Genomic DNA, 57671 nt, shown 5'->3' on the forward strand with positions numbered 1-57671 from the left:
CCTATGGCTTCCTTCAGACCCTGCCGTTAGCCAACAACGCCCTTGCCATTCGGATTGTCTTCCCCTCAGTCAGGGTGATTCAGGTTTCTTCCAACCTGACGGGATTGCCAGCTTCGCTGGGCAAACAAAAAAGCCCGCGTAACGCGGGCTTTTAAACGCTAACAGCAACGTTTACCAACCCGTGGTTTCACGTAGTGCTTTGCCAATTTCTGCTAGTGAGCGAACAGTTTTAACACCGGCCGCTTCTAGTGCTTTAAACTTCTCATCTGCAGTGCCTTTACCGCCTGCGATGATGGCACCAGCATGACCCATACGCTTACCGGGAGGTGCAGTAACACCCGCAATGTAAGACACAACAGGCTTAGTTACATTCTCTTTAATGAATGCAGCCGCTTCTTCCTCAGCTGTACCACCAATTTCACCAATCATTACGATAGCTTCAGTTTGTGGATCGTCTTGGAACAACTTAAGAATATCAATGAAGTTTGAACCAGGAATTGGATCACCACCGATACCTACACAGCTAGACTGGCCGAACCCTTCGTCAGTTGTTTGCTTAACCGCTTCATAGGTAAGTGTACCAGAGCGAGAAACAATACCCACTTTACCAGGCTTATGGATATGACCAGGCATGATACCAATTTTACACTCCCCTGGTGTGATTACACCTGGGCAGTTTGGACCAATCATGCGTACGCCTTTTGCTTCAACGTACTCTTTTACGTAAAGCATATCTAGCGTAGGGATACCTTCGGTAATACAAACGATAAGTTCGATTCCCGCATCGGCCGCTTCTACGATTGAGTCTTTACAAAATGCAGCAGGTACGTAGATTACTGACGCTGTTGCGCCCGTTTCTTCTACCGCTTCACGTACCGTATTAAATACTGGAAGACCTAAATGCTCAGTGCCGCCTTTGCCTGGTGTAACACCACCAACCATTTGCGTACCGTAGGCAATTGCTTGCTCAGAGTGGAAAGTACCTTGACCACCAGTAAAACCCTGACAGATTACTTTGGTATCTTTATTAATTAATACAGACATTATTTGCCCTCCGCTGCAGCAACAACTTTCTGCGCTGCATCCGTTAGCGACTCAGCAGCGATGATATCAAGACCAGAGTTCGCTAGAACCTCACGACCTAGTTCGGCGTTAGTACCTTCAAGACGTACAACAACCGGAACATTAACGCCTACTTCTTTAACTGCGCCGATAATACCTTCAGCAATCATGTCACAACGAACGATACCACCAAAGATGTTAACCAATACCGCTTTAACGTTGTCGTCAGAAAGAATGATCTTAAACGCTTCAGCTACACGTTCTTTCGTCGCGCCGCCACCAACATCTAGGAAGTTAGCTGGCTTTCCGCCGTGTAGATTTACGATATCCATGGTACCCATTGCTAGGCCCGCACCGTTAACCATACAACCAACGTTTCCGTCTAGTGCAACATAGTTAAGCTCGAACTGCGCAGCATGTGCTTCGCGTTCGTCTTCTTGAGAAGGATCTTGCATCGCTTTAACTTTAGGTTGGCGGTATAACGCATTACCGTCAATAGCAAGCTTCGCGTCAAGGCAGTGAAGGTCACCGTCTTCTTTGATTACAAGAGGGTTAATCTCGATAAGTGCTACGTCTAAGTCTTCAAACATCTTAGCTAAGCCAAGGAAGATTTTAGTGAACTGTTTAATTTGAACACCGCTAAGACCTAGTTTAAACGCCATTTCGCGAGCTTGATAAGGCTGAGGACCAACAATTGGGTCGATTTCAGCTTTCAAAATCTTTTCTGGTGTTTCTTCCGCAACAGTTTCAATCTCAACGCCACCTTCAGTAGATGCCATAAACACAACACGACGGGTTGTGCGGTCAACTACTGCACCAAGGTACAATTCGTTTGCGATATCTGTGCAAGATTCAACAAGGATTTTGCTAACAGGCTGACCATTTTCGTCAGTCTGGAAAGTCACCAAATTTTTGCCAAGCCAGTTTTCAGCGAAAGCTTTAATAGCGTCTTTATCTTTAACTAGCTTAACGCCGCCAGCTTTACCGCGACCACCTGCGTGGACCTGGCATTTGACTACCCACTCTTCCCCGCCAATGCGGTCGGCGGCTTCTACAGCACTTTCAGGAGTGTCTGCTGCGTATCCTTCAGAAACAGGTAGGCCGTATTCTTTGAATAGCTGCTTACCTTGGTATTCATGCAAATTCATGGTGTTTCTATCCGATTTTTATTAAGACAAAAGCCGCGTTTGCGACTTGATTAGTTGAGCTGACATTATAGGGCGAATATCAGCGTTGCTTCAGGCGCTTAATGAACTAATGCACACCAAGCGCCTAACCACAATTACGTGAGAGAGAAGTCTTATACGTCTAGTAGTAGACGTGTAGGATCTTCAAGCATCTCTTTAACGGTTACCAAGAAGCCTACTGACTCTTTACCATCTACAATTCTATGATCGTAAGAAAGCGCAAGGTACATCATTGGTAAAATTTCTACTTTTCCATTAACTGCCATAGGACGGTCTTGGATTTTATGCATTCCCAAGATAGCGCTTTGCGGCGGGTTAATGATTGGTGTAGACATAAGTGAACCAAATACACCACCATTAGTAATGGTGAAGTTACCACCTTGTAGCTCAGCCAATGACAGCTTACCGTCACGACCCTTAAGTGCTAACTCTTTAATGCCTTTTTCAACGCCAGCCATACCTAACGTGTCAGTATCTTTCAACACAGGCGTAACTAGACCACGAGGTGTTGATACCGCAATAGATACGTCGAAGTAGTTGTGATAAACAATATCATCACCGTCAATTGACGCATTAACCTCAGGGAAACGCTTCAATGCTTCAGTGACTGCTTTCACATAGAAAGACATGAAACCTAAACGAATACCATGACGCTTCTCAAAGCTCTCTTGGTACTGTTTACGTAAATCCATAATTGGCTTCATATTAACTTCGTTAAACGTCGTTAACATGGCGGTAGAATTTTTCGCTTCTAGAAGACGGTTCGCAATAGTCTTACGTAAACGCGTCATAGGTACACGTTTTTCAGTGCGATTACCGGTAGGTAGGTCGGCAGTATCATCCGAGCTTGACGCAGCTGGTGCAGATTTCGACTCACTGTTACCGCTCTTAAGGTACTTTTCTACATCTTCTTTAGTAATGCGACCGTTTTTACCCGTGCCTTTTACTTTAGATGCATCTACGCCCTTTTCAGAAAGCAGACGGCGAACTGATGGGCTTAGCGCATCACTGGTCTCTTCTGAATCGTCAGCGTCATCTGACGCAGCAGATGAAGAGGCAGATGCGCCCCCTGAGGCACCTTCTACAAATTTAGCAATCACTTCTTCAGCAGTTACTGTAGCGCCTTCCTCTGCCACGATTTCTGATAGTGAACCGTCTGCAGGAGCAACTACTTCAAGCACCACTTTGTCAGTTTCGATGTCGACAAGGTTTTGGTCGCGGCTAACGGCTTCACCTACCGCAACATGCCAAGTAGCAATCGTTGCATCAGCCACTGATTCTGGCAGTACAGGCACTTTAATATCAGACGCTTTGCCTGATGATGCAGACCCTGTTTCCGCTTTCGCTTCCTGCTTAGGTGCAGCGTCGCTGTCATCTTTGCTTTCGTCAGACTTAGCCGGAGCGGCGCCGCCTTCTTCTAGCTTAGCAATAACTTGCTCACCTAAAACCGTTGCACCCTCTTCATCTAGAATTTCACCGAGGGTTCCATCCGCTGGCGCAACTACTTCTAACACAACTTTGTCAGTTTCAATGTCAACCAGGTTCTGGTCTCTTTTTACAGAATCACCGGCCTTAACGTGCCAGGTTGCAATGGTGGCATCGGCAACTGACTCTGGTAGAACCGGAACTTTTATCTCAATTGTCATTACTGTTCCTTATTTAATCGTGAGTGCGTCTTCAACCAGGGCTTTTTGTTGCTGGTTGTGAACGGATACGTAACCTACAGCAGGTGAAGAGGATGCTTCTCGTCCTGCATATGTCAATTTGGCACCATCTGGAATTGCTTGCCAGAAGTGGTGTTGACTGCAATACCATGCGCCTTGGTTTTGAGGCTCTTCTTGGCACCAAACCCAATCTTTAACGTGGCTATATTGTGCCACAATTTTAGCGCATTCCTCTTGTGGGAATGGGTAAAGCTGTTCTAAACGAATAATCGCAATATCAGATTGTTCGTTCTTGCGGCGTTGGTCTAATAAGTCGTAGTACACCTTACCAGAACACATCACCACACGTTTAACCTCTTGCGGGTCCAAATCGTCAATCTCGCCAATAACGTTATGGAACTTACCTTCTGCCAGCTCTTCCAGAGAAGATACCGCTAAAGGATGACGTAATAGTGACTTAGGCGACATAACGATAAGAGGTTTACGCATTGGACGTATAACCTGACGACGCAGCATGTTATAAACCTGCGCAGGGGTAGAAGGTACGCACACCTGCCAGTTATGATCGGCGCACATTTGCAAGAACCGCTCTAACCTTGCTGAACTATGCTCTGGGCCTTGACCTTCATAGCCGTGCGGAAGTAGCACAGTTAGACCACATAAGCGGCCCCACTTGGCTTCACCTGAGCTTAAAAATTGGTCAAACACAACCTGTGCACCATTGGCGAAATCACCAAACTGTGCTTCCCAAATCGTCAAGCATTCAGGCTCGGCAGTTGCATAGCCGTATTCAAAGGCCATTACCGCTTCTTCAGACAACACTGAGTCATAAATTTCAATCTCGCCTTGCCCTTCGCGAATATGCTGTAGTGGCATATAGGTGCTAGCATCAGCTTGATTGTGCAACACCGCGTGACGATGGAAGAAAGTACCACGACCAGAGTCCTGACCGGTAATACGAATATCTTCTCCGGCATCCACAAGTGTGGCGTAAGCTAAATTCTCTGCCATACCCCAATCTAGCTTTCTGTCACCTGCTACCATGGCCTTACGATCTTGGTAAAGCTTATTAACACGGGATTGCAGCTTATGGCTTTCAGGGTATGAGGTAATGGCTTCGCCCAACTCTTTGAGCTTTTCAACACTTAAAGCGCCGTCATAGTCAGTATCCCAGTCGTGACCAAGATACGGTGACCAGTCAACACTGTGCTCGGTCATAGGTCGCCATTCTTCTACAACACACGCGCCGTGGTCTAGCGCTGCCCGATACTCTTCAAGATATCGATCGGCATCACGCTGTTCTATTACACCTTCTGCAATAAGCTGATCGGCATATAAAACACGTGGCACAGGGTGCTTTTTAATCTTCTGATACATCAACGGCTGGGTTGCATTTGGCTCATCAGCTTCGTTGTGTCCGTGACGACGGTAACAGACAAGATCGATCACGACGTCACGCTTAAATTTATTACGATACTCAAGCGCCAATTGGGTAACAAATGCCACCGCTTCTGGGTCATCAGAGTTAACGTGGAAAATAGGAGCCTGTACCATTTTTGCAATGTCAGTACAGTATTGCGTGGAGCGTGTATCTTCTGTTTTAGAGGTAGTGAAACCCACTTGGTTATTCACTACGATGCGAACAGTACCACCCACCGCAAACCCGCGGGTTTGTGACATATTGAAGGTTTCTTGAACCACACCCTGCCCTGCAATTGCAGAGTCGCCGTGTATAGTAATTGGCAATACAGTGTTAGTGTCGTTATTGCGACGAGCAAAACGCGCGCGAACCGACCCCATTACTACCGGGTTAACAATTTCCAAGTGAGAGGGGTTAAAAGCCAACGCTAAGTGAACATTACCGCCTGGCGTAGCAAAGTCTGAAGAGAAGCCTGCATGATATTTAACGTCACCCGCACCCAGCGAGTCGTCATGCTTACCGGCAAATTCATCAAATAATACAGAAGGGTTTTTACCCAGTACATTCACCAAGACGTTCAAACGTCCACGGTGAGCCATACCGATAACCACTTCTTTGGTTCCCGCAGTTCCCGCTTTAGAGATTAACCCTTTAAGCATAGGAATAAGTGCATCGCCGCCTTCTAATGAAAAACGTTTTGCACCTGGGAACTTAGAGCCGATGTACTTTTCCATACCATCAGCAGCAGTTAAGCCTTTGAGAATACTTAGCTTTTCTTCTTTACTAATTTCTGGCTTCGCCTGTACCGATTCAATTTTCTGCTGTAACCAGCGCTTTTGATCAGTATCAGTTATGTGCATGTATTCTGCACCAATTGAGCCACAGTACGTTCGGTTAAGTGATTTAAATAATTCACCCAACGACATAGACTCTTTGCCTATGGCGTATGAACCTACATTAAACACACTGTCAAAGTCGTCTTCAGACAAACTATGGTGGGAAAGCTCCAAGTCGCGCACGCGCGGTTGTTGCCATAGCCCCAGTGGGTCTAGGTTAGCGTGTTGATGACCGCGAAAGCGGTAGGCATTGATAAGCTGTAATACTTTTACCTGCCTACTGTCCGACGCGCTAGGACCTTCAACAGGTACACTCGACATACGTGCCATAGGGCCGAGAGCTGCAAGTTTCCTAAACTGATCTTTAACACTTGTATGATTGGTTTCTAACTCAACGCCTTCAACCTTGGGGAGGTTATCAAAGATTTGACGCCAAGCATCGGATACGCTTTGGGGGTCTTCCAAATACGATTCGTACAATTCTTCGACATAGGCAGCGTTGGCACCTGCCATGTGCGAGGAATCCCACCACGCTTTCATCACGCTTTCTTGCATTTAATTTGCCTTGCTACGTTTTGTAAATTCTATTCACCATCGGTGTTTATTATAAGGTTATTCTTACCATAACCAAGTGCTATACCGATGAATACAAAAAAAAATAGCCATCCCGTCCGGATGGCCATTTAGAGCATTGCTATCTGTAACAAACAACGTTATCAGATTTTGGTACTAAACAGCCCGTTGAAGAAGCATAGACTTAATTTGTCCAATTGCTTTTGTCGGGTTTAAACCTTTCGGGCATACGCTTACACAGTTCATAATACCGTGGCAGCGGAATACGCTGAACGCATCATCTAAGTCGTTAAGACGTTCTTCAGTTGCAGTGTCACGGCTATCGATAAGGAAACGATAAGCGTGCAGCAAGCCTGCTGGCCCAATGAATTTCTCAGGGTTCCACCAGAATGAAGGACACGACGTTGAACAACACGCGCATAAAATACATTCATACAGCCCATCAAGCTTAGCACGTTCTTCAGGAGTCTGAAGATGTTCTCTTGCAGGCGGCTTTTTGCTGTCATTGATAAGAAACGGCTTAATTTTCTCGTACTGAGTATAAAATTGAGTCATATCAACAACTAGGTCGCGTACCACGGGCAAACCGGGTAACGGACGTACGACAATTTTTCCCTTGCCTAGCGCAGAAACAGGCGTAATACATGCAAGGCCATTTTTGCCATTCATGTTAACACCGTCTGAGCCACAAACACCTTCTCGGCAAGAGCGACGGAATGATAGCGTCGGGTCTTGCTCTTTTAGTGCTATCAATGCATCTAGCACCATCATGTCGCGGCCTTCATCTACTTCTAGCGTGTAGTCCTGCATGCGTGGCTTAGCATCTACGTCTGGGTTGTAGCGATAAATCGAAAATTGTAATTGCATGATCGTTGCCTCTCTTAATATGAACGCACTTTAGGAGGGAATGCTTCCCTAAGCTTAGGCGTCATATTGACATCACGTTTAAGCATTTTATCAGTGTTCGGATCGTAGATACTGTGACATAACCAGTTTTCATCATCACGATCTGGGAAGTCAAAGCGGCTATGAGCGCCACGACTTTCGGTTCTGAAGTTCGCTGCTACTGCTGTGCTGTACGCGGTTTCCATAAGGTTATCAAGTTCCAAACACTCAATACGTTGAGTATTGAAATCTGAACTCTTATCGTCAAGACGAGCGTTCTGTAAGCGTTCGCGAATTTCGCCAAGCTCTTTAAGACCGGTCGCCATTGCGTCACCTTCACGGAATACTGAGAAGTTAAGCTGCATGCATTCTTGCATATCTTTTTTGATTTGAACTGGGTCTTCGCCTTTGCCCTTCTCTGAGTTTTCCCAACGATTAAAGCGAGACATCGCCAAATCAAGGTCCGACTCAGATGCGTCACGTGTAGGTGCCATGTCAGACAAGGTTTTACCAAGGTGTAAACCTGTAGCACGACCAAATACAACCAAATCTAGAAGCGAGTTGCCGCCTAGACGGTTTGCACCGTGAACAGATACGCAGGCAATCTCACCACACGCGAATAAACCATTAACCACTTTATCTTTGCCGTTTTCATCAACGGTTAAGCATTGGCCATCAACGTTGGTTGGAATACCACCCATCATATAGTGACAGGTTGGGATAACAGGAATGGGTTCTTTCACTGGATCAACGTGAGCGAAGGTACGAGACAATTCAAGAATCCCTGGTAGACGTGATTCAAGCACCTCTTTACCAAGGTGGTCTAGCTTCAGTTTACAGTGAGGACCTAACGGGCCATCAAAACCACGACCTTCACGAATTTCTGTCATCATAGAACGGGCAACTACGTCACGACCCGCTAGGTCTTTCGCGTTCGGTGCATAACGTTCCATGAAGCGTTCGCCGTCTTTATTAAGAAGGTAACCACCTTCACCACGACAACCTTCTGTTACCAAGGTTCCCGCCCCGGCAATACCGGTTGGGTGGAACTGCCACATTTCCATATCTTGAACTGCAACACCAGCACGAAGTGCCATACCAACACCGTCACCGGTGTTAATGTGTGCGTTAGTGGTAGACGCATAGATACGGCCTGCACCGCCAGTTGCTAATACAACAGCACGGGACTTGAAGTAAACAACTTCGCCGGTTTCGATATCAATCGCCGTGCAGCCTACTACGTCACCGTCTTGGTTTTTAACCAAATCGAGGGCGTACCACTCTGAAAATACTTTTGTCTTATTCTTTACGTTTTGCTGGTAAAGAAGGTGAAGCAATGCGTGGCCTGTACGGTCAGCTGCGGCTGCCGTGCGCGCGGCTTGCTCGCCACCAAAGTTCTTAGACTGACCACCAAATGGACGCTGGTATACTTTACCGTTTTCGAAACGAGAAAAGGGTAAACCCATATTTTCCATTTCGATAATCGCCTCTGGACCTTCTTTACACATGTACTCAATGGCTTCTTGGTCACCAATGTAGTCCGACCCTTTTACGGTATCGTACATGTGCCATTGCCAGTTGTCTTCATGTGAATTACCTAGTGCAACAGTAATACCGCCTTGGGCTGATACTGTATGAGACCGGGTAGGAAAAACTTTCGATAACAGTGCACATGATTTACCAGACTGTGAAATCTGAAGTGCTGCGCGCATACCTGCACCACCAGCACCAATTACGACTGCATCAAACTCGTGAACGGGTAAACTCATCTTACACTCCCCACAATACAAATAGGCCGACAGCAACATAGCCAAACGCAATAACGTTTAGAACAAATTGTAATACTGCACGAAGACTTGACGCTTTAACGTAGTCAGTTAGTACCTGCCATAGGCCGATACGTACGTGGATCATTACTGCAATAAGTGTTGCTAATGTGAAAACTTTCATAGCTAGGCCAGAAAATAACCCTCGCCATTCGATAAAGGTTAGATTATCAGTGGTTATAAAAAACCACGCCATGAATACCGAGTACGCGAAAATTATTGCTGCTGTAGTACGTAACGAGACGTAGTCTTGTACACCATTACGTTTCATGCTTGCTTGGTTGGTTAGCATAGTGCAACTCCCAATACTACGGTCAGTATAATCCATAGTGCGATAATTGCTTTCGCACTTAAGTTACCTGACTCTAATTCTTCCCAGTAGCCTAAGTCCATTACGACGTGTCTTAAGCCGCCTAGAATGTGGTAAATCAGCGCTGAGGCTGTGCCAATTGCGACGAATTTTCCAAGGAAACCGTCCATGATTGCTTGCACGTCCGCGAACCCTTCTGGCGAGGAAACAGAAACTGCCCAAGCCCAAATAACAAAAAGAAGCGCGAAGAACATAGCTACACCGGTAACGCGATGGAGAATTGACGAAATAGCAGAAGGTGGAAATTTAATAGTATTGAGTTCTAAATTTACTGGTCTTTGCTTTTTCACAATGTATGCCTGTTTAATCCGTAGGGATATTGAATTACCCACCTTTTTTATGTCCTGTGTAGGTGAATTCGTTTATTACCTGTTAATTGCCTCGTCCACTGAGTTGTTAACAATTTGTGAATTATTCTTAAATGCCGTTAACAGAATAAATATTCTGTTTTTAAGCACCGCCGAGTATATCCAGCACAGTATATAATTACAATTTTTTGTGCGGATCTAAGACTTTAGTCTTTTTTCACACTTTATTAATATACACTGCAACGGATGTTCGGTCATTATTGCTTGCAACTTGCATGAACTGCTTTATTTACAAGGCGCTAAAGTGTATCAGGCCTAGCGCAGAATAACACTAGTTTAGCACTTGAAATTAATGTCTTTTAATGCAAATTTGTCATTGTGAAAGATTGTATGCACAATTTTTCATCGCAAGTGTTAATTAATTTAGCAAACGGTGGTTTACCTTTTGTGAAAAGAGATTGATAATTACCGGTATTGGGTTGAGTGCGATATCCAAAAGAAGCAATTTGATATTTTTAACAATGCATTATAAGTGCAGGCAATTTAGAATATTTATTGCGCATATATGCAATTAAATTGACTTCTAGGTACATAATAAAGTACAAATACGCCACTTTTCCCAACGAGACGAGCACATTCGTTCGTTTTCGCTGCAAACAGAACCATTCTGAGGAGAGCATTATATGGCAGATCAGAAAGCCATTCTTAAAGCCGGCGGTAAGGAAATCGAGCTTCCTATCTTGTCGGGTACCGAAGGACAAGATGTAATCGACGTCCGTTCAGTTGGACAACACGGTTATTTTACTTACGACCCTGGTTTTATGGCGACAGGATCTTGCGAGTCAGCTATCACTTATATTGATGGAGCAAAAGGTGTACTACTTCACCGCGGCTACCCAATTGAAGAGTTAGCGCGCGATGCAGACTACCTTGAAGTTTGTCATATGCTTCTACACGGCGAAGCGCCGACGAAAGAAGAATATGAAGAATTCAAAGACACAATTACCCGCCATACAATGGTACATGAACAAATTAACATGTTCTTTCACGGTTTCCGTAACGACGCCCACCCTATGGCGATGTTATGCGGTACTGTAGGTGCCATGTCATCGTTCTATCACAGCGACTTAGACGTTTCTAACGACGAACAACGTAAGCGTAGTGCCCATCGCCTAATTGCGAAAATGCCTACACTGGTCGCTATGTGTTACAAGTATAACGTTGGTCAACCTTTCGTTTACCCACGAAACGACCTGAGCTATGCGGCTAACTTCCTAAATATGATGTTCTCTGTTCCAGCAGAAGAATATCAAATTAGTCCTGCGGTTGAACGTGCAATGGACCGTATTTTTACGCTTCATGCCGATCATGAGCAAAACGCATCTACATCCACGGTAAGACTAGCCGGTTCGTCTGGCGCTAACCCATATGCTTGTATCGCTGCGGGTGTGGCATCACTTTGGGGACCTGCTCATGGCGGTGCCAACGAAGCGTGTCTTAACATGCTTGAAGAAATTGGTACGGTTGACCGTATTCCTGAATTTATTGAGCGTGCAAAAGACAAGTCAGATCCATTCCGTCTTATGGGCTTTGGCCACCGTGTTTATAAAAACCACGACCCGCGCGCAACAGTTATGCGCGAAAGCTGCCATGAAGTGCTAGGCGAACTTAATGTGCAAGATCCACTGCTAGATGTTGCGATGGAACTTGAAAAGATTGCCCTAAGCGACCCCTACTTTGCTGAGAAAAAATTGTTCCCGAACGTAGATTTCTACTCTGGTATCGTACTAAAAGCAATTGGTATCCCAACCAATATGTTTACCTGTATCTTTGCACTTTCTCGTACTGTGGGTTGGATTTCTCACTGGCACGAAATGATGAGCGATCCAAAACAAAAAATTGGTCGTCCTCGTCAGCTGTACACAGGTCACAGCAAGCGTAAATATACACCGATTAAGTAATATTGAACGGTTTTAATAAACCTTCGTAAAAATAGCGCCCTATGGCGCTATTTTTTTATTTGGAGACGTCTATGCCCTATTCTGCTGTTGTTCTCGGGCTAGCAGGCCTTATACCCTTTATATTTCTGCCTATAGCCTATGTAGCAAACTTGCTGTCGCTTACGCAAAGCGCACTGTATTTCATTCAATACTCTGGCGTTTTGTTATCGTTTTTTGGTGGTGTGCACTGGTGGGATGCCATGAAAGCGCAAAAATTCGGTACACAAATGTACGTTGCTATGCTGCCCACCATAGTAGGTTGGTTATCTTTGGTATTTAGCCACCGAGTAGAAGTACTGGGGCTACTGTCGTTAAGCTATGTCGGCATTCTAATGTACGATAAATTTACCCTTAGCTTGCCTAAGGTACAGATTGTTAGTTACATCAGCCTTCGTATAGCCCTAACCACAGTGGTAGTACTTAGCCATGCATGGATGATTTACCTAATAACATAATAAGCGCTTTTATGCGTAAGTATGTACAAAACCGAGCGAATAAAAAAAGGCACTATGGTTTTAACGTGACCATAGTGCCTTTTTTATACGTTTTTTACGCAAAGTTAAGAGTAGCTGAACTTAGCGGGCTTACGTTTACCCTATCCCATTTACACTAATATAAACGGCTATTCTGCACGAATAGCGGCTAACAGCTCCGCCGTTTTCTCTTCCATTAATGCAATATCGCCCTTACTTTCAACATTTAGCCGTATTACAGGTTCGGTGTTTGATTTGCGTAGATTAAAGCGCCAGTTTCCAAACTCTAACCCTAACCCGTCAGTGGTATCAATAACCTCAGCGTTAGGTTTGTACGTTTCTGTTACCCGCGCTAGGGCAGCATCTGCATCGTTTAATTTACTGTTAATTTCCCCCGATGAAGGAAACGCTTCTATACGCTGTTTTACCATGCTCGCTAACGTTTGCTGTTTTACACAGACTAATTCAGCAATAAGCAGCCAAGGGATCATGCCCGAATCGCAATAAGCGAAATCACGGAAATAATGATGTGCACTCATTTCGCCGCCATAAACCGCATCTTCTTTGCGCATACGCTCTTTAATAAAAGCATGACCAGTTTTCGACTTAATGGGCGTACCGCCCGCATTAGCGACAATATCTTCCGTATTCCAGTATACACGGGGGTCGTAAATAATTTTGCTGTCCTGATCTTTCTCAATAAAAGCAGCTGCAAGCAGACCTACAATGTAATAGCCTTCAATAAATTGACCGTCTGCATCGAATAAGAAACAACGGTCAAAGTCGCCGTCCCATGCAATACCAAAGTCGGCGTTATGTTCAATTACAGCATTTGCTGTATCGGCGCGGTTTTCAGGAAGTAGAGGGTTGGGAATACCGTTGGGGAATGTACCATCTGGCTGATGATGTACTTTAATAAACGTAATAGGTATCTGTCTATTTTCAAGCTCAGCTTCAAGAGCATCTAATGCTTTTCCAGCTGCGCCATTACCAGCGTTAACCACTATTTTCAGCGGGGTGAAGTTGGATAAATCTACATAAGAAAGCATATGGTCCACGTAGGCATCCATACAACTGTCTTCAACATAGCTCCCTGTTTCCGCTAACTTACTCACTTGAATGTGCGCTTTACCCTTAAAAAATGCATCAGCATCAATACTGGCGTTGTCGGTAAAAAACGCCAATCTGTCATTCACGCTATTTTCATCTAGCGATTCTGCGCGAGATTTAATCGCATCAAGCCCAGTGTCACCACTAATAGGCACAGACCCTGCTTTTACTAGCTTCATGCCATTATAGTTAATGGGGTTGTGACTCGCGGTAACTTCGATGCCGCCATCAACACCTAAATGTTTAGTCGCAAAATAAATTTCTTCTGTGCCAGCCATACCAATATCGGTAACATTCGCGCCGGCGTCAATGAGCCCCGCGGTAAGTGCGAGTTTTAAGGGCGTAGACGTTAATCGAACATCGCTTCCCACCACCACACTCTTTGCATTTAATTCTTCTGCAAACGCATATCCAATGCGGTAAGCCACTTCCTCGTCGAGTTGGCTATTTAATTCGCCGCGAATATCATATGCTTTAAAACATGTAATCGATTTTGTCATTATGTGAGGTCTCTGTTCCCTGCGATTTGGCTAAAACTAAAAAAGCAAAAACGTGGGGCCACGCTTTTGCTTGTCCGATTAACATGTTAAACAAGCCTAGCCATTGGTGCAACGCCCTAGGCATCTTAAATGGGCCCTTTGTGAGCAAATGTATAACGAGGTTTAGCGATCTCAGCGCATAGTGTTAATATTTCCCCAAAAGTTAGGTCGACAAGGATTCTCGCCCATGGGGTTGCATAAGGTCTTGTTTAGGCCCCAGGGGAATAACCTGGGTGGGGTTTATCATAGTATGGCTGAAATAATAATGACGTTTAATATGGTCAAAGTTTACGGTGTCTGCAATACCCGGTATTTGATAAAGTTCGCGCATATACGCAAATAAATTTGGATAGTCAGCTATTTGTTTAATATTGCATTTAAAGTGACCGTGATAGACAGCATCAAATCGAATAAGTGTCGTAAAGAGCCGCCAGTCTGCCTCGGTCAATGTATCAGCCACTAAATAGCGCTGTGATGAGAGAATCTGTTCAATCTTCGCCAGCGCACCGAACACATCATTCACTGCCTCCTCATAGGCCGCTTGAGTGGTAGCGAACCCTGCCTTATACACTCCGTTATTAATGTTGGGATAAACCAAATCGTTTATTTCATCAATAGCACTGCGCAACGATTCAGGATAGTAATCGATGGTATTCCCGGTAAGTGTATTAAAGCCACTGTTAAAAATACGAATAATGTCCGCTGATTCATTATTAACTATCTGTTTGGTTTTCTTATCCCACAAAATAGGCACAGTAACGCGTGTGGTAATCTCGCTATCAGCCAAGGTGTAAATTTCATGTAGATATGTTTTACCGTAAAGCTTATCGCCGGTGCTCCCTGGGTAATCATCGAAACTCCAGCCGTGGGAAAGCATGTGCGGATGCACGATTGACACATCTATATGTGCTTCTAGCTCTTTTAACTTTCTAACAATAAGCGTGCGATGAGCCCATGGGCATGCCAAGGCTACATACAAATGATAGCGTCCAGACTCGGGTTGAAACTTATTGTCGTCAGCACCAACAAAATGTCTAAATTTCGATGCTTGACGTTCAAACTTCCCTCCGGATTTACTGGTGTCATACCACTTGTCCTGCCATTTACCGTCAACCAATAGGCCCATAGTCTTTCCTTTCCTCAAAATTCGTTGCATTCATTACATTAGTTACGTGATTGAATCATGTTTGGACTTTGCTGTATTGCGTGAAAAAACGAATGACACGTTCGTGTAAGTCGAATTATTTTGCTAACCATGGGTTATAAAACCGCTATAAATAGGTCGGGGAATTATCTTCATAGCACGCCTTTAGGCCGTGTTTTGTTTGGCAAATGTAGAATACCCAGCGTCAATAACTTGCATTATTATGGTTTTTTGCGATCATGCGCGCCCTTAATCGTAAATGCTAGGGCCTGCTTCACGCAGCTTCTATTTTTGTGAGTATATGTATGTCTTATGACCCAAGGTTCGGCGGCATTGTTCGCCTTTATGGCCCAGAAGCCACAAATAAACTTGCCAATAGTCACGTATTAATTGCAGGTATTGGTGGCGTAGGAAGCTGGTGTGCAGAAGCGCTCGCTCGCTCGGGTGTGGGTAAACTAACCCTGGTCGACTTAGACGATGTGTGTATCACCAATACCAACCGTCAAGTTCATGCAATGTCAGATACCATAGGCCAACCTAAAGTCGAGGCGATCGCTGAACGTATTAATAAAATAAATCCCGCCTGTAACGTTACCTGTGTAGAAGACTTCGTACTTGCTGAAAACGTAAGTGAGTTAATCTCAAATGCATGTGATGCGGTAATAGATGCTACCGACAGTATTCGCGCAAAAGCTGCCATGATTGCCCATTGCAAACGGCAAAAAATTCCAATCGTTACGGTAGGCGGTGCTGGGGGGCAAATCGACCCCACGCAAGTGACCAAAGGCGATCTAGCAAAAACGGTACAAGATCCCCTTGCCGCCAAGCTACGCAGTGAACTTAGAAGAAACTACAACTTCAGTAAAAACCCTAAACGCCGATTTGGCGTAGAGTGTATTTATTCCACGGAACAACTGCGCTATCCACAACCCGATGGCAGTGTGTGTTTTAATAAATCCGCGATGAGCGGTGGTACACGCCTAGATTGCGCGGGCGGCTTTGGCGCAGTGGTTACGGTAACAGCCACTTTTGGTATGTTTGCCGCAGCCAGTATCATCAACCGTTTAACTGGCCAAAAATAGACAATTCGTCTTAACTTAAGCACAATGTACACTTTGCCCACGCAACTTCTGTGCTGGTGTTACCAAGGAACTAAGATGTCACCGAATGAATTAGAAGAATTAATGAGCGATAGTGCGGATAACGCGGTGAAAACTGCGCAAGCAGAGTTTAATACACCGCTTGATTTTACTGCACAAAGCATTGCTACGGTTGATGACTTGCTGTTAGCTTTTATCGAAAAATATCAAGAAAAAGCGCTTGAAGAAAAAGCCGTGTTCACTATCTGCAATATTTTTGGCGCCTATGTTGGCGAAACGTTGCGTCGTTATGTAAAAGGCACATGGATTTACGATGAATCTAATCCACAGGCCCCCTATATGCTCCTCGCAGTGGAAAGCAATACCTACGCATTTGCTGGCATTTGCTACGAGCGGTTAGTCAATGATAAAAGTGTTAGCGTTAAAAGCTATTTTGACCAAGCTTTAGCGAATCATCAATAAACCTTTTGTTGCGTCTAACGAGGTTAAGGCTAATGTATGTATTAGACAACGTGGGGCAAAGCGAGCGTTTGTGTTTCGCCCTACTTTTAGCGAATGCATTGTAGGGAGTACGTAATAGACGCTACGCGATACAAATAACAGTAGACAAAAATATTGACGCAATATCTTGCTACATAGCAACCTTGTTCATCTAGGCTTTTTAGCCAGCAGGGTTCGCCTCCCCTTTATCGTGTTGCGTAGGCGTTTGCCAATCTTCAATCATCCAGCGTAAATGCCGGCTTCGACACACCACGTAAAAACCAATCAAAGAAACAGCAATTTTAATTGCCGTTACTAATTCAAAATTCCAATGCAGTTTTACAGCGTGATAGACCTGAACCCCAAAAGAGCAGATTACCCCAATTACCATGGCAGGAATAAGCCAACGACACCACAGGATATAGTGGTGTTTCCATAAGCGTTCACGCTGACTAATTAAAACCATTGCGATAACCAATGGAAAACTACTCGCTAACGCCATCCATAAACTTTCGCTGTGGGGGTAAAAAATACGTAGCAATGTTTCTGTTTGCGTACGTGAAGCGAGGGAAAAAACAAAAGCAATCCAGTCTAGACAGAAAAAAGCGAGTAAACCATACAACCACACAGGCGGTAGTATACGCCCCGCCTCGTCGTAATATTTTAGGGGCAGCTTTAGCATGCTATGAAGACAGTTAAACAAGATATCATAGGCAGAATATTGGGCCGTTTTAGGTAACTTAAACCGTACTGTCTTATAATATAATTAATTTTCCGCTCCCCTTTATAAAAATACGCGAAACTGCTGCGCTTAGCAGCGACTTACTGTATAATCCGCGGCCATTTTAAGTACAGCATTAACCAGGTAATTTTAATGTCAGTAGAAACCTTTGACCCCAACAAAACGGTTAATAAAACCACCACGCTGGAAACACCCGTTAAAACACTTGATGCGAATAGAAATCGCGATGCAGCGAGCGGTAGTCGTATTGGGTTTGTTAGCTTAGGTTGTCCGAAAAACCTGGTTGATTCGGAGCGCATTCTTACTCAGCTTCGGACTGAAGGCTATGATGTGGTTCCCACATACAACGATGCTGACCTAGTTATTGTAAATACCTGCGGCTTTATTGATGCAGCGGTAGAAGAGTCTCTTGATACCATTGGCGAAGCGCTAAAAGAAAACGGTAAGGTAATTGTTACTGGGTGTTTAGGTATCAAAGAAGATGATATACGAGAAGTTCATCCAAATGTATTGGCCATCACAGGTCCTCATGCTTATGAAACCGTGGTTGAACAGGTACACGAACACCTACCAAAGCCGCAGCATAATCCCTTTGAGCACTTGGTTCCCGACCATGGGGTAAAACTCACGCCTCGTCATTATGCCTATCTTAAAATATCTGAGGGCTGTAACCACAGATGTACTTTCTGTATTATCCCCTCAATGCGCGGCGACCTTGTAAGTCGTCCTGTGGGCAGCGTGCTTGATGAAGCAAAACGCTTGCAAGCGGCGGGCGTAAAAGAGTTATTGGTGATTTCCCAAGATACCAGTGCGTATGGCGTAGATGTAAAACACCGCACCGGCTTTTGGAATGGCATGCCTGTTAAAACGCACATGCAGCAGTTGTGCGAAAAACTTGGCGAAATGGGAATTTGGGTTCGACTTCACTATGTCTATCCCTACCCCCATGTAGACGACCTTATCCCTTTGATGAATGAAGGTAAACTGCTTCCTTACCTTGATATTCCACTGCAACATGCCAGTAAGCGTATCTTACGACTTATGAAACGCCCTGGCAGTGCCGATCGTACGTTAGAACGCATTAAAAAGTGGCGAGAAATATGTCCTTCATTGGTAATTCGTTCAACCTTTATTGTCGGCTTCCCGGGTGAAACAGAAGAAGAGTTTGAAGAATTACTAACGTTTATTCGCGAAGCCCAACTCGACAGGGTTGGTGCATTTGCATACTCCCCCGTTGAAGGTGCCCGCGCCAATGATTTACCTGATCCTGTACCAGAAAGTATTAAACAAGCCCGTCTTGCACGTTTTATGGAAGTGCAAGGTGAGATTAGTGCTCAGCGTCTGCAAGACCGTATAGGTAATGAGTATCATGTAGTTATTGATAGTGTAGATAGTGAAGGCGCGGTAGGAAGAACTTACGCCGATGCCCCTGAGGTTGACGGCCTTGTTCATCTTAACGGTGTTTACAACGTGAAGCCAGGGGATCGTGTCTGGGCCGAAGTTATTCATGCCAATGAACACGATGTGTGGGCGGTGCTTTCCGAAGACCAAGATGACGCTAGCGACACGGAATAATGACACCTACACGCTGTCGCTTATGTCTTCAACACAGTTGTAATAGATGGCAAGAAAAACGATAACAGGATAACTTCCCTGTGCGGCGCCTCCTTTGTGGGGCGCTTTTTTTTAACCGCTCCCCCCATCAATGTTTCTGTAGACGCCATGATTAGGCTTAGTTTACAACTACCACGGTAATGTATCACCATTGGCGTGAATGAAACGACCAGCGTTCTCTACATTTAGTTCTTCTATACGAGTGACTAATCGTGCCGCCGCAGTATCGGCATCAATATCACCGTTACCATTGACCATTTCAGTTTGCACAAACCCAGGATGAAATACGCCAACAGCAATACCTTTTGGCCCTAAGTCATTCGCTAAGGATACGCCTGCAGCATTAAGCGCCGCTTTCGACATACGGTAGCCGTAATATCCCCCTGAACTGTTGTCAGCCATGGAACCCATACGGCTGCTAATCATGGCTACTTTGCTACCCTCATTAAGAGAAGGTAAAAGGGTTTGTGTTACCAGTAGAGAGCCTAATGCGTTGACGCGAAATTGATATTCGATGGTGGCGGGTTCCCAGTCATGAAGGTTCTCAACCCCTAGTACGCCCGCATTATTTATTAAAACATCAATCCGCGTGGCGACAATATCGGCGAGTGCAACTGCAAGGGTTTCGGGCTTTGAAAGGTCAACATTATTAATTATCTTAGCCCCACTTGCGTTTAATTCATCGCAACTATTGCGACAGGTAGCAAAAACCGTGTGGCCCTGAGCGACATACTGCTTAACCAGCGCAAGGCCTATCCCTCTGTTGCCCCCTGTTACCACTACATTCATGTTAACTCCTTAATAATGATAGGTTAGTGCTAACGCCTCTGTGGTTTGCCATAGCACGTTAGGTTGCTAACGTGCCTAATAAACGCCTTAGATCCTCTGGCGTATCAATTCCTACTGGTGGCTCCTCAGCGGCAATGTCGCAATGTATTTTGTCACCGTACCATAATGCTCGCAACTGCTCTAGCGACTCAATATGTTCCAGTGCACTTGGCGCGTAACTCACATAGCGTTGTACGTATTGCGCGCGGTAGGCATAAATACCAATATGACGATAGTAAAGATTCGGATCGGCCTGTTTTGGTGAACCCATCATTCTGTTCCGCTCAAAGGGTATGGCCGAACGGGAAAAATACATGGCTTCATTGCGCGCATTCACCACGACTTTCACCATGTTTGGGTTAAATACGTCATCACTTTTTTCTATCGGTGTAGACAAGGTTGCCATCATACAGTCAGTAGCATTAGCTAAGTTGCCAGCCACCTGCTTGATATTTTCGGCAGGAATAAAAGGTTCATCCCCTTGTACATTAACCACAATATCTTGACCGCTTATCGCTTCTTTCGTAAGTACTTCAGCGATGCGCTCAGTGCCCGATTGATGATCACTTGCCGTCATGCAAACGTGAGAAAAATGCTCAGCGACGTTTGCAATACGCACATCATCGGTGGCAACAATAATTCTACTTGCCCCGGCCTCTTCAGCACGCTCGACCACGTGTTGAATCATTGGTTTCCCTTGAATATCTGCAAGCGGTTTACCGGGAAAACGACTAGAGCCAAAGCGAGCAGGAATAACTACAGTAAATGCCATGGTTCTCTACCTTGTTGCATCAACTTCATCGAGGGTTAGCGATGATGCTTTGCTTTCAATGAGTACCGCAATACCGTCTGTAATGTCATAGGCAAGACGGTCGAAGCGGCAAATAAGTTGCGATGCATCATCGCTGAGCACCAATTTTCCCTTACACACGGGGCACGCCAATACTTCTAAAAGCTTTTTATCAAATGCCATTGTTCTTCCTCTTTTCTGTTGGCGTTACAGTTAAGCCAGCCTCAGCTAGCTTCTGATCGATTAACGTATAAAATTTGCTATCTATATTAGCTGACACCGGCAGATACCAGCAATTGTCGTGAGCGAAATCAGCGACTTTCACGGCGTCTTTTTCAGTCATCAACACCGTGCCAGCAGGAATGTCTTTGGCAGTAAATTGATGATGATCTGGAAACCCGTGACAATGAGATAACTGCATCCCCATTTGTTTAAGTTGGCCGAAAAATCGTTCGGGAGCGCCAATACCTGCTATCGCGGTGGTAGGTATGTTGGCTAATTTATCAAACCCAATTGTCTTATCAGGTTCACACACGGACGTAAAACGGCCAGGAGAAAGACGCATAATATATTGCTGCGTTTTGCCCGCATTAAGCGTTGGCGCATCACTGGCATGCCTGTTATGGATTAATGCATCAACCTTTGACAAGCGCCAGCGCCCTTCACGTAGCGGCCCCATAGGCATAAGGTAGCCACTGCCTAACATACGTTCATCCATAACCACAATTTCAACGTCTCGTGCCAATGCGTAGTGCTGTAAACCGTCGTCACAAATAATTAGGTCACAATGGCATTCGTTGCTTAAATAACGCGCGCCACGGCTTCGTACCGGGTCGATAACGACAGTAACATCGCTGCGCACTGCAAGTAGTTTAGGCTCGTCGCCCACTTCCAAAGGGTTATCTGTTTTTGTTACCACTCGCGGATAGTGCGCTGATTTTCCCCCGTAGCCTCGGCTCAATATACCTACCGTTAGCCCGCGTTTTTTATAATACTCGGCAAGAGCCAATACTACGGGTGTTTTGCCATTGCCGCCCACCGATATATTGCCCACAACAATTACCTTGGCGTCTACACGAACAGACTTTTTAAGTCCGACTTTAAAACTCGCCCGCCTTAATCCACTCAGTAGCCAGAAAATAACCGTTAAAGGCGAGAGGAGCCACACCCACCAGCGCCCTTGATGCCAGCGCTTTACCAATATACTCACTAATGACCACCAAATTGAAGAGCGTGAAGTTGCGCGTAGTGCCCACCTTTTGCAAGCAACTCCTCATGCTTGCCGCGTTCTATTATACGGCCCTGCTCTACCACCATGATCACATCAGCATTCTCAATCGTTGACAGACGGTGAGCCACAACCACGCTGGTACAGCGTTGCTGTAAGGTATCAAGTGCATCTTGAATAAGGCGTTCTGATTCAGTATCTAACGCTGAGGTGGCCTCATCGAGAATTAATATCGGGGCATCGGCCAAAATAGCGCGGGCAATAGCAATACGCTGGCGCTGCCCCCCAGATAGCATAAGACCATTTTCGCCCACTACGGTATCGATACCGTGAGGTAAGTTATCTAAAAACTCTTCAACATGCGCCATTTTAACGGCCTGCGCTAATCGCTCACTAGATACCTCTTCTTTGGCGCCATAGGCAATATTGTTTGCAATAGTATCGTTAAACAAGGTTACATTTTGCGAGACAAGGGCAAATTGCGAACGCAGGCACTTCAAATCTATGCTATCAAGAGGCTCGCCGTCTAGTCGCACTTGGCCTTGCTGCGGTGAATAAAAACGGGTAAGCAGCGACGATATCGTTGACTTACCACTGCCAGAACGCCCAACAAGTGCTATTGACTGACCCGGTTCAGCGGTAAACGAAACATCGGTTAATGCGGGAGATTGCTTACCCGGATAGGTAAAGGTCACATTATCAAACTCAATTTTTCCCTTCGCACGTTTAAGCATTACCCCGCCTTTATCGGCTTCATCTTCAACATCTAATATTTCAAAGATACTGGCACATGCCGCCATCCCTTTTTGGAACTGATTATTGATGGTGGTAAGTTGTTTTAGTGGCTTTAACAACATCACCATACAAAACACCACATTAATAAAAACGCCGGCAGTAAGTTGCTCTAACATTCCTGGGGTACTTGCAATAAATAGCACTACCGCCAGAGCAACAGACGCAATAACCTGGATAGATGAAACACTAAAAATTTGTGTTACCGCAAGCTTCATGGTTTGTTGGCGGTTATGGTTGTTTTTTTGCTCAAAACGATTTTGTTCTATCTGTTGGCCGCCGAACATGATCACCACTTTGTGACCTTTTACCGCTTGCTCTACCGCTGAGGTAAGATTACCCATCGATTGCTGAATATTTTTACTCACTACCCTAAATCGTTTGCTTACAAAAGAAACAATAACCGCAACAAGGGGCCCGATAAGCAGAAATATAAGGGATAACTGCCACGAGTAATAAAACATTACCGCTAACAAGCCAATCACTAACGCGCCTTCTCTAACCAGAGTAAGCAGTGCTTTACCGGATGCGTTTGCAACCTGCTCTGTGTCATAGGTAACTTTACTAATTAGGCCACCTACTGCGTGTGTATCGTGAAACGCCACCGGTAAGTGAATGTATTTTTCAAACAATTGCTGGCGCATACGCATCACCACACGCGAGCCAATCCAAGTAAGGGTATAGGTTCCGAGAAAATTAAAAATACCGCGTAATAAGAAAAGCGGCACTATGGCGTACGCGGCTAAACGCAAATATTCCTTATCATTATTTCCTAACGACTCATCAATCATAGGTTGCAGTTGGGCGAATACAAAAGTATCAACTGCTGAATACCCAATCATGCCAACGATGGCTGCAAGAAAAGGAAGTTTATAATCACGCAAATAGCGCAGAAATCGCTTAACCTGTGAGGCAGACGTCTCGGTTTGTTGCATTAGTCTTTGTTTATCCATTCGTTGTTCGTATTTTACCGGTGGTATTGTACAAGCTCTTTGTGTATTTCCCTAATCCGTGAGGTGCCTAGGCGGTTTTCTATGCAAGTACCAGCGGCGACGAATATCCCGGCGAAGTGGCGATACTATGATGTCATTAGGCGAAAATTCAAGGCGTATGTAACCATATTCACTGGTAGTAAATTGTGTTGCGCCAAATTTTTGGTAACGCTGATAGACGTTTTTAGTAGGAAATTTCCACCTATTTTCATACCCTTGAGTATGAATTACGACGTCTGGTGAGACGCCTTCAATAAACGCAGCGGTTGATGACGTACTGCTACCATGATGGGGTGACAATAATACATTTGCTGATAGCTTTTGTTGCGTTTTAATCAACGCATATTCACTAGAGCGCTCTATATCACCAGGTAGCAAAAGACTGTGATTAGCATCAAAAATTTTAACCACACATGAGGTGTTATTGTTATTTTCAGTATTGCCTTGCAATGGCCAAAGAAAGCGCACCTCTAACCCTTGCCAACGAAACTGCGTACCTTGACGGCAGCCGTTAGTAGGGGTAAACCACGAGGCAGCACTTTGGTGTTTAGGCAACCATTGTTGTAATGTTTTTACGCCGCCGGCATGATCCATGTCGTTATGACTAATCACCACCATATCAATATAGCTAGCGTTAATTTGTGCTAAAAACAAAGGTAACATATCGCCCATAATTCGTGATTCACCTTCGTAGGCGGGCCCAGTGTCTATAAGTATTGTTCGCTTGCCCTTCGTTATTGCTAGCGCTGTTCCCTGCCCCGCATCAAAAACATGCAAAAACCAGCGATCATCATTGAAAGCCACAACGCTCAATAGCAAAGGAGCAGTGAATATTGCGATACATAACCATCGGCTTCGCCACACTGGCAATAAAAATAACACCACAGCAACGAAAAAACTGGCTAACCCGAAAGGCTCAATACCCAGTGCAACGTGGCTAAAAGGTAACTGTTCAAAGTATATTAACGCTTTAAGCACGTAACTAAGTAGCCCGTCCAGGTACCTCAAGGAGGTAGAGGCCCACTCATAAAGGAATCCACTGGGAGCGATAAATAAAGTGAAAAGAAGGCTTAGCGCTATTGGTAATAGGAAAGTGATAATAGGCACGACCAATAAATTAGCAATAATGCCTATGAGACTTGCGCTTCCAAACCACATTAGGGTAAGAGGTAGCATGGCAACACTTATAGCAAACTGCATCACCACTAGGCCTATATACCAAGGACGCGACGTTAAACGGTATCGCCAATTCAACAGCGCTATAAAAACCACTGCACCTATGCTCAAGTAAAAACTTGCTTGAAGTATGGATAGCGGGTAAATAAGCAAACAAAAGAACACCATCATCACCATCAATGAAAACGGCGTTATGGCAACACGAGCGATAGCGGTTACACTAACTAGCAAAAGCAACAGGTATGCACGCATTACCGGTAGCGCCATACCACTAATATAGGCGTAACCGAAAGCGCTAACTAACACGACAAGCAACACCACTTGGCGAATACTGACCATAGTTTGGGTAATCGGAAACACTAAACGCACCAGCAAATAACCAACACAGCAAACGTAGAAGGTAGTTGCTGCAATAATGCCTAAATGCATTCCCGAAATACTAAATAGGTGCGCAGTGCCTGTGCGCTGAATTAATTGCCAATCTGTGGGTGTCAGTGCTTGCCGGTTCCCCAACAACAGTGCTTGCCACCACTGGGTATTTTGAAGTTCAAGCTGAATAAGGTGGGCATTTAGTGAAAACGCTACGCCATGGTGATGATCAATGTTTTGCCCGTTATCCCGTGCTATTAGGTTTTTTATATAGCCTGTAGCCACCACATTTTGGCTTACTAGATATTGCTGAAAGTTAAATCCAACAGGGTTAATACTACCGTAGGCTGGCTTAATTCTAACTAACGCCGAAAACGTATCTTGATTATGAATACAAGGATGAGACTCAATAGTACGCAATTGCATAATAAGGTTGGCGGGCATTTTTTCGCCATCTATTTGGCTAATACTGACTTTATAGGTATGCGCAAGGCGATTAGCGCCTTGGCCTTTATTATCAATCTGGTGGTAGTTTAAACACCCCCCTGATACCACTTGTCCTAAAACTGTGACATCTTGTTGAATTTTATGCTTTGGCAGTTGCCAAGACAGGTACGAATGCCCTACACTCGCCATCCATAGCACACCCGCAAGGGCGCCACTAACACCTATCCATAAACGGGAATAGGTAATTGCAGTATGCCACCAAAATGCTGTAGTTTTTGTGGTCACCTGCCCGATTACAATGAAAATTACTGCCAATAGCGCAATGCATAGCAAGCTTGTGGGTGAAGGAAGTGCTGACCAAAACACTGCGCTTAATGCGCTAGAGCAAAAACTACTGCACCAAATTGTGATACGATTAGCCATAAGTATACGTAGCAATAGTAGTAATGGCGATTTCGCCATAGGTTTACAGTAATGAACGAGTGTTATGCCTAAAAAATTTATTAGACGATTTCTGCCTGACCACCAGACAGTCAAGCAAAACAAAGCGCTGCGTATCTTTGGGAGTGTCTTACATGAACCCAATTTATGGCATTTAAATAGACGTTCCGCGTCAGGCGCATTTGGGATTGGTTTGTTCTTTGCGTTTTGGCCAGTGCCCTTTCAGATGTGGTTATCTGCTGGCATGGCTATTCCTTTTCGGGCCAACTTACCTCTCTCCGTTGCCACGGTATGGGTAACCAATCCATTTACTATGCCGCCCATATTCTACGGTGCCTACAAGGTTGGGACTACTGTACTTGGGACCAAGCCTGAACACTTTGAGTTTCAGTTTAGCTGGCAATGGGTGGTGGAAAGCCTAACCACAATTGGCCCCGCATTTTTGGTCGGCTGTGCTATTTGTTCGGTTATTTTTGGCATTGCGGGTTACGTTAGCTTAAATTGGATATGGCGTTTTCAAGTTAGAAAAGCGTGGGAAAAACGCAGACAAGCGCGCAATAAAAACGCAAAGTCAGCGTAAAGTAGACGCTCGAACCCACCATAACTAATTCGTTCAAACAGTAAAAAAGGGGCGCGATAATGACTATCGCGCCCCTTTTTTACTGTTTTTACCTCGTGGCTGTCACGGGCTGCCTATCGAGGGTTCGCATAGAAAAAAGACCACACTCACTTCCACGATTGCGCTAGATAGTACTGTTCCCTATTCGTGCTCAGCAAGAAAAGCGACAAGTGCGTCTTCGTCCCACACAGCTACGTTTAAATCTTGCGCTTTTGTTAGCTTAGAGCCCGCTTTTTCGCCTGCAACCAAGAAATCGGTATTCTTAGAAACGGAACCTGCTACTTTCGCGCCCAGCAACTGTAATTTGGCTTTCGCATCGGAACGCCCCATAGTGCTTAATGTTCCCGTTATCACGCAGGTCTGCCCTTCAAGGGGTAAACTTTCTCCCGCCGATTTTTTCTCGATATCCGGCCAATGAATACCGACATTAATAAGCGCCTCTATAACCTCAATATTATGATCTTCATTAAAGAAATTATGGATATGCGTTGCCACAATCTCTCCCACATCCGACACCGCTACCAAATCTTCTAGGTTCGCGCTACGAATAGCATTAAGGGTGGTAAAGTGCTGCGCTAAGTTTGCTGCGGTAGCTTCGCCTACTTCCCTTATTCCTAACGCATACAGAAACTTTGCCAACGTGGTGGTTTTTGAGGCTTCTAAAGCGTTGAGCAGTTTTACCGCAGACTTTTCAGCCATTCTCTCAAGCCCGATTAATGCTTCCACAGTTAGAGTGAAAAAGTCTGCGGGGCTATGTACCAGGTCGGCGTCTACCAACTGCTCTACAAGCTTATCGCCTAACCCATCGATATCAAAGGCTTTACGGGAGGCAAAATGCTTTAATGCTTGCTTACGCTGCGCCGCACAAATGAGGCCGCCCGTACAACGTGCCACTGCTTCATCAGCGAGTTTTTCTACGTTAGAGTCGCAAACAGGACAAGTACTAGGAAATACTATATCCCGTTCTGCGCCGTTGCGCTTTACCTCAACCACTGAGACAACTTGCGGGATAACATCGCCGGCACGGCGAATAATCACATAGTCGCCTACCTTAACACCAAGCCGTTCAATTTCATCTTGGTTGTGCAATGTGGCATTAGACACAGTAACGCCGCCGACAAAAACGGGTTCTAGCCGTGCTACTGGAGTAATAGCACCAGTGCGCCCCACTTGAAACTCTACATCGAGTAAGCGCGTCACCTCTTCTTGAGCCGGAAATTTTTGAGCAATTGCCCAGCGCGGCGCGCGTGCAACAAAGCCTAATTGTTGTTGCAGTTCAATATCGTTAACTTTAAATACCACCCCATCAATGTCATAAGGCAAGTTGTCACGCTTAGTTAAAATGAGCTGGTAGTAATCTAAACAGCCCTTCGCCCCTTTGGCCGTATCGATATCAGGGCACAGCGGAATACCCCATTGGGCTAATGTTTCGAGTCTCTGGCTGTGTAACGACGGTAAGCTAAAGTCACTTGGGCTCACTAGCCCTAATGAATATGCGTAAAACATTAGGGGACGTTTAGCGGTAATTTTGGAATCTAACTGGCGCAAACTACCCGCCGCAGCATTTCTCGGGTTAGCAAACACCTTCGCACCGGCTTGCTTTTGCTGTTCATTAAGTTTTTCAAAGCCTTTTTTAGGCATAAAAACTTCACCACGAACCTCTACACGTTCAGGCCAATTTGTCCCTCTTAAAGATAAAGGAACGTTAGCGATAGTACGTACATTAGCGGTAATATTTTCCCCTACCTGGCCATCGCCCCGGGTTGCAGCCCTTACAAGTTGACCATTTTCGTACAGGATACTTACCGCAAGACCATCAAGCTTTGGCTCGCAACTAAAGTGAAGAACCCGAGTATCTTTAAGCCTGTCTGAAACCCGTTTTTCAAATGCTAATAATGTGGTCTCGTCGAAGGCGTTATCAAGCGACAACATAGGCACTTCGTGGGTTACTTGCTCAAATGCTGAGAGGGCCTGACCGCCTACTTTTTGGCTTGGAGAGCTCGCACTTTGCAGCTGCGGGTGAGCTTTTTCTAGCGCAATGAGTTCCTGCATGTCGCGATCGTATTGCGCATCGGGAACGGTAGGCGCATCTTGAACATAATATTGGTAGTTATATTCAGCTATTTGGGTTCGCAATTCTTCAATGCGACGACGAGCATTTTGTAAAGATTCTGACATCGTTATTTTACACGTACCTTGATTAACAGTTAGGCGGCGACGTAGCCCATACATTATCTATACTTTGCGGCTTAAATAATTAAGCCTACATTGAGCAAGAGCCACGTGCCATTAGGATCTATATTAGCATTTCAATATAAAGAGGGCCTGATACGTATCAGGCCCTCTAGGTAACTCTACATTTTATACCCAGCCACGTATTATTGTCTGGCTATCATGCGTTTGCGTTCAAACTCGCGAATTTTCTCAACATATTGCTGTAAGCCTTGCTTTGTTAAAACACTGCGCCTGCCATCGAGCACCTGTGCATCAAACTCGTCGGCGAGCTTACGTGCGGCATTATGCATCATATTAAACACCTGGTGAGGGTCTGCTTCTATCGGCAGTATCATAAACAAAGAAACCCCCTGTGTAGCAAAGGTCTCAAGCTTATCAATATCAAACACACCAGGCTTAAACATGTTCGCTAAACTAAACAGTACGGGGCCTTTACCGTTGGAATTTACATGGCGGTGAAAAATATCCTGATCGCCAAATTTAAACCCTAAGGTTAATAACATGGGTAAAAGTACAGCCCCGTTAATAGGCTTATCTTCAGGCGCTTTTACATTTAATACTAATACTTCTGGCTCCAACGCTTGCGCCGCTTCACTATCGGTCTTAGCGTTATCTGGGGTACTAGGTTGCGACGATGAATCAATACTGTCATCAAAGTCGATGCGCATTTGATCGTCCCCAAACCGTGGCTCCTGTCTTTGCTGGGTGCCTGTTCTCGCCCGTTTAGGTTTGGTTCTCTTTGCACTTTTTTCACTTAACTCGCTGGCCGTAATGGTTTCAGGCGTCGCTTTAGGGGCCTCGGCGGGTTGTGACACAGCCTCTGTCCTGTGTTTTTTCTCTTCACCTTCATTGTATGTCGAACTGGCGTGACATTCAGCGCTTTGCGGCCCTTGCGTGTTCGCAGGCGCAATAACACCCTCAGTTGTATCGCTGTCTTCTTTTAACAAAAAACCCGGCGGTTCAGGAAACTCGGGGGCATTATCTGTTTCTGTGTCAGCTGTAGAGCGTGGCTGACCTTGCAAATGCGGTTTTGGGTTACTCACTACCGAACCATATAGCTTTGGCTCTTCGCTAACTAGCGTTTTAGACTGCGTTGCTCTGGCATCAAGCGGAGTCGCGTCTTTGTCGTTCCCGGTCTTATCAACACCCTTAGGCTCTTCATCTGTACACGGCGTAGCCGAGTTTTGGCGCTGCGTTTCCCCATTGTGGGATTGGCTTCCCTTATTTTCACTGTGGCTATTACCCTCCACATGAGACATAGGTTCATCAGGGTTACGTGTATTGGTAGGCGTGGCCGTTTGACTATCCCTTCTGTGCGGATCATCGTTGTCTGTGCCAGGCGCGGGCGAAACCACCCTAACCTTGCCAATGCCTAATTCGTCGAAATCTGCTTTCTCTTCGCCGGCGTAATCTTGATCAGGCTCTGCATCTACAGGTGTATTATCCCACTGACGAGGCTCTCTTCGGGGTTTAGTCACCGAACGATTATTTTTGCGTATCTTCCAAATACCATGCGCAAGCACTGCAACAATAAAACATGTGCCCGCAATCAATAGTGATAGACGTAATTCATCTTCCATTTTAACTTCGTCGCCCTTTGTTATGCTTCTGCGAAAGCTACTGCTTCGTCAACATCTACTGCCACCATCCTCGAAACGCCTGGTTCCGCCATCGTAACACCAGTCAAGTGACTTGCCATTTCCATCGCAATCTTATTGTGGGTGATATATATAAACTGCACAGTTTGTGACATTTCTGATACCAAGTTACAGAAACGTCCAACATTTGCATCATCCAATGGTGCATCAACTTCATCCAGTAAACAAAACGGCGCTGGATTTAGTCTAAATATTGCAAACACCAATGATAAAGCGGTTAACGCTTTTTCTCCACCGCTTAACAGGTGAATCGTACTATTTTTCTTACCAGGCGGCCTTGCCATTATCGTTACCCCGGTTTCCAAAAGGTCATCGTCAGTAAGTGCTAAGTATGCAGAGCCCCCTCCAAAAACTTTGGGAAATAGGGTTTTCAAATCGCTATTCACTTGCTCAAAGGTATTGGAAAAACGAGTACGGGTTTCCTTATCTATCTTTCGAATAGCACTTTGTAACGTTTCAAGGGCCTCATTTAGATCATTATATTGGGTATCTAAATGACGTTTACGTTCAGACTGGATATCAAATTCCTCTACCGCGGCTAAGTTAACCGCCCCCAATCGAGTAAGACTATTTTGGGTTTTTTCTAACTCTTTTTGCCACGTAGCCTCATCAGCGTTCTCGGGTAAGGTAGGAATTATGCTGTTAAGGGATAACTTGTCCTCAGCCAATTGCTCTATCAACGCATTGCTACGTACTCGGTAACCTTCAATATCAATGTTTAATTTTTCTATATCGCGGGTTCTACTTTGAATTTCTTTTGTTAATGCCTGCTGCCCTTTTTCTGTCTCGTTAAGCAATGACATTACTTTTTCCTGTTGGGCCTGATAGTCACCCCGTTGCGCTTCTAGTTGTTGCTTCTCGTCAAGTAAAGCCTGCAATTGTTGGTCTTGTTGCGTTTGCGGTGCGCTAAGCTGCTCTTTTTCCTCAACGAGGTTTTGCTGCCGCTTTTGATAGCTGGATAACTGTTCATTATTTCTATCTACTTGCTGCTGGTATAGCGCTTGGTGGTTTTCAAGCTGCTGATATTTTAAGGCTAAATCATGAACTTTCTGGGTTAATGAAGCAACTTTGCCGCGCAAGGTGTTCACTTTATTTTCATAATGCTCGCGCTGTGCACTCACCGTTTCAACGTGCACTTCATGCTCAAGAATTTGCGCCTCTGCAACCTCCAACTTTTCAGACAAAGCAGCAAGCTGTTTCTCTTCTTTTTGCAAAATTTCGTTGTGCTTAGCCAGCTCAGTGCGCACTTTTGACGAACGGGTCTGCTGTTGCTCTTGCTGCATAGTGAGTAAAGACAGCGAACTCGCTAAGTTCGTCACCACGCTTTTGGCTTCTTGCCAGAGCGACTCACACGTAGCGCGGGCTTCTTCCGCCTCTGCTAGTTTCTCAGTTATAATTGCGGCTTGGGCTTCTATCTGGGCATACTCTGTGTCTATTTGGGTCAGTTCTTGGGTAAGCTGAGCAATTTTATTCGCGCGCTGAATAACACCGTCTTCACGCTCACCAGGTAACACCACCCAGTCGCGCCCACACCATAGCCCAGAATACGCCAGCGCTGATTGATGGGACGCTAGCGTTTCTCTCGTTGCCAGAGCCCCCGCATCTTGCTCAAACAGGAAAATGTCATTAAAGGCCCTTGGCACCCGCGCAGAAGTAAGGGCTTTAGCAAGGGTACCGCTAGATTTTTTATCGGTAAATTGATGATTGATGAAAATAGGTACGCCTTTGGGCAGGCAATGGTCACTGTGTGGGTCAGTGATAATCTCATCATTGTTTAATAATACGTAAGGTTGATGCCATCCGTGCAACACAACTTCGGTACAACGGCTAAGTGAAGGAGGAACATCAAGAACCTGCCATAATGGCTTAATGGTGTCATCTAAGGTATCCGGAATGCCTCCCGCGTCTTCTTGTAAAGCCATAAGCGCAGCTTGAGTAGACCGTACTGACTGTTGACGGCCCGCCAATTGGTTCGCCTCGCTTTGTACACGCTTGAGTTGTTGTTGGTAATCTAACACCGTCTGCTTGGCATTTTTGTCGCTCTCTTCACCTAGTGCGCACTGCTGTCTTGCTTCCTCTATTTGCGCCTCTACCGTGGTAATTTTATCGGCCAGATTCTCTTCATCTAGCTGCGCCCGCTCATCATTTAGCTCGCTAATACGCTGTGATGTACGTAGCTGCATGCTCATGGTGGCTTGAATTTGACTATGGCAGGCTTGTACTTCTTGCTTTAGCCGGTGATAGGTTTGTTCATGTTCGCGGCTTTGTATATTAAATTCCCGTAGCTTTTCTTCTGCCTCTATAAACGCCTGCTCGGCTTGCTCATGCTCTTCTTCTACTAGCGCTTGTTGTGGCATAAGCTTATCTAACTCGGCGCGTGAGCGAACCAACGCGTTTTCAGCCTCACTCTTTGAACTGACCAACAGGTTTATTTGCTGCTCAATCTCTTCTAGTTCTCGGTTAATTTGATTTAGGCGTTGCTGGCGATGCAAGGCGTTTTGTTCGAGCCGAGTAATACTATTACTGGTAGTAAATATTGCCTGTTGAATATCGTCAATTGTCTGCTTTAATTCACTATGTTGGGTGCGATAACGCTGAATGCCAGCTTCATCGCCCTTACTTTGTGAGACTAATGCATCTAGTTGTTGTTGGTAGGTCGATTGCTGAGCTTGCAACGAGTCTATGTGTTGGTTAATTTGATTAAAACGTATTGCCGCTAACTGGCCTTTGAGTTCTCGAAGTCGTCCACGCAGTGTTTTATAACGGGTGGCTGCTGCCGCTTGACGTTGCAATTTTTCGATTTGTTGGGCAAGTTCATCGCGCACGTCGTCAAGCCGTGTAAGGTTATCTTGCGTGTGGCGAATACGGTTTTCTGTTTCTCGGCGCCGCTCTTTATACTTTGATATGCCTGCCGCTTCTTCGATAAACACCCGTAACTCTTGTGGCTTCGACTCAATAAGCCGTGAAATCATCCCCTGTTCGATAATGGCATATGACCGCGGCCCGAGCCCGGTGCCTAGGAACAAATCGGTGACGTCCCGTTTTCTACATTTGGTACCGTTAAGAAAATAACTCGACTGCCCATCTCGGGTTACTAAGCGCCGTACCGACAACTCGCTATAGTTTGCATATTCGCCGCCTATACGCCCTGCACTATTGTCAAAGACCAGTTCAACGCTACATTGTCCTACTGGTTTTCGTGCCGAAGATCCGTTAAAAATCACGTCTGTCATGGCATCGCCGCGTAAGTTTTTAGCGGAGCTTTCACCTAGTACCCAACGAACAGCATCAATAACATTGGATTTTCCACAGCCATTAGGGCCTACCACAGCGGTCATATCGCCGGGAAATGGGATATTGGTGGGGTCGACGAAGGATTTGAACCCTGCAAGTCTGATTTTCTTTAGCCGCACACGCTGCCCTTACGTTGGAACGTAATTATTGTAAAATGCTGTTTGGAATTGACACTTTTCATTGTTGAACGTAACACGACATTCTGTGTTGTCAGCCTCTGACGGGCATTTTAGTTATTATTATTCATCGACTTTACCAAATCTAATAGCTTGTAACAATTACCATTTAATGTGGTCTCTCTACACAGGTATACTATTAAAACCGCGGGTATGTGTCCGTGATTTACGCAAGGAGTAGAAATGCAATCCCACAGTGGTATCCATTATTTTTTCGAAGGTTTTTCGCTGATAAAAACAAAAGGGCTCAAACGCTTTGTTTTCGTTCCCTTAACCATCAACCTATTACTTTTTTCTGTGGCATTTTACTTTTTGTTTGGCCAAATAGAATTCGGTATAGCCTATGTTATAAGCCTAGTACCAGAATGGCTAGGATGGGTTAAAACTGCCATTAGCTTTTTCCTTTGGCCACTGGCTGTGATCAGTGTGTTGCTTATTTTTGCTTTAATCTTTGGCACCTTGGCAAATTGGATAGCTGCGCCCTTTAATGGTGTGTTATCGGAAAAAGTAGAGCGTCATTTAACGGGTGAGGATTTAGGGGATGAAGGCCTTTTTTCGTTAATAAAAGATATTCCTCGCACCCTAGGACGGGAACTGACCAAGTTAACCTGGTATATCCCCCGGGCCATAGGCTTCCTTTTGCTGTTTTTTCTACTTCCGGTTATTGGCCAGGTAATATGGTTTTTATTTTCTGCATGGATGATGGCGATACAATACTGTGACTACCCTTACGATAACCATAAAATATCGTTTAAGCGTATGCAGGGGCAATTATCGTTGCATAAAGGAAAAGCCCTGTCATTTGGCATAATGGTGAATGTTTTTTCACTTATACCCGTGGTCAATTTTATTATAATGCCTGTGGCTATTTGTGGGGCCACTGCCATGTGGGTGAACGAGTTAAAATCACAAGCGCTGGCCCCTTCTCCCCAATAAAACGTTATTTAACTAAAGTGGGTTGTGCAAACCCACTTTCATAAACATCTAGCCACTGACCGGCGCTGTCCGTATTGCCTTGCTTATGAAATGCCTGAAATAAATTCATTGATATGGGACGTTGGGCGTTGGGGTTTTCCAGTTGAGCTTGCCACAAACGTAAATATAATGCGGGGATAACCCCAATGTCGTGATGCTCCATAAATGTTACCTCTACACTGGGTTTATAGGCATTGCGCTGTATGGCTTCACACGTTTTTGCTTTACCCACTAACAAGCTACTAGGATCCCGTGGCAATGATGGGTTGTTATCGGCAAGAGCCTGCTGCCATAATTTCACTGTGGCAATAGGCTGGTAGGTAAGCATCCCATCTACAACTAAGTTTGGCGGGGCGAAATTGCCAATGCGTGTTGGCTGACAGTAGCGATTCGCCGCGCTCCTAGATAAAGGGTATTCATCAATAAACCCCGCAAAGTGCGCAAGTTCGTGCACGAATACAGAGTAATCATCGCTAATATCAAGGAACATTACCCCATTTTGTACGCTGGCCTTGCCTTGCGTAGATACCACTACAGCATGGGTTAACTGTCGCTTTTCCACCACTGGGGCGAGGGGTCTAATATCGCACCCTAATCGGTTGCTACCGTTAAAATTTTCGCTACAGTCTACGCTGTCATTTTCAAGCCAAATAGGCGGCGCGATGCATAAGGATAAAGGTTTTAGTCGCGTATCTTGTCGATACTGCTGGTATAACGCGTTTGCGCGGGTAATGGTGGATAGCGAGGTTGCGAATAACTGTATACGTTGATGGCATACTTTATCACTGGGCCAAACAAATGTTGAAGCTTGAATAGGCGTTATCGGCGAATACGTCTTTAATACGCGGCCCAATTCTGCGGCCTGCTTATGGCCACCGTCCGCCGCTTTTTTAAAGTAGGCTTTCGCCTGATTTCGTTTGTTTTCATCCCATAGTAAACGCCCATATTTGAACGCACTTTGCATGTTATTATCAGCTATTTTAGCCAGCCAAGGTTTCGCTTTTTTTTGCTCACCTTGCAACAGATACCAATCGGCCAGCGCCGCTTGGGCTGGTTCATAATCAAGGTTTGCGGCTCGGAGCAACCATGTCTCTCTTACCTCAGGATCTTCACTTGCCATCGCAAAGGTTAACTGGGCTTCTGGAACATTCCCCTTCGCTGCGAGATAAACAAATCGTTCTGAAGCTTGCTCTTCACCTAACAGCTGATATAAGGCCCATGCAGCGGACGCGTTGTCACGTTCCACTAACCTCTCTAACCAGTAGGTTACGCGATACTGCTGGGCCGTTTCCGCCAATAATTGTTCTGCTGGGGAGTACCCTTGTTGTGTAGCAAGCCACAATAAAGGTAACGCCGCTGCTTGCGGTGTATAGACAAAGTCTGGTTGACTAAAGGGGGCGGTTGACGCACTAGCCGACAAGCTCTCATTCACCAGTGGTGAATAAAGCGCATCACTGGCATTGCGGTAAAGTTGAGGCGCATAACGACCTGCATCGCCAGAAACAAGTAAAAGTGCCACTATGGCAAGTACAAAGCCTCTCATAACTGGCGCAAATATTACTCGGGTGCACGTTGGCGCAGACGGTATAGCTCCAATCTTGCGTATCTGTGCTCAACATAATCGTACACATTAGTACTTAGCGCTAATTTAAAATAATTAGACGCAATACCGCTATTTCCTCTCTGCTGATGGTATTTGCCTAAATAGAAGTAGGCTTCGCACAGTCTATCGGTTAAGCCGCGCTGGCTTTTGACCCCATTAAGCAGAGAGTTTAATACATCGTTTTCACTCTTAAGCCCTAAATACATATCAACAATGCTGGTAGCCCAATGGTCGTTATTTAACGCTGGACGTACGCCTGCTAAAAAGGATTCGCCTTGCTCAGCAGAGACTTCATAGTTGGCAAAGTATGCCCATAACGCACGAAAGGGGTCGCTAATATCTTCTTTTGCAAAGGTATCAAGATCTTTAATGGCCAGCTCTGCCCTACCGCCGTAATACAATGCAATACCGCGATTAAGAAAAGCAAAATGGTAATCTGGATTAATTTCTAATGTAGAGTCAAATGCATCGTAAGCTTGAATAAACTCACTTTGCTGAATGAAGTGAATGCCGAGTGAGTTGTACGCTTCGGCCAGATCCGGTTTTAGCTGTATCGCTTGATTGTAATCAAATTGCGCTAAACCAGACAACCCAACACTGTCATAAAGCATGCCGCGCTGAAAATGCAATTCGGCTTTATCGTCTTCTGACAATGCTGTACTGGTTAATATTTGGTTGTAACGTGCAATAGCCATTTCAGAACGCGGATTAACGGGCGCCGGTTCAGCAAGTAATAAGTTTCCCATCTCGGGTTTTTGGCTAACTTCTGGTGTTTGAGCACAACCGCCCAATAATCCAACAAACAAAAGAAAAAAAGTGAGACTAACGTTTCTGCGCATGGTAAAAAGCATACTTCAAGTAAGAAAATAAATTCCGCTAAAGAATAGTGCGACAGCGGCTACATAAGCCGCAACCTTCTCGCATTTAGTATAAAAAGTAAAGTCTATTAGCGGCGATAAGCAGGTAGCTATGACAAATAACAATATAAAATTACTTATTGAAAAGGCCTACAGTGCCCAACAACATTCTCACTCTCCTTATTCTAGCTTCAAGGTAGGAGCAGCGCTCATTTCAGATAATGGCGACGTTTTTTCGGGCTGCAACGTAGAGAGCGCTGCATTTCCCCTAGGGCAATGCGCAGAAGCAACAGCAATTGGCAATATGGTTACCCATGGTGGAAAGCGTATATCTCATATTGTGATTGCAAGCCCTAACGATGATTTTTGCTTTCCCTGTGGAGGATGTAGACAAAAAATTGCAGAATTCGCGCCGGACGACACCCCGGTTACCATGGTAACGAAAACAGGTGAAACTCACGATACTACCATTGGCGAACTATTACCTAACGCATTTCGAGCGCATGCTTTAGATAAATAACAGGCTGTCACACCCGCCTAAGGCATAAAAAATACGCTAGCTACTACGTGAGGTTAGCTAGCGTATTTTATTTTTCTTTTTTATCTCTATTACGATCGTCTTGCTTTTTATTAAGCTTAGCTGCGGCCACAAAGGCTATAAAAAATAGCGCAAAAATTACTACCCCAACCCATATAAGTATATTAACCAAAAAGTCCATAATTCACTCATTTAAGGTATCCAAGCTACCAGTCTACTCTTTTTATCCAGCGAACAGAATAAAAGCGCGGTATTCAATTATATAGACACCATAGTAACGCGGTTGGGAGGGGGTTCGGTAATCAGGCTTGAATGCTTATAAAAAAACAAGAAAGGATAACCGTATTAAATAGACAGTTTCTTCTTTTATTGTTTTGCGCGCTAAGTTACAAAAAGCCAGCTTGTGCTCAAGCCGAGGCTTATACGTGGATCTAATTTCTAGATGAAACGCCTATAAGGTACTATGTATATGATAATTAATAGCGAACCAGGGATAGGAATCGATGACTGAACGGAAATTACCAAGACCCGATAAATATGCATCTTGCCCAAGTGAAGGAAAGATACTTGAGTACTATGCAGGGACATTTGACACAGTTTTTGTCGCTTTCCATCAATTTTATGATAAAGGAAAAATTAGTTCTAAAGAGTTTGAGGGGGATAATTGGCCTGCTAATCCTGAAATTAGGGATAAATGCAGTAGCGTAACTTGGAGTGAAATATTGAAAATCACAGGCATACCTAGTTTGGCTGATTTGGATGCTGGTCTAAGAACTTATATCAGCGGCTTAAAGAGACAGTTTGAAAATAGAGATACAGCGAAAGCAATAAACGAACTTAGTGACAACATTGTTATACCTGCTGAAGGGTTTATTTGTCCGTTTGTAGAGGGAAAGCTACTCAATGCCTTGTTTTCGAATGGTGAAAAGTGGTTGTGGGTTGGTGATGAGTTCGGAACAGAAAGAAAACTATGGTGGATTGAAGACCTTTTGAGTAAAGAGGTGATACCGTCTTCGGCATGTAGCTATATTCCTGACAAGAGCATATCAGTCACGACACATTGGGATAGCCATTGCACTTTTATCTGTGGTAACGGAGATAAAATTAGAAAAATATTAAATGACGCTGATTTGGAAGGATTCTACTGCGACGAAAATACAGAGGTATATTGGGGCCTTCACTAAAAAACTAGGGCGTTCTTTCGAACGCCCTAGTTAGAAGTCCCACGTATAAGCCTCGGCCTGGCTTTTGCTGGCTACGTTTAATTTATTTTTTCTGCCTTGCGGCCAGTTTTTCTAACTGCTCGTTCGTGGCAGGCAGCTGATGGTTTTCTTTCCATTGTGAGTATGGCATTTTGTAAACCACTTCACGCGCCGCTTCGTAATCCACATCTTCCCCTTGCTCACTGGCGGCAGCGGAATACCATTTCGCCAAACAGTTGCGACAAAAATCGGCCAAAATCATTAAGTCAATATTTTGCACATCTTTGTTTTCATCTAGGTGCGCAACTAAACGACGGAAAACCGCGGCTTCAATCTCGGTCTGCGTTTTTTTATCCATATTTCACCTTTAAACCTATAATTTTTAGCAAAAAAAGGGAGCTAAGCTCCCTTTCTATAGTATCTTAATTTAGCGTACTGAAGGCGCACTATGCGCCTTACGCTTACTCTGCGTCGTCAGACTTTGGCGCAGGCTTTTCAAGAAGCTCTTTAATGCTAAGACGTACACGGTTTTGGCGATCGATTTCCATCACCTTCACGTCTACCATTTCACCTTCTTTAAGGTAATCAGAAACCTTATTTACACGCTCATGAGCGATTTGTGAAATGTGAACAAGGCCTTCTTTGCCAGGTAGTACTTCAACAAAAGCACCGAAATCTACGATACGGGTAATTTTACCGTTGTACGTTTTACCCACTTCGATTTCTGCAGTAACCTGTTCAATCTTGCTAATGGCAATGTCCGCTTTCGCGCGCTCGGTAGCAAAGATTTTAATGGTACCGTCATCTTCGATTTCGATATTAGTGTCAGACTCTTCAGTAATTTGACGGATCATAGCACCGCCTTTACCGATAACGTCGCGTATCTTATCTTGGTCTACTTTCATCGTGTAGATACGTGGCGCGAATTCACTAAGCTCTTCACGGTGACCGCCAATCGCTTCGTCCATCACTTTAAGAATATGCAAACGTGCTTCTTTAGCCTGTTTAAGGGCTATTTGCATAATTTCTTTAGTAATACCTTCAATCTTGATGTCCATTTGAAGTGCAGTAATACCGTCGGTAGTACCTGCTACTTTAAAGTCCATATCGCCAAGGTGATCTTCATCACCTAAGATGTCAGACAGTACAACAAAGTTTTCATCGCTCTTAACAAGCCCCATTGCGATACCCGCAACAGACGCCTTAATAGGTACACCAGCGTCCATAAGGGCAAGTGAAGTACCGCATACAGAGGCCATAGATGATGAACCGTTAGATTCAGTGATTTCTGATACCACACGTACTACATATGGAAAATCTTCTTCACTTGGCATTACGGCTTGAATACCACGCTTCGCGAGACGGCCGTGACCAATTTCACGACGCTTAGGCGAGCCAATCATACCTGTCTCACCCACACAATATGGAGGGAAGTTGTAATGCAACATGAAGCGGCTATCGCGACGACCTTGAAGTTCGTCAATCATCTGTGCGTCACGTTCAGTACCTAGCGTAGCTGCAACGATTGCTTGGGTTTCACCACGGGTGAATACAGCAGAACCGTGAGTACGTGGTAAAATGCCGGTGGCAACGTCTAGCGCACGAATCATCTTAGGATCACGACCGTCGATACGAGGCTCGCCCGCTAGGATACGTGAACGAACAACATCTGACTCTAATTCGTGAAGCAAGTCTAACACTTCTTTAGGATCTTGTTCTTCGTCTTCACTAACAATGGCATCAAGTGCTTTTTCTGTTGCTGCGGTTACTGCATCTTTACGCGCTAGCTTGTCAGAAATTTGGTAAGCAGCAATCATTTCTGCTTCAGCAAGAGCCTTAACTTTTTCTTTAAGGCTGGTATTTTCTGCTTCTGGCGTCCAATCCCATTTGTCGATGTTTACGTTAGACGCAAACTCGTTAACCGCTGTAATAACTGTTTGCAGTTGCTCGTGACCGTACATTACGGCACCAAGCATCACATCTTCAGATAGAACGTCAGCTTCTGACTCTACCATTAATACCGCACCTTCAGTACCAGCAACAACAAGATCCAATTCACTAGATTCTTGCTCTTCAGCACGGGTATTTAAAATATACTCGCCATTGCTATAACCCACGCGCGCTGCACCGATAGGACCATTAAATGGAATACCAGAAATTGCAAGGGCTGCAGAAGTACCAATCATTGAAATAATGTCAGTAGGAATATCTGGGTTTGCCGACATTACTGTAATAACAACTTGTACTTCGTTTTTGAACCCTTCTGGGAACAATGGACGAATAGGACGGTCGATGAGACGCGCCGTTAGCGTTTCGCCTTCAGAAGGACGACCTTCACGCTTGAAGAAACCACCAGGGATTTTACCCGCAGCATAGGTTTTTTCTTGATAGTTTACTGTAAGAGGGAAAAAGCTTTGATCTGGCTTGGCTTCTTTCTTACCAACAACCGTGACCAACACAGCAGTATCATCCATACTTGCCATGACGGCTGCAGTTGCTTGACGAGCAATTACGCCCGTTTCTAGAGTTACAGTATGCTGACCATACTGAAATGATTTAGTAATAGGAGTCACTATTTGTCCTTTAATTTCAATCTTTATTTATCGCTTATAATCGCGGCGCATAGTATAGCCATGAACCAGCGCTAATACCATTAACAAATTTTTTTGCGCGAATAATTTCGCTTCGCTGCACCGCATTTTTACCTGATCCTTCGATGTTTTTAGAAATCAACACCCAAGGTTAGTATACGTGTGCCTTAGGCAATACCGAGCCCTGTAGGTTCAACAAGGTTACTACCACGATTACACTGTAGCGTATATGGGGTAGTTTTGCGTGCAAACAGGGTATTCAGCGTTCAAATAACCTAATAACGGGATACAAAACTAACCAATTATGCAACGCTGTGTTTTATTACATTTTATAACGGTTAATGCGCCCGTATAACACTATATAAATTGTTCCTGTGAGATCCAATGTTCTATACAAGAATTTTATCGCTTCCTGTGCTCTTAAGACTAAAACCCGCTAGATTGCGTTGTAATTGCCTCAGGTTGGTTTTGCGCCTGTCCCAATGCACTTTGTTGGCTACTTACATCTTCTTTCATCGCCTTGAACCAAAGGCTTAACCAATCTGAACACATTTTATGTTCAAGTTCATGGGCTTCAACGGTAGGACAAAAAAGACTGACTTTAACAACCACCTTCGCCAATTCGTTGGTTTTTATTTCAACTTCAGGGTCTATGCGGATAAAGTCTTGCTCGAGATGACGTTCAATCAACCCCTTGTATCGTTCAGCTACGTCTCTGAAATATTCACAATGAGCCTGTGCCCGCGCGTGGAATGCGGGCAATAAACTATACGCATTAACCGTAGGTTCGTTAACAATTTCAAAAGAATGTAACTTATACCGACGCAAAAAGTTGAGATTGCGTACCGTTTGGGTAACCAGTTGGCTATTAGGTACATACACGTGCTTACCGGTATAATTAAACGTTTCTTTATCTACCTCTAACAGCGCGGTTTTAGCCCAGTCCATTTCAACTACTTCGCCGATAACACTGTTCATTTGAATCCAGTCTCCTACCCTAAATGGGCGGGCGCTTAAATAGTAAATGAACCCCATAAAACACTGAATAAACTCTCGGGTAGCTAACACAATGGCCACCATAAAAGCGGCAATAGAAATAGCTAATTTTTGAATTTCAGTAGACCACACCACCATCAACAAAATGATGATCAGGGCATTACCTAACTGCTCCATAATGTTAATTTGGTTGCGTCTATCTTCACCTTTATTCGAGCTACGCATTTTTATTAACCGCAGCAACCCTTTTTTGAAGAAATGAAGCACTATCAACAACATTATTGATGCGGCCAACTTATACTCGCTAACGAAGTTTGTTACGTATTGCCACATTAATGTGTAGTCGAACACATTCTCCATCAAAGCACCCCGGTTAACTCTCTGAAAATAAAAAAAAAGCGCTGTTTAAAAACAGCGCTTTTATTATGAAGCAAGGCACGGTTAGGCACAATGCCGACCAGTTATACTTTACGTTATTAACTTAGTCGCGAATTTGTCCTTCACCGTTCACCAAGTATTTTTCAGCCGTTAGCGATTCAAGTCCCATTGGACCATAGGCATGCAGTTTCGTGGTTGCAATACCAATCTCCGCCCCTAAGCCTAACTGACTACCATCTGAGAAACGAGACGATGCGTTCACCATCACCACACTGGCGTCCACGGCGCGCTGGAATAGTTTCGCACTATCGGCATTTTCAGTACAAATAACTTCTGTATGGTTACTTCCAAAATCAGCTATATGATCCACTGCCCCATTGAAGTCATCCACTACCTTTATGGCAATTTCAAGGCCTAAATATTCCTCACCGTATGCATCATCTGCGATAACATCTGCGTCTTCGAAATACTCGCTACCTTTACTGTTAACATGTACGGTCACGTTATGCGCTTTTAATTCTTTCGCCACACTTGGTAAAAAGTCGGCAGCCACTGCTTGGTGCACCACCAGCCCTTCTAGTGCGTTACACACTCCAGTACGCTGGGTTTTACCATTAAGTAGTAGGGCTAGCGCTTTGTCTAGGTCAGCGTCTTTATCAACATACAAATGGCAAACACCTTTAAAGTGCTGAATAACCGGTACTTTCGCATTATCGGTTACGTAATTTATTAGCCCTTCACCGCCGCGAGGTATAATCACGTCAATATAATCACGCTGTTCCATTAACTCTTGCATAAGCGCACGGTCAGGATTAGGTACCACAGTAACCAATGCCTTAGGCAAGTCGTGCTGTTCAAGCACGTTCTGCATTAACTCTGCAATGGCTAAACTTGTGTCTAACGCTTCTTTACCACCACGTAAAATAACCGCATTTCCCGACTTAAAGCACAGCGCGCCTGCATCTGCTGTTACGTTAGGACGTGCTTCGTAAATCATGCAAACAACGCCTAGCGGAATACGCATTTTTTTAATCTCAATGCCATTAGGGCGCGTGCCAATCACCCTTTCTTTACCTACTGGATCATCAAGGTCTACAATAACTTCAATGCCTTCGGCCATGGACTCTATGCGCGCATCATCTAAAATTAAGCGGTCTATCATGGCATCATCTAAATTATTTTCTTTCGCTCGAGCCACTTCTTTTTCATTAACCGACTTAATTTTGTCTTTATTAGCACGGATAGCGGCAGCCATATCCTTCAATACGGCATTTTTTTTCGCTTCATCTAAAATAGCTAATGTTTGAGCAGCCTTTTTAGCCTGCTGTGCTAATTCTGTAATAATACTCATTCTTTCTCCAAATTTGCTACGTGCTGATCAGAAATGATAGGGCCAGTTTTTTCTTCGAATTCACTGGCGAATTCGTCATTATCCTGATTAGCAATAAAATTAAGTAAACAACTGCTGTAATTCGATTTTGCTTTAACCAACTTGGTTCCATCTTCTTTACGAACCAATATGGTGTCACCCACAGAGAATTCACCCTTTACATCGATGATTTCACTACTGGTAAGTTGTTCACTGTCACGTTCGAGTGATTCATCAAAGTCACCTTCAACGATAACTTCACCTTGCGCGTTTGATGTATGGCGCATCCAATGCACGTTCTCTAGCATTGGTTTATCGTACGGGCTGAAATGAGTACCTGGGTTTTCTCCTTTCAACAACATATTAAACGATAACTCAGTAAAGCCATTAATAATGTATGTATCGATACCATGAGATACGGCTTTTTCCGCGGCCTCAATTTTGGTACGCATTCCGCCAGTACCTACGCCACCTTTTGCCGCGCCTCCAGCCATTGCATAAATGCTCTCATCTATCGTATCTACGCGCTTCAATAGTTTCGCATCATCATGATCATGCGGGTTTTTATCATATAAGCCGTCAATATCTGAACAGATGATAAGCGCATCCGCGTCGGCCGCTGCGGCTACCATAGCAGACAAATTGTCGTTATCGCCTACTTTAAGCTTATCGGTCGTCACAGTATCGTTTTCGTTAACGATAGGGAGAATATTATGGTCAAGCAAACTAAAAATAGTTTCTCTGATACTTACATAACGTTCTCTATCACGTAAATCCGCGTGAGTTAACAACATCTGTGCCGAGGGAAAGTCAAACAACTTATCCCACGTAGATATCATTTCGGTTTGGCCCGCGGCAGCCATTGCCTTTTTAACCGCGATATTCGACTTTTCTTGGTCTGGGAACATGTGCGCACCAGCGGCGACAGACCCAGAAGATACTAAAACCACCTGAGTACCGGCAGCTCTACAACGAACAATGAACTGGGCGATGCTCAACAAGTAGTGGCTACTGCACCCCTGTTGATTCGGCGCAATTAATGCACTGCCTACTTTAATGACTACGCGTTTCCAATTCGGATGACTCATAATATTTACTTTCACCTTAAGCTTGTTTAACTGCTAATTCACTGTTGGTTTCTAAAGAAAGTGCTTGTGCTGCCTATACACAATGGGAAAACCCCTTAACACTTACAAAAGGGGCGCACAATCACGCGCACCCCTTTGAAAACTTTTACTAACGCTTTACGTCCTAAGCACTACGGTGCTGACGCTACGTGGCGCGCTTATGCCACGTGTAACAGACATATAAACCAAACAGTACCTTCGCAGCACCGCGAATAGCTTGCGGCAACTGCCTTGCAATGAATGCCCAATTTATACGGGCATACCACTACAAGTGGATTAAAAATGGCTAAAACGCCAACTCCTGTACTATGATTTTCACTCTATCCATTTTTAGTCTATCTATTTTCGTTTTGCCGAAGATGCTCGAAAAACGCCATTATTTAAACATCGGTTACTATTTATTAATAAGGCCAACAAAAAACTACCCTACTAGCGAAAAGCCCGTATATATTAAATTGAGCAAAAATGATTAGAGCTCTAATAATATATAGCGTTGTAAGAAAATTTCAAGCTCGATTTTTATACAACACGAACAAATATAACGTCTTAACCGAAAAGTGAATCAAATAGTTTCACGGACAATAGGTAACTCAAATAACCATTTTTAGCTATATTTATCAACATATTACCAAATTATACCCAGCATTGTGAAACACACCCACTTGCCTCGCTAGCGCCTATTTCAGCGACCTAATAGCATCAGCACTATCATTTATTATTAAAGTTTCATTAGGCGAGTATTTGAACAAATTAACCTTAAGGGAAAGCCTTTACCGCTTGACTGTCATTAAACCGCGAGCACAAAAAGCTACGTCTCTAGACAGCGTTAGATTGCGCGATTTTTATCCATACCCCCCCATTTTTATACTTAATTATAATTTCGGGTGAAGGTAATCTTTATCGTTGAAACTTTCCTTATTACTTATAAATGCTGTGGTTTATTTTAGTTGTGTAGTTAGCTAAGCATAGTCTCTGGAGTGCGATCACCTAGCTTGTTTAGTGAAAGGTGTTCATGGCACTACCGATTCTGAAATCAACATAGATATGCATTAGCTTATGATAAGGGTGTTAACATAAAGATAGCCGGTTGCGGTTTAAGGTATAAAGCGTATTTAATAAATCCAAGGTGAATAATAAATCTAATGTGAAACACCCCTTACCTATCGTAAAACTAAAAAGCGAATTAACCCAACCTAAAACATTAGACGTTAGTATTAACCCTTAAAATGGTTACTAATCAATCACTTTTGAAATTTTCACGCAGTGAAGCAAATATTTCAAACTTTCGGTAAATATGAAACAGTGGCGGCAATTGGATAACCTCCAACCACCTAAGATGTTTTCCCCCTCGTCTACATCAAGTATCTACCACGCTCCTTAACAAACTTGATATACCGCTATAAATCAACAAGTTAAGGAATTTTAGCTAGGTATGCGTTTGGTCAACGTTAAAAACGTTTTATTCATTGTGATACGGTACATAAATTGAATGTATAGCGAGTAAGCTTTTCTGTATCTAACGAAATATGCTGGCACTACGCAAACACCAGCACAGTTACATTTTTCTTAACGTTAGTTTTACAGCGATTTTTTGCGGTAGTTTAGGAGGACTTATGAATAAGTCAGACAATGAAAACCTCAGAGCGAAGATAGCACCGACAGATCAAGTGCAAGTCGCAGCAATATTTGATGACAAGCATCAAGCTGAGACTACTATGCAGCAATTGACGAAATCTACTGAGGTTGACAGTAGCCAGGTAGCGCTAATTGATGCCAGTGACAGTAAGTTAAGTGAAAAATTAGAAAGAGAAAGCAAAGCCATTGGCAAATCTCTATGGAATTCCCATTTAGTCCTCGGCGGCGTTGGGCTACTAATTGGCCTAATAGCAGCATTCTTGCTTGTAGAGTTTGGCCCTGCACTTACCCAACAAAATCCGTTGTTTACGTATATAGCGCTTATCAGCCCCGGCATCTTCACAGGGCTATTTGTCGCGGGTCTTGCTGGGCTACGCCCAGACAGGTCGGAGATTGTGCAGACGGTGCGCCATGCTGTTAGGCGAAACAAGGTGGCGATAGTGGTCAATTTGAAAAAATCACAATCAGTATCTGATATTGCCGAATTTTTAAATCATCGCGCGAAAACGGTGGTTGAAGCGGTAAGGTAATTGAGAGGCGCCTCGCCCTCTCCACCCCTAGGCGGTCTGCGCGATAAAAAAATCGCGTTAAAAAATAAAGTAGCGTTGTAAAGCTGTGCAACGGAAACTAGTAAAAAAAAAGGGCTAATGCCCTTTTATTCTTTTATTGCGTGGATTGCGTAGCAGATTACCAACCTATCTCTTTACGCTCACGAAAGAATTTTCCATTAGGGCCATTTGCATCATGAGTAGCAAGCCATATAGCGGTATCTGCACCTTCTTTAGGCGATGTGGGCGCATCTGAGCCTCCCATGCGGGTGTGTACCCAACCTGGGCAGGCTGCGTTAATCGTTACATCTACATCTTTTGGGATAGTATTTGCTAAATTAACGGTAAGCGCATTTAACGCAGCTTTGCTTACAGCATAGGCGGTCGGCCCTTCCATACCCTGGTGAAAACTTCCCCACCCTGAGGACATATTAACTACCCTGCCATAGCCGCGCTCTATCATACTCGGTAAGGCCTGCTGTATTAGGGTGAAAGGGGCAAAAGTATTCACTTGCAGGGAGCGAGTTAAACTCATGGTATTTAGTGATTGCCACTTAGTATCGTCTAGTTCACCTGCATTATTAATAAGTACGTCAATAGGGCCGTAAACTGCTTCTGCGCGTACATAAGGGTCGATAATACCCTGTTCGTTGTTTAACGGCATTTCAACAACATGTACATCACCGCCCACAATATCTTTTTTCGCCGCTTCACCTTTCTCTTCTTCTCTACAGGCAAGCAGTACCTTATACCCCTTTTGCGCAAAAGCGCGCACAATTTCTAAACCGATCCCACGATTCCCGCCTGTCACCATGACATTTTTCGTCATACTTCTTCTCCTTTACGTGTTTGCAGGTTGAATGAGCGCGCTTAGCCTTGCAGAAAGCATAAAACATACAGGTAGAATTACCGCCCATATCGCGCATAGTACAATATAGGTAGTGGTAACAGGATAGCCCAGATCAACTGCGCCCAACTTTGCCCCCGCAATGTAGCTTAAGGGGGCAAATAAACCGCCAGCCAGAGCCGCAATGGGTAGCGAACCTCTTAGACTGGCTAAACTGTGGGTTAGTGTTGCTGCAAATGCCCCCCATAAAAGAACGAGCCAAAAGGGGATGAACCATTGCCCCATACTGCTATCAGCCACTACCGCCTTGCTAAATATGAAAATCCCACTCATAGTTAATAGAGAGTCGATACAAAAACCTATTGCCATTATCGTAATCATCAACAATCCGTCTTCTCGTCGTGTTGGCGTTAACAATAGCCAGAGGGCAAATAACCCAATAACCACAACTATTGCACTAGACTGAAAGAGGATGACGAGCCACCAGATGGTTTGAAACCAGATGAAATTGAAAATGTTTAACTGCATTTTTCTCGCCATTAGTACTCTCGCATCGACGTTCGCTCTCAAGCGCGTTGGTAAAAGTTAATACGTTAATGCCTTTTTCATAGTTCATACCTGCTTTTAATCATACTAATAAACGAAAACCGCACTTTACCAGTACCAATTGTGTATCTAATAGCAAGCAAAGGATGTGTGAAAGATGAAAATGGTTAAGTACTACGTAATAGGTGCGATATTAGCGTGCATACTATCTTGGTATAGCAACTACATTGTGGTTAGCGTTCTCTTTGCGTGGATTGGTTTTTCACTCATTGCCGTAAGTAGCGCATACCTTCTTAGGTATCCATCTTTGTTTAGAAAACGCGAAGATGGTTCCATTCCCCTTTACATTCGCTGGATCTTTATTCCCTTTCTACTAGGCAGTGGTCTTTACAACGAATATGCAAGACGTACCGATAAGGTTCCCCCCTTACAAAAAATAGGCGATAAACTTTTTTTGGGCTGCCGTATGTCTTCACAACACGTTGACCTGCTTCGTGAAAACAACGTTGATGCTATCTTAGACGTTACTGCTGAGTTTGACGGCTTAGACTGGACAGCTTATCAGGAAAATTTTGCTTACCTTAATATCCCTGTTCTTGATCATACAAGCCCAACGAAAGAACAACTCATGCATGCCATTAACTGGCTCGATCAGCAAATAGCCGCAGGCAAAAGCGTAGTGGTTCACTGTGCTCTCGGTCGTGGACGTTCTGTGCTTGTAGTGGCGGCTTATTTATTAGCGATAGACAACACCTTGTCGGTAAAAGATGCGTTAACAAAAATTCAATCTGTACGCTCTACTGCACGATTAAACAAGCGGCAATTAAAAGCCTTAAGCAGAATAAAGCATGGTGGCGAGCTGCGGTTGACTAAGAATTTAGTATTGATTGCCAACCCTGTAGCCGGAGGCGGCAAGTGGGATGTTGAACGGGGCGAGATTCTTGCCCAACTAAATGAAAAGTTTTTCGTAGAAGTGTTAGAAACCACCCCTGATGAAAATGGCGAGGTATTAGCGCATCGTGCTATGGAAAAAGGGGCCGATATTATCGTTGCATGTGGCGGTGACGGCACTATTACCGAAGTTGCGACAGCCGTGGCAGGCAGCGAAGTTGCCTTGGGTATTATCCCACTTGGCACAGCGAATGCGCTAGGACAAGTGCTGCATGGCTATACCAGTAAAATCGTTCCTATCAGTATTGCCTGTGATGTGATTGTGGAAGGCCACACCACCACTATAGATACCGCTCGCTGCAACGGTAAGATGATGTTACTTGTTGCCGCGGTAGGGTTTGAAGAAAGAATGATTTCTGCAGCTGATAGAGAACAAAAGGACAGCGGCGGACAGTTTGCATACCTTCGTGGTTTGTGGGAGGCAATTTCAATGAATGACGACCTACACTTTACTATTCAATTCGACGACGAACCTGCACAATCTATTCATACCCCTAGTCTCGTTATCGCCAACGCGGCCCCACTAACCACTGCGCTAGCACAAGGCGGCGAGCCGCCAGATCTCACCGATGGAAAGTTAGACGTAACCTGGTTGGCGCCTCAAAGTAGGGCCGACAGGCAGTTTCTTTCTCTCGCCGAACTGGTGTTTAGTACCACCGAATCTAAGCTGACTTCAGAAACCATACAACACACGCAAGCGCGTTCGATTCGTGTGTCTTTCGACCAAGAGATTTCATATGCCGTAGATGGAGAAATCTATCAGGGCAGTGAAGTTCATGTGGAGACAAAACCAAAAAATTTAAAAGTTTTAAGCCGAAAAGATTAGAACAAGGAACATTAAGCGAATGTCTACCAGCAATTTCGATACATTAACCAGCTTTTTAAAAACACGCTTTCATGATCAAGCTGAATATTTACAAGCAACAAGCGAAGTACTTAGCGATATTATACCCATTTACAGCGCTAACGAACGCTATAAACACTATGATATTGCACGGCGTCTATGCCTTCCTGAGCGTATTATTTATTTTACTGTTACCTGGATGAACAGCGCCGGGGAAGTAGAAGTTAATCAAGGTTGGCGTGTACAACATAATTCAGTAATGGGGCCCTACAAAGGAGGCTTACGGTTTCATCCATCAGTGTCTCTTTCGGTGCTTAAGTTTTTAGCGTTTGAACAAACCTTTAAAAATGCTCTCACTGGCCTCCCTATGGGCGGCGGCAAAGGTGGTGCAGACTTCAATCCTAAAGGCCGAAACGAACGAGATATTATGCTATTTTGCCAAGCCTACATGCGGGAACTACAACGTCACATTGGTGAACAAACCGATGTTCCAGCCGGTGACATTAATGTTGGCGCACGGGAAATAGGTTATTTGTATGGTGAATACCGTCGTTTAAATAACCGTTTTGAGGGTGTATTAACCGGCAAGGGGCTTGAGTTTGGGGGCAGCCATATACGTACAGAAGCCACAGGATTCGGCTTGGTTTATTTTCTAGACGCTGTGTGTACGGCGCAAAATACAACGGTTGAAGGTAAAAAAGTAACCATCTCTGGTGCTGGGAATGTAGCACTTCATGCGGCATTAAAGTGTGTTCATATGGGAGCAAGGGTACTCACCCTCTCTAACAGCCGAGGCTTTTTGTATTGTGAACACGGCTATTCTGAAAATGATATAAACTGGGCTATTGAACACGCCAGTCAATATGACAATATTCTTACTGCGCTGAAAGAGCATAGTCAACACCCTATGAACTGGTACTCCAATGAAAAACCATGGGGTATTAAAGGAGACATTGCCCTTCCTTGCGCTACACAAAATGAACTGCTTGAGGAAGACGCTCAACACCTCCTCGCGCACGGCTGTCAAATGGTATTAGAAGGGGCTAATATGCCCTGCGACCAAGATGCACAAGCGGTTTTTAGTCAAAACAACATCACCTTTGTTCCCGGCAAAGCCGCCAATGCAGGTGGCGTTGCCCTTTCGGGCTTAGAAATGGCACAAAACGCGGTATTTTCACAAGATGATAGAGATGTGCTAGATAATAAGCTTCGCAGTATTATGCAAAATATTCATCAGCGCTGTTTGGAGGAAGGGCAAACGGATTCTAATACCAATTACGCCAGAGGCGCAAATATCGCTGCATTTAAACGTTTGGCGGAAGCCATGGTGGCACAAGGCGTATAACCTCGCTAAACATGCAAAACGTTTTGAGCAATTGTTCAGGGTGCAGTGTAATTTATGCACTGCATTCTCGCCATAATTCACCCGAGGCTTTCCATTTTATAAAAAAACCGTTAATTTTCATTGAATTGTGATTACAAATAAACTGGAACAGTTCTCGCATTTACCTCAATAGTACACCACTTATATTGAGGACTACCCATGAAGATTTTTGAAGCTATTCGTCAAGATCATGAAAAGCAACGACTGTTGCTGAAAATTTTAGCGGAAACAAGCGGAGATACGGCAGCCCGACGTGAATACTATCAAGATTTAAAAGCGCAAATTAAGGGTCACGCCGTGGCAGAGGAGCGTCACTTTTACGCTAAGCTTATCGACAAGGAAGCAGCGCCCGACTTACCCCGACATGCCATCGCAGAACATCATGAAATTGATGAGATCCTTGAGAAGTTAGATGAGACCGAAATGAGCTCCCCTGTTTGGTTAAGGTATTTAAAAAATCTACAAGAAAAAGTAGAGCATCATTTAGCCGAGGAGGAGCAAGAGTTTTTTCAGGTTGCAGGTCGCTTACTGAATGAGTTTGAAAAGGAAAGTCTTGCTGATGAATATAGAGAAGAGATGGCACAAGAGTTGGTAGCAAACTAGCATCTATTCAGTGTTAAGTTCCCAAAATAAAAAAGGTCAGCATATGTGCTGACCTTTTTTGTAACTGTCCGTCTTACGCTATTTTTTCGCAATAATATAGATTGCATGGATCAAGCCAGGGAAATAACCTAACAATGTCAGCAGAATATTTATCCAAAAATGCGCGCCTATACCTACTTGCAAAAATACGCCTAGCGGCGGAAGTAAGATTGAAAGGATAATGCGAATAATGTCCATAATAATTTCCTTGTTCTTGAAGTAATTTCACGGTTAACCAACTTATAGCGTAAAAAAACACTACTTGTAGTCAGCATAGCCTATGTAATGCATATTCGCTGCCAACTGCAAAAGAAAATTGTAATGGGCCCGCCCACGCGGCCATTATGCTGCCCACTACCTTATTGGTATACGGCGCACCACGAAACAGAAAAAGTAAAAATACACGTTCATTCACTATCTCCAATGTAAGGCACTACTGAGGGTGATAGCCAAACCAAGCAGCGAGCCTTTTGCGAATGAGAAATAAAAATAAACCGATAATTAGCGCCACTACCCCCGTCCAAAAATCTAGCACCCCGCGCCATAAAATATCACCTAACTCCCCTACTTTTCGGTAAACTACCTGGAGGCGATCGACTTCAACATTAACACTTAACGTTTCAGCGGCTTTTGGTACATGGGCACCTGAGCAGTCCGGTGTTTGGAAAAGCTTGATATCAGCACTTACTCTAAACATCCCAGCTTTTTTCGGTGTCAGCGTGAAGCGCACTGTAGAGCCTGTTGGATGAATCTCAAAGCAGCTATTAGTATTTGCTTGCGCTTCAATATCAAAATCGGGGGCCCGAGGCGTAACGAGGACAAAATCAGCGATGGCGGGGATGTGTGAAGTGTTGATAGCGAAGTCATCGGGTGTAGCTGTTTCTTGGTCAATCCCCCCTATCCAAACCCGCAGTTCTCCTTTGATGCCCGGTATTTTCATATTTTTATCGACAGCTAACTCTACCTTGTAAAGCTCATCTACAGACGCTGAAGGTGCACTTCCAGCTATCGGGATTACTTCAATATCAATATTTGCGTGCTCCATGTCATCGTAATGACTTATAGACATAGCTGCGTCTGTTTCGTAATGCTCATCTCCATTAGGCGTAGGTAAATCAGGTGCGTAGTTGTTGTCGGGCGACGCTCCACCTATCGACGGGCGTTCGCCAATGGGCTGTGGTTCAGTGGGCGTCATTGGGCTAGCGGGGCGACGGGATGCTGTTTCCACCGCGGACGCTGGGGGAGGCGGTGGTGGCGGTGGCGGTGGCGGTGGCATACTAGCTGGCTCACCGGAGTCTTGGCCCTGTGTTAATAATAGCGACCTCTTCCTTACCTCCATGAATACTATTATCTTTAAAAGGCGTTAACGCGCAGGAGGAAAGTGAGCAGCATATGAAAAGCACGCCTAAAAACGATTTTAGCCCCGGCGCCGCCTTTAAAAAAAAGACAGGGTAAGGGGTTTGGCGGCTGCGAAGAAGGAAATCACCAAGTGAAAGCATAATAGTAACCATGTTTGTGTTTGGCTAACTCGTCTGTAGACCACTTTACACTTAGCACGATAATACTAGCTTTAAGCTTATTAGAAATTAGCACCCAAACCAATGATTTGCAAACATCGCCCTCAAAATAAACCTGCTGATCTCACCTTCCTCAGCGCTAGAATATTATAGACATGTCCGTGACATGGATGTCTTTCGAGAAAACTTTTGAAAATTAAACGCAGCGTATTAGGGCAACGGTTTAAAGCTACCAAGCTAATGCTCTCAAAGCGTTAGTTGCTATAGGGCGATGAATGCAACCACTCTTCTAAGTTGCTACGGGCGAGAGGACGGCTAATATAATATCCTTGTACAACATCGCATCCCCACTGCTGCAGCATCGCTAACGAATCCTTATCTTCTACCCCTTCGGCAACAACCTTTAAGTCAAAGGCAGTGGCTAAGCCTAATACCGCGCGCACAATTTGCTGGTCATCTTTGTCGTTAGCTAATGCCAAAATGAAGCTCTTATCTATTTTGATGGTTTTTACCGGCAAATTTTTCAAGTAAGCGAGTGACGAATACCCAGTGCCAAAATCATCGATTGCGAAATGAAAGCCTTGCGCAGTTAAAGAAGATAGGTTCTCGATTGCCAATGAAGCATCGGCCACTAAATCACTTTCGGTAATTTCAAGCTCAAGTGACGCTGGCGATAACCCCGCTCCGGCAAGTATCCTCACCAACTTATCCAATAGCTTTTTATTTTGGATATCTTGGGTTGAAAGGTTCATTGCCACGGTGAACTCATAGCCTTGTTGCCTAAAATAAGCCAAATCACTAATCGTTTGATTCATGACCCAGGTGGTAACCTGCTCTATAAGACCTGCTTGCTCAGCAATAGTAATAAACTCATCCGGCGGGATAAACCCGAGGTTAGCATTGTTCCATCTGATCAGGGCTTCCATGCTACACACTTTCATGGTCTGAACATCTATTTTGGGCTGATACACCATGGAAAGTTCATTTTGCTTTGATGCCAATGCACGCTTTAATTCGGTAGTAATGGTCAAACGTCTTACGTACCGCGCTTCTAAATCAGGGCGATAATGGACGCACCAGTGCCCTGTATGAATTGCTTCATCAGAAACAATATTCATTTTTCGAAACAATTCTTCACTGCTATTGGCGTCTTCTGGGCATTTCACTACGGCCATAGCGATTTTAATAGGAATAGCTATAAAGTTGGTTTCTACGGGTTGCTCAATAATATGCTTAAGCGTTTCGAGTTGCTCTGCAGTGAGCGGTGTCTGTGTAATGTATAACACTTCCCCGCCAGCTAGCCGTGCCGATGTTCCTGGCCACCGTAGAAGGCGCTCTGCAATCGTTCTTATCGCATTGTCCCCGTTAGAGTACCCATATAAATCGTTGATTGTACGAAATCCAGTGACGGTTATTGCAACAACCTGCAAGGTTTTTTGCGCTTGCATTTGTTCTTCAATGTACTGTTCTACATAGTTTCTATTGAACAACCCCGTCAATACATCATGCTGGGCTTGATAGCTAATTCGCTGTTCGCGCTGCTGAATCCTCTCTTGCATGCTATCTACAGCTGTCGCAAGCGCCGAGATTTCTTTTAAATTCGAATTTTGATTCGTCACAGCGCCGTATTCACCCTCGGCTACCCGGTTTACCGCTTGTACTAAGTTTGATACTGGCCGACTTACATTGCGTGCCAATAACATAGAAAATCCAAGTGCAATGACTATTGCAATGCTAGTAACAACAAGAATGGATAACTGAATATGTGTAAATGACCTATAGGTCTCTGAAACATCATTGGCAATAGTGATGTTAACCGCTAGCGCATCCATAAAAGGAAGCGAACCTGGCCGAACAATATAAGTATGTTGCTGATTAAACGTAACATCAATCCAGCTTGGAGACGTGTCGCTTGCCAGTATATGTTTGGCATCTTCTAACGGTAAGCTAGCTGTTAGCAAGTGGTTATCGTGCCTACTGCTAATAATAATCTCAGCATCTACAAGCTTTTTAAGGTCTTTTAATAGCTTCTCATCAAATTTAATTCCAATTATCAAATAATAACGAAGCGTAGGGATTTCTACAGGAAAAAGACTTAGGTGCACCAATGTATCGTCGATGAGAAAATAATCACTTTGCCGATTATTGCCGGCTAACAGGGTGCTTGCGGGGAAGTGCTCACCAGGACGAACTAACTCGGTATGAGAAGCAATGACCTTATGATCTAGGTCAACTAACGCCATAACATCAGTGTCAATACGTTTTGCGTAACTAGCAAACGCGGTTTCAATAGACAGTCTGTCTGCAGTGCCTACTGCGCGCCTAAAGTCGTACGATTTTGATAATACATTCGATACACTGTTTATTAGAACCTGGCGATCCTTAGTAAGACGATAGAAAACCTTTTGAGTAATCTCAATATCGTGGTCGATATTCTGTTCTACCAATTCGTTCGCCGACTGCCATATAGAGGCAACGATTAAAACGGCCGCAGTTAGAATGCCAATTAAAAGGGTTCTAAACAGACTTTGAGTTAGGGAAATTTGCACGCTAGTGCTCCTAGCGAGTTTGAGTTTGCATGTTTATTATTATCGTTTCGCTTACACAGCCCTTAGCATAGCCCAATTAAACTAATACGAATAGTGTTTACCCCACCCTATTTAACCAATTTATAGTATGAGTGAATCGTTGCCATAAATTTTTCTCTAAATTTATGGCAACTAGGATAAATACAATGGCTGGA

46 protein-coding genes are annotated in these 57671 nt (G+C 44.4%); 13 read left to right on the forward strand and 33 right to left on the reverse strand.

The window, feature by feature from the left end:
- Positions 1-171: 171 nt before the first annotated feature.
- The 8 genes from sucD to sdhC all read right to left on the reverse strand — a co-directional run bounded on the left by sucD (position 172) and on the right by sdhC (position 10113).
- Positions 172-1044, reverse strand: a complete 873-nt coding sequence (sucD, locus tag GTH32_RS10250; protein ID WP_163085407.1) for a succinate--CoA ligase subunit alpha — start codon at positions 1042-1044, stop codon at positions 172-174.
- Entirely contained in the window at positions 1044-2210 is a 1167-nt protein-coding gene (gene sucC / locus GTH32_RS10255; RefSeq protein ID WP_163085409.1) for an ADP-forming succinate--CoA ligase subunit beta, read from the reverse strand. Before sucC ends, sucD begins: the two co-directional genes overlap by 1 nt.
- Positions 2211-2362: 152 nt before the next feature.
- Positions 2363-3895 (reverse strand): 2-oxoglutarate dehydrogenase complex dihydrolipoyllysine-residue succinyltransferase, encoded by a 1533-nt coding sequence (gene odhB, locus GTH32_RS10260; RefSeq protein WP_163085411.1) that lies wholly within the window; start codon positions 3893-3895, stop codon positions 2363-2365.
- 9 nt (positions 3896-3904) lie between these two features.
- Positions 3905-6724 (reverse strand): 2-oxoglutarate dehydrogenase E1 component, encoded by a 2820-nt coding sequence (gene sucA / locus GTH32_RS10265; protein ID WP_163085413.1) that lies wholly within the window; start codon positions 6722-6724, stop codon positions 3905-3907.
- Positions 6725-6898: 174 nt separating this feature from the next.
- Positions 6899-7609, reverse strand: a complete 711-nt coding sequence (locus GTH32_RS10270; protein ID WP_163085415.1) for a succinate dehydrogenase iron-sulfur subunit — start codon at positions 7607-7609, stop codon at positions 6899-6901.
- 14 nt (positions 7610-7623) lie between these two features.
- Positions 7624-9396 (reverse strand): succinate dehydrogenase flavoprotein subunit, encoded by a 1773-nt coding sequence (gene sdhA, locus GTH32_RS10275; protein WP_163085417.1) that lies wholly within the window; start codon positions 9394-9396, stop codon positions 7624-7626.
- Between the two features lies 1 nt (position 9397).
- Positions 9398-9745 (reverse strand): succinate dehydrogenase, hydrophobic membrane anchor protein, encoded by a 348-nt coding sequence (sdhD, locus tag GTH32_RS10280; protein ID WP_163085418.1) that lies wholly within the window; start codon positions 9743-9745, stop codon positions 9398-9400.
- Positions 9739-10113 carry a succinate dehydrogenase, cytochrome b556 subunit gene (gene sdhC / locus GTH32_RS10285; protein WP_163085420.1) on the reverse strand — a complete coding sequence of 125 codons (375 nt, stop codon included), beginning with the start codon at positions 10111-10113 and terminating at the stop codon, positions 9739-9741. Before sdhC ends, sdhD begins: the two co-directional genes overlap by 7 nt.
- 701 nt (positions 10114-10814) lie before the next feature.
- On the opposite strand from sdhC, the gene GTH32_RS10290 reads away from it, so the two are divergent.
- Positions 10815-12092, forward strand: coding sequence for a citrate synthase (locus tag GTH32_RS10290; RefSeq protein ID WP_163085428.1), 1278 nt, complete (start codon positions 10815-10817; stop codon positions 12090-12092).
- A 71-nt stretch (positions 12093-12163) separates the two neighbouring features.
- Positions 12164-12586, forward strand: a complete 423-nt coding sequence (locus tag GTH32_RS10295; RefSeq protein ID WP_163085430.1) for a DUF3429 domain-containing protein — start codon at positions 12164-12166, stop codon at positions 12584-12586.
- Between the two features lie 167 nt (positions 12587-12753).
- On the opposite strand, the gene GTH32_RS10300 is transcribed toward GTH32_RS10295, so the two are convergent.
- Both GTH32_RS10300 and GTH32_RS10305 read right to left on the reverse strand, forming a co-directional pair.
- Positions 12754-14214 (reverse strand): phosphohexomutase domain-containing protein, encoded by a 1461-nt coding sequence (locus GTH32_RS10300; protein WP_163085432.1) that lies wholly within the window; start codon positions 14212-14214, stop codon positions 12754-12756.
- A gap of 202 nt (positions 14215-14416) precedes the next feature.
- Complete coding sequence (locus tag GTH32_RS10305) at positions 14417-15379, reverse strand: glutathione S-transferase family protein (protein WP_163085434.1); 963 nt, start codon at positions 15377-15379, stop codon at positions 14417-14419.
- Positions 15380-15702: 323 nt separating this feature from the next.
- Here GTH32_RS10305 and tcdA point away from each other — a divergent pair, with 323 nt between their 5' ends.
- The gene (gene tcdA, locus GTH32_RS10310) at positions 15703-16479 is read left to right on the forward strand and encodes a tRNA cyclic N6-threonylcarbamoyladenosine(37) synthase TcdA (protein ID WP_163085436.1); all 777 of its coding nucleotides are present in this window, start codon (positions 15703-15705) and stop codon (positions 16477-16479) included.
- A gap of 75 nt (positions 16480-16554) precedes the next feature.
- Positions 16555-16959: a hypothetical protein gene (locus GTH32_RS10315; RefSeq protein ID WP_163085438.1), complete on the forward strand. Its 405-nt coding sequence runs from the start codon at positions 16555-16557 to the stop codon at positions 16957-16959.
- A 199-nt stretch (positions 16960-17158) separates the two neighbouring features.
- Here the strand turns inward: GTH32_RS10315 and GTH32_RS10320 are convergent, their stop codons facing one another.
- Positions 17159-17659: a DUF2919 family protein gene (locus GTH32_RS10320; protein WP_163085440.1), complete on the reverse strand. Its 501-nt coding sequence runs from the start codon at positions 17657-17659 to the stop codon at positions 17159-17161.
- 192 nt (positions 17660-17851) lie between these two features.
- Between GTH32_RS10320 and rimO the strand changes: the two genes are divergently transcribed.
- Entirely contained in the window at positions 17852-19294 is a 1443-nt protein-coding gene (rimO, locus tag GTH32_RS10325) for a 30S ribosomal protein S12 methylthiotransferase RimO (RefSeq protein WP_163085442.1), read from the forward strand.
- 168 nt (positions 19295-19462) lie between these two features.
- Here the strand turns inward: rimO and GTH32_RS10330 are convergent, their stop codons facing one another.
- The 6 genes from GTH32_RS10330 to GTH32_RS10355 all read right to left on the reverse strand — a co-directional run bounded on the left by GTH32_RS10330 (position 19463) and on the right by GTH32_RS10355 (position 26378).
- Positions 19463-20122, reverse strand: a complete 660-nt coding sequence (locus GTH32_RS10330) for an SDR family oxidoreductase (protein ID WP_163085444.1) — start codon at positions 20120-20122, stop codon at positions 19463-19465.
- 58 nt (positions 20123-20180) lie between these two features.
- Positions 20181-20933 carry a 3-deoxy-manno-octulosonate cytidylyltransferase gene (gene kdsB / locus GTH32_RS10335; protein ID WP_163085446.1) on the reverse strand — a complete coding sequence of 251 codons (753 nt, stop codon included), beginning with the start codon at positions 20931-20933 and terminating at the stop codon, positions 20181-20183.
- Positions 20934-20939: 6 nt separating this feature from the next.
- The gene (locus tag GTH32_RS10340) at positions 20940-21134 is read right to left on the reverse strand and encodes a Trm112 family protein (RefSeq protein ID WP_163085448.1); all 195 of its coding nucleotides are present in this window, start codon (positions 21132-21134) and stop codon (positions 20940-20942) included.
- On the reverse strand, positions 21124-22161 hold the full coding sequence (gene lpxK, locus GTH32_RS10345) for a tetraacyldisaccharide 4'-kinase (protein WP_163085450.1): 1038 nt from the start codon (positions 22159-22161) through the stop codon (positions 21124-21126). Before lpxK ends, GTH32_RS10340 begins: the two co-directional genes overlap by 11 nt.
- A complete protein-coding gene (gene msbA / locus GTH32_RS10350) occupies positions 22161-23906 on the reverse strand; it encodes a lipid A export permease/ATP-binding protein MsbA (RefSeq protein WP_163085608.1) in 1746 nt (581 codons plus the stop codon). Before msbA ends, lpxK begins: the two co-directional genes overlap by 1 nt.
- Before the next feature lie 69 nt (positions 23907-23975).
- The gene (locus GTH32_RS10355) at positions 23976-26378 is read right to left on the reverse strand and encodes a DNA internalization-related competence protein ComEC/Rec2 (protein WP_163085452.1); all 2403 of its coding nucleotides are present in this window, start codon (positions 26376-26378) and stop codon (positions 23976-23978) included.
- A gap of 64 nt (positions 26379-26442) precedes the next feature.
- On the opposite strand from GTH32_RS10355, the gene GTH32_RS10360 reads away from it, so the two are divergent.
- Complete coding sequence (locus GTH32_RS10360) at positions 26443-26976, forward strand: DUF2062 domain-containing protein (protein WP_163085454.1); 534 nt, start codon at positions 26443-26445, stop codon at positions 26974-26976.
- A 180-nt stretch (positions 26977-27156) separates the two neighbouring features.
- Here GTH32_RS10360 and ligA read toward each other — a convergent pair whose 3' ends face one another.
- From ligA to smc, 3 genes are all read right to left on the reverse strand, one after another.
- A complete protein-coding gene (gene ligA, locus GTH32_RS10365) occupies positions 27157-29193 on the reverse strand; it encodes an NAD-dependent DNA ligase LigA (RefSeq protein ID WP_163085457.1) in 2037 nt (678 codons plus the stop codon).
- Between the two features lie 200 nt (positions 29194-29393).
- On the reverse strand, positions 29394-30830 hold the full coding sequence (gene zipA / locus GTH32_RS10370; RefSeq protein ID WP_163085459.1) for a cell division protein ZipA: 1437 nt from the start codon (positions 30828-30830) through the stop codon (positions 29394-29396).
- 20 nt (positions 30831-30850) lie between these two features.
- Positions 30851-34321: a chromosome segregation protein SMC gene (gene smc / locus GTH32_RS10375; protein ID WP_163085461.1), complete on the reverse strand. Its 3471-nt coding sequence runs from the start codon at positions 34319-34321 to the stop codon at positions 30851-30853.
- A gap of 240 nt (positions 34322-34561) precedes the next feature.
- Between smc and cysZ the strand changes: the two genes are divergently transcribed.
- Positions 34562-35314, forward strand: a complete 753-nt coding sequence (gene cysZ / locus GTH32_RS10380; protein WP_163085463.1) for a sulfate transporter CysZ — start codon at positions 34562-34564, stop codon at positions 35312-35314.
- A gap of 4 nt (positions 35315-35318) precedes the next feature.
- Here cysZ and GTH32_RS10385 read toward each other — a convergent pair whose 3' ends face one another.
- On the reverse strand, positions 35319-36896 hold the full coding sequence (locus GTH32_RS10385; protein WP_246223224.1) for an SEL1-like repeat protein: 1578 nt from the start codon (positions 36894-36896) through the stop codon (positions 35319-35321).
- A gap of 14 nt (positions 36897-36910) precedes the next feature.
- Positions 36911-37795, reverse strand: a complete 885-nt coding sequence (nlpI, locus tag GTH32_RS10390) for a lipoprotein NlpI (protein WP_163085465.1) — start codon at positions 37793-37795, stop codon at positions 36911-36913.
- Positions 37796-37925: 130 nt separating this feature from the next.
- On the opposite strand from nlpI, the gene cdd reads away from it, so the two are divergent.
- The gene (cdd, locus tag GTH32_RS10395; protein ID WP_163085467.1) at positions 37926-38333 is read left to right on the forward strand and encodes a cytidine deaminase; all 408 of its coding nucleotides are present in this window, start codon (positions 37926-37928) and stop codon (positions 38331-38333) included.
- A gap of 67 nt (positions 38334-38400) precedes the next feature.
- Here cdd and GTH32_RS19630 read toward each other — a convergent pair whose 3' ends face one another.
- Positions 38401-38532, reverse strand: a complete 132-nt coding sequence (locus tag GTH32_RS19630; protein WP_281360035.1) for a hypothetical protein — start codon at positions 38530-38532, stop codon at positions 38401-38403.
- A gap of 322 nt (positions 38533-38854) precedes the next feature.
- Between GTH32_RS19630 and GTH32_RS10400 the strand changes: the two genes are divergently transcribed.
- Positions 38855-39535 (forward strand): DUF2711 family protein, encoded by a 681-nt coding sequence (locus tag GTH32_RS10400; protein WP_163085469.1) that lies wholly within the window; start codon positions 38855-38857, stop codon positions 39533-39535.
- Positions 39536-39617: 82 nt separating this feature from the next.
- On the opposite strand, the gene GTH32_RS10405 is transcribed toward GTH32_RS10400, so the two are convergent.
- The 5 genes from GTH32_RS10405 to proB all read right to left on the reverse strand — a co-directional run bounded on the left by GTH32_RS10405 (position 39618) and on the right by proB (position 45975).
- Entirely contained in the window at positions 39618-39911 is a 294-nt protein-coding gene (locus tag GTH32_RS10405) for a DUF1244 domain-containing protein (RefSeq protein ID WP_163085471.1), read from the reverse strand.
- 103 nt (positions 39912-40014) lie between these two features.
- Entirely contained in the window at positions 40015-42126 is a 2112-nt protein-coding gene (pnp, locus tag GTH32_RS10410; RefSeq protein WP_163085473.1) for a polyribonucleotide nucleotidyltransferase, read from the reverse strand.
- 444 nt (positions 42127-42570) lie between these two features.
- The gene (locus GTH32_RS10415) at positions 42571-43500 is read right to left on the reverse strand and encodes a mechanosensitive ion channel family protein (RefSeq protein WP_163085475.1); all 930 of its coding nucleotides are present in this window, start codon (positions 43498-43500) and stop codon (positions 42571-42573) included.
- Between the two features lie 121 nt (positions 43501-43621).
- Positions 43622-44869, reverse strand: coding sequence for a glutamate-5-semialdehyde dehydrogenase (locus GTH32_RS10420; protein WP_163085476.1), 1248 nt, complete (start codon positions 44867-44869; stop codon positions 43622-43624).
- Positions 44866-45975, reverse strand: a complete 1110-nt coding sequence (gene proB / locus GTH32_RS10425; protein ID WP_163085478.1) for a glutamate 5-kinase — start codon at positions 45973-45975, stop codon at positions 44866-44868. Before proB ends, GTH32_RS10420 begins: the two co-directional genes overlap by 4 nt.
- A 1652-nt stretch (positions 45976-47627) precedes the next feature.
- On the opposite strand from proB, the gene GTH32_RS10430 reads away from it, so the two are divergent.
- Positions 47628-48179 (forward strand): hypothetical protein, encoded by a 552-nt coding sequence (locus GTH32_RS10430; protein ID WP_163085480.1) that lies wholly within the window; start codon positions 47628-47630, stop codon positions 48177-48179.
- Between the two features lie 157 nt (positions 48180-48336).
- Here GTH32_RS10430 and GTH32_RS10435 read toward each other — a convergent pair whose 3' ends face one another.
- Both GTH32_RS10435 and GTH32_RS10440 read right to left on the reverse strand, forming a co-directional pair.
- Positions 48337-49026, reverse strand: a complete 690-nt coding sequence (locus GTH32_RS10435) for an SDR family NAD(P)-dependent oxidoreductase (protein WP_163085482.1) — start codon at positions 49024-49026, stop codon at positions 48337-48339.
- 12 nt (positions 49027-49038) lie between these two features.
- Complete coding sequence (locus tag GTH32_RS10440) at positions 49039-49572, reverse strand: DUF2878 domain-containing protein (protein WP_246223225.1); 534 nt, start codon at positions 49570-49572, stop codon at positions 49039-49041.
- Positions 49573-49747: 175 nt separating this feature from the next.
- Here GTH32_RS10440 and GTH32_RS10445 point away from each other — a divergent pair, with 175 nt between their 5' ends.
- The 3 genes from GTH32_RS10445 (at position 49748) to GTH32_RS10455 (ending at position 53372) form a co-directional block, all read left to right on the forward strand.
- A complete protein-coding gene (locus GTH32_RS10445) occupies positions 49748-51367 on the forward strand; it encodes a diacylglycerol kinase family protein (RefSeq protein WP_163085486.1) in 1620 nt (539 codons plus the stop codon).
- A 19-nt stretch (positions 51368-51386) separates the two neighbouring features.
- Complete coding sequence (gene gdhA, locus GTH32_RS10450; protein ID WP_163085488.1) at positions 51387-52730, forward strand: NADP-specific glutamate dehydrogenase; 1344 nt, start codon at positions 51387-51389, stop codon at positions 52728-52730.
- Positions 52731-52928: 198 nt separating this feature from the next.
- Positions 52929-53372: a hemerythrin domain-containing protein gene (locus GTH32_RS10455; RefSeq protein WP_163085490.1), complete on the forward strand. Its 444-nt coding sequence runs from the start codon at positions 52929-52931 to the stop codon at positions 53370-53372.
- A 78-nt stretch (positions 53373-53450) separates the two neighbouring features.
- Here the strand turns inward: GTH32_RS10455 and GTH32_RS10460 are convergent, their stop codons facing one another.
- From GTH32_RS10460 to GTH32_RS10470, 3 genes are all read right to left on the reverse strand, one after another.
- Positions 53451-53609, reverse strand: coding sequence for a YqaE/Pmp3 family membrane protein (locus tag GTH32_RS10460; RefSeq protein WP_163085492.1), 159 nt, complete (start codon positions 53607-53609; stop codon positions 53451-53453).
- Positions 53610-53844: 235 nt separating this feature from the next.
- Entirely contained in the window at positions 53845-54687 is an 843-nt protein-coding gene (locus GTH32_RS10465) for a hypothetical protein (RefSeq protein WP_163085403.1), read from the reverse strand.
- A gap of 495 nt (positions 54688-55182) precedes the next feature.
- Positions 55183-57477, reverse strand: a complete 2295-nt coding sequence (locus GTH32_RS10470) for an EAL domain-containing protein (protein WP_163085494.1) — start codon at positions 57475-57477, stop codon at positions 55183-55185.
- Positions 57478-57671: the final 194 nt, after the last annotated feature.

It is taken from the genome of Alteromonas profundi (genome assembly GCF_010500865.1).
GTDB lineage: Bacteria > Pseudomonadota > Gammaproteobacteria > Enterobacterales > Alteromonadaceae > Alteromonas > Alteromonas profundi.

Excerpts from the sequence above, each read along its gene's own strand:
- sucD (WP_163085407.1), bottom strand. The coding sequence starts at position 1,044 with ATGTCTGTATTAATTAATAAAGATACCAAAGTAATCTGTCAGGGTTTT.
- sucC (WP_163085409.1), bottom strand. The coding sequence starts at position 2,210 with ATGAATTTGCATGAATACCAAGGTAAGCAGCTATTCAAAGAATACGGC.
- odhB (WP_163085411.1), bottom strand. The coding sequence starts at position 3,895 with ATGACAATTGAGATAAAAGTTCCGGTTCTACCAGAGTCAGTTGCCGAT.
- sucA (WP_163085413.1), bottom strand. The coding sequence starts at position 6,724 with ATGCAAGAAAGCGTGATGAAAGCGTGGTGGGATTCCTCGCACATGGCA.
- GTH32_RS10270 (WP_163085415.1), bottom strand. The coding sequence starts at position 7,609 with ATGCAATTACAATTTTCGATTTATCGCTACAACCCAGACGTAGATGCT.
- sdhA (WP_163085417.1), bottom strand. The coding sequence starts at position 9,396 with ATGAGTTTACCCGTTCACGAGTTTGATGCAGTCGTAATTGGTGCTGGT.
- sdhD (WP_163085418.1), bottom strand. The coding sequence starts at position 9,745 with ATGCTAACCAACCAAGCAAGCATGAAACGTAATGGTGTACAAGACTAC.
- GTH32_RS10290 (WP_163085428.1), top strand. The coding sequence starts at position 10,815 with ATGGCAGATCAGAAAGCCATTCTTAAAGCCGGCGGTAAGGAAATCGAG.
- GTH32_RS10295 (WP_163085430.1), top strand. The coding sequence starts at position 12,164 with ATGCCCTATTCTGCTGTTGTTCTCGGGCTAGCAGGCCTTATACCCTTT.
- GTH32_RS10300 (WP_163085432.1), bottom strand. The coding sequence starts at position 14,214 with ATGACAAAATCGATTACATGTTTTAAAGCATATGATATTCGCGGCGAA.
- GTH32_RS10305 (WP_163085434.1), bottom strand. The coding sequence starts at position 15,379 with ATGGGCCTATTGGTTGACGGTAAATGGCAGGACAAGTGGTATGACACC.
- tcdA (WP_163085436.1), top strand. The coding sequence starts at position 15,703 with ATGTCTTATGACCCAAGGTTCGGCGGCATTGTTCGCCTTTATGGCCCA.
- GTH32_RS10315 (WP_163085438.1), top strand. The coding sequence starts at position 16,555 with ATGTCACCGAATGAATTAGAAGAATTAATGAGCGATAGTGCGGATAAC.
- GTH32_RS10320 (WP_163085440.1), bottom strand. The coding sequence starts at position 17,659 with ATGCTAAAGCTGCCCCTAAAATATTACGACGAGGCGGGGCGTATACTA.
- rimO (WP_163085442.1), top strand. The coding sequence starts at position 17,852 with ATGTCAGTAGAAACCTTTGACCCCAACAAAACGGTTAATAAAACCACC.
- GTH32_RS10330 (WP_163085444.1), bottom strand. The coding sequence starts at position 20,122 with ATGAATGTAGTGGTAACAGGGGGCAACAGAGGGATAGGCCTTGCGCTG.
- kdsB (WP_163085446.1), bottom strand. The coding sequence starts at position 20,933 with ATGGCATTTACTGTAGTTATTCCTGCTCGCTTTGGCTCTAGTCGTTTT.
- GTH32_RS10340 (WP_163085448.1), bottom strand. The coding sequence starts at position 21,134 with ATGGCATTTGATAAAAAGCTTTTAGAAGTATTGGCGTGCCCCGTGTGT.
- msbA (WP_163085608.1), bottom strand. The coding sequence starts at position 23,906 with ATGCAACAAACCGAGACGTCTGCCTCACAGGTTAAGCGATTTCTGCGC.
- GTH32_RS10355 (WP_163085452.1), bottom strand. The coding sequence starts at position 26,378 with ATGGCTAATCGTATCACAATTTGGTGCAGTAGTTTTTGCTCTAGCGCA.
- GTH32_RS10360 (WP_163085454.1), top strand. The coding sequence starts at position 26,443 with ATGCCTAAAAAATTTATTAGACGATTTCTGCCTGACCACCAGACAGTC.
- ligA (WP_163085457.1), bottom strand. The coding sequence starts at position 29,193 with ATGTCAGAATCTTTACAAAATGCTCGTCGTCGCATTGAAGAATTGCGA.
- zipA (WP_163085459.1), bottom strand. The coding sequence starts at position 30,830 with ATGGAAGATGAATTACGTCTATCACTATTGATTGCGGGCACATGTTTT.
- cysZ (WP_163085463.1), top strand. The coding sequence starts at position 34,562 with ATGCAATCCCACAGTGGTATCCATTATTTTTTCGAAGGTTTTTCGCTG.
- GTH32_RS10385 (WP_246223224.1), bottom strand. The coding sequence starts at position 36,896 with ATGAGAGGCTTTGTACTTGCCATAGTGGCACTTTTACTTGTTTCTGGC.
- nlpI (WP_163085465.1), bottom strand. The coding sequence starts at position 37,795 with ATGCGCAGAAACGTTAGTCTCACTTTTTTTCTTTTGTTTGTTGGATTA.
- cdd (WP_163085467.1), top strand. The coding sequence starts at position 37,926 with ATGACAAATAACAATATAAAATTACTTATTGAAAAGGCCTACAGTGCC.
- GTH32_RS19630 (WP_281360035.1), bottom strand. The coding sequence starts at position 38,532 with ATGGACTTTTTGGTTAATATACTTATATGGGTTGGGGTAGTAATTTTT.
- GTH32_RS10400 (WP_163085469.1), top strand. The coding sequence starts at position 38,855 with ATGACTGAACGGAAATTACCAAGACCCGATAAATATGCATCTTGCCCA.
- GTH32_RS10405 (WP_163085471.1), bottom strand. The coding sequence starts at position 39,911 with ATGGATAAAAAAACGCAGACCGAGATTGAAGCCGCGGTTTTCCGTCGT.
- GTH32_RS10415 (WP_163085475.1), bottom strand. The coding sequence starts at position 43,500 with ATGGAGAATGTGTTCGACTACACATTAATGTGGCAATACGTAACAAAC.
- GTH32_RS10420 (WP_163085476.1), bottom strand. The coding sequence starts at position 44,869 with ATGAGTATTATTACAGAATTAGCACAGCAGGCTAAAAAGGCTGCTCAA.
- proB (WP_163085478.1), bottom strand. The coding sequence starts at position 45,975 with ATGAGTCATCCGAATTGGAAACGCGTAGTCATTAAAGTAGGCAGTGCA.
- GTH32_RS10430 (WP_163085480.1), top strand. The coding sequence starts at position 47,628 with ATGAATAAGTCAGACAATGAAAACCTCAGAGCGAAGATAGCACCGACA.
- GTH32_RS10435 (WP_163085482.1), bottom strand. The coding sequence starts at position 49,026 with ATGACGAAAAATGTCATGGTGACAGGCGGGAATCGTGGGATCGGTTTA.
- GTH32_RS10440 (WP_246223225.1), bottom strand. The coding sequence starts at position 49,572 with ATGCAGTTAAACATTTTCAATTTCATCTGGTTTCAAACCATCTGGTGG.
- GTH32_RS10445 (WP_163085486.1), top strand. The coding sequence starts at position 49,748 with ATGAAAATGGTTAAGTACTACGTAATAGGTGCGATATTAGCGTGCATA.
- gdhA (WP_163085488.1), top strand. The coding sequence starts at position 51,387 with ATGTCTACCAGCAATTTCGATACATTAACCAGCTTTTTAAAAACACGC.
- GTH32_RS10455 (WP_163085490.1), top strand. The coding sequence starts at position 52,929 with ATGAAGATTTTTGAAGCTATTCGTCAAGATCATGAAAAGCAACGACTG.
- GTH32_RS10460 (WP_163085492.1), bottom strand. The coding sequence starts at position 53,609 with ATGGACATTATTCGCATTATCCTTTCAATCTTACTTCCGCCGCTAGGC.
- GTH32_RS10465 (WP_163085403.1), bottom strand. The coding sequence starts at position 54,687 with ATGCCACCGCCACCGCCACCGCCACCACCGCCTCCCCCAGCGTCCGCG.